The organism is Centipeda noxia ATCC 43541 (assembly GCF_000160555.1).
Lineage (GTDB): Bacteria > Bacillota > Negativicutes > Selenomonadales > Selenomonadaceae > Centipeda > Centipeda noxia.
The window spans coordinates 536,723-594,393 of the sequence record NZ_GG749280.1; the positions used below are offsets into that span (position 1 = coordinate 536,723).

At 59.5% G+C, this 57,671-nt stretch carries 49 protein-coding genes, 2 tRNA genes, 1 pseudogene and 1 riboswitch (1 of these 53 cut by a window edge); of the genes and pseudogenes, 14 read left to right on the forward strand and 38 right to left on the reverse strand.

Annotated features, from left to right (window positions below):
• From HMPREF7545_RS06470 to rsmI, 8 genes and pseudogenes are all read right to left on the reverse strand, one after another.
• Positions 1–1,688: pseudogene (locus tag HMPREF7545_RS06470) on the reverse strand (acyl-CoA mutase large subunit family protein); the annotation flags it as partial.
• Positions 1,689–2,105: 417 nt separating this feature from the next.
• Positions 2,106–2,337, reverse strand: a riboswitch (cobalamin riboswitch).
• A gap of 107 nt (positions 2,338–2,444) precedes the next feature.
• Complete coding sequence (locus HMPREF7545_RS06475; protein ID WP_006694904.1) at positions 2,445–3,254, reverse strand: G5 and 3D domain-containing protein; 810 nt, start codon at positions 3,252–3,254, stop codon at positions 2,445–2,447.
• Between the two features lie 190 nt (positions 3,255–3,444).
• On the reverse strand, positions 3,445–4,227 hold the full coding sequence (locus HMPREF7545_RS06480; RefSeq protein ID WP_006694905.1) for a TatD family hydrolase: 783 nt from the start codon (positions 4,225–4,227) through the stop codon (positions 3,445–3,447).
• Positions 4,224–5,765 carry a methionine--tRNA ligase gene (metG, locus tag HMPREF7545_RS06485; protein WP_006694906.1) on the reverse strand — a complete coding sequence of 514 codons (1,542 nt, stop codon included), beginning with the start codon at positions 5,763–5,765 and terminating at the stop codon, positions 4,224–4,226. Before metG ends, HMPREF7545_RS06480 begins: the two co-directional genes overlap by 4 nt.
• A gap of 71 nt (positions 5,766–5,836) precedes the next feature.
• Positions 5,837–6,244, reverse strand: a complete 408-nt coding sequence (locus HMPREF7545_RS06490; RefSeq protein WP_006694907.1) for a very short patch repair endonuclease — start codon at positions 6,242–6,244, stop codon at positions 5,837–5,839.
• Positions 6,237–7,337, reverse strand: a complete 1,101-nt coding sequence (locus HMPREF7545_RS06495) for an HpaII family restriction endonuclease (protein WP_006694908.1) — start codon at positions 7,335–7,337, stop codon at positions 6,237–6,239. Before HMPREF7545_RS06495 ends, HMPREF7545_RS06490 begins: the two co-directional genes overlap by 8 nt.
• Positions 7,282–8,400 (reverse strand): DNA (cytosine-5-)-methyltransferase, encoded by a 1,119-nt coding sequence (gene dcm / locus HMPREF7545_RS06500; RefSeq protein ID WP_248681279.1) that lies wholly within the window; start codon positions 8,398–8,400, stop codon positions 7,282–7,284. The genes HMPREF7545_RS06495 and dcm overlap by 56 nt, the downstream gene beginning before the upstream one ends.
• Before the next feature lie 139 nt (positions 8,401–8,539).
• Positions 8,540–9,397: a 16S rRNA (cytidine(1402)-2'-O)-methyltransferase gene (gene rsmI / locus HMPREF7545_RS06505; protein WP_006694910.1), complete on the reverse strand. Its 858-nt coding sequence runs from the start codon at positions 9,395–9,397 to the stop codon at positions 8,540–8,542.
• 229 nt (positions 9,398–9,626) lie between these two features.
• On the opposite strand from rsmI, the gene HMPREF7545_RS06510 reads away from it, so the two are divergent.
• From HMPREF7545_RS06510 to HMPREF7545_RS06530, 5 genes are all read left to right on the forward strand, one after another.
• Positions 9,627–10,313, forward strand: coding sequence for a response regulator transcription factor (locus HMPREF7545_RS06510; protein WP_006695974.1), 687 nt, complete (start codon positions 9,627–9,629; stop codon positions 10,311–10,313).
• A complete protein-coding gene (locus tag HMPREF7545_RS06515) occupies positions 10,297–11,739 on the forward strand; it encodes a sensor histidine kinase (protein ID WP_006694912.1) in 1,443 nt (480 codons plus the stop codon). Before HMPREF7545_RS06510 ends, HMPREF7545_RS06515 begins: the two co-directional genes overlap by 17 nt.
• A gap of 90 nt (positions 11,740–11,829) precedes the next feature.
• Positions 11,830–12,684: a dTDP-4-dehydrorhamnose reductase gene (gene rfbD / locus HMPREF7545_RS06520; RefSeq protein WP_006694913.1), complete on the forward strand. Its 855-nt coding sequence runs from the start codon at positions 11,830–11,832 to the stop codon at positions 12,682–12,684.
• A gap of 85 nt (positions 12,685–12,769) precedes the next feature.
• Positions 12,770–14,017, forward strand: a complete 1,248-nt coding sequence (gene sstT / locus HMPREF7545_RS06525) for a serine/threonine transporter SstT (protein WP_006694914.1) — start codon at positions 12,770–12,772, stop codon at positions 14,015–14,017.
• 20 nt (positions 14,018–14,037) lie between these two features.
• Positions 14,038–15,651 carry a subtype B tannase gene (locus tag HMPREF7545_RS06530; RefSeq protein WP_006694915.1) on the forward strand — a complete coding sequence of 538 codons (1,614 nt, stop codon included), beginning with the start codon at positions 14,038–14,040 and terminating at the stop codon, positions 15,649–15,651.
• A gap of 68 nt (positions 15,652–15,719) precedes the next feature.
• On the opposite strand, the gene HMPREF7545_RS06535 is transcribed toward HMPREF7545_RS06530, so the two are convergent.
• From HMPREF7545_RS06535 to rpoB, 3 genes are all read right to left on the reverse strand, one after another.
• Entirely contained in the window at positions 15,720–16,274 is a 555-nt protein-coding gene (locus HMPREF7545_RS06535; protein ID WP_006695979.1) for a biotin transporter BioY, read from the reverse strand.
• A gap of 110 nt (positions 16,275–16,384) precedes the next feature.
• Entirely contained in the window at positions 16,385–20,383 is a 3,999-nt protein-coding gene (gene rpoC / locus HMPREF7545_RS06540) for a DNA-directed RNA polymerase subunit beta' (protein WP_006694917.1), read from the reverse strand.
• 45 nt (positions 20,384–20,428) lie between these two features.
• Positions 20,429–24,169, reverse strand: a complete 3,741-nt coding sequence (rpoB, locus tag HMPREF7545_RS06545) for a DNA-directed RNA polymerase subunit beta (RefSeq protein WP_006694918.1) — start codon at positions 24,167–24,169, stop codon at positions 20,429–20,431.
• A gap of 393 nt (positions 24,170–24,562) precedes the next feature.
• On the opposite strand from rpoB, the gene HMPREF7545_RS06550 reads away from it, so the two are divergent.
• Positions 24,563–25,291 (forward strand): hypothetical protein, encoded by a 729-nt coding sequence (locus tag HMPREF7545_RS06550; RefSeq protein ID WP_006695982.1) that lies wholly within the window; start codon positions 24,563–24,565, stop codon positions 25,289–25,291.
• A 161-nt stretch (positions 25,292–25,452) separates the two neighbouring features.
• Here the strand turns inward: HMPREF7545_RS06550 and HMPREF7545_RS06555 are convergent, their stop codons facing one another.
• From HMPREF7545_RS06555 to HMPREF7545_RS06585, 7 genes are all read right to left on the reverse strand, one after another.
• Entirely contained in the window at positions 25,453–27,375 is a 1,923-nt protein-coding gene (locus tag HMPREF7545_RS06555) for a TRAP transporter permease (RefSeq protein ID WP_006694920.1), read from the reverse strand.
• 70 nt (positions 27,376–27,445) lie between these two features.
• Complete coding sequence (locus HMPREF7545_RS06560; RefSeq protein ID WP_006694921.1) at positions 27,446–27,919, reverse strand: DUF1850 domain-containing protein; 474 nt, start codon at positions 27,917–27,919, stop codon at positions 27,446–27,448.
• A complete protein-coding gene (locus HMPREF7545_RS06565) occupies positions 27,916–28,887 on the reverse strand; it encodes a TAXI family TRAP transporter solute-binding subunit (protein WP_006694922.1) in 972 nt (323 codons plus the stop codon). Before HMPREF7545_RS06565 ends, HMPREF7545_RS06560 begins: the two co-directional genes overlap by 4 nt.
• Before the next feature lie 124 nt (positions 28,888–29,011).
• The gene (locus tag HMPREF7545_RS06570) at positions 29,012–29,341 is read right to left on the reverse strand and encodes a pyridoxamine 5'-phosphate oxidase family protein (RefSeq protein WP_248681280.1); all 330 of its coding nucleotides are present in this window, start codon (positions 29,339–29,341) and stop codon (positions 29,012–29,014) included.
• Positions 29,342–29,400: 59 nt separating this feature from the next.
• The gene (locus HMPREF7545_RS06575; protein WP_006694924.1) at positions 29,401–29,817 is read right to left on the reverse strand and encodes a hypothetical protein; all 417 of its coding nucleotides are present in this window, start codon (positions 29,815–29,817) and stop codon (positions 29,401–29,403) included.
• Entirely contained in the window at positions 29,817–30,386 is a 570-nt protein-coding gene (locus HMPREF7545_RS06580) for a gamma carbonic anhydrase family protein (RefSeq protein ID WP_006694925.1), read from the reverse strand. The genes HMPREF7545_RS06575 and HMPREF7545_RS06580 overlap by 1 nt, the downstream gene beginning before the upstream one ends.
• Before the next feature lie 23 nt (positions 30,387–30,409).
• The gene (locus tag HMPREF7545_RS06585) at positions 30,410–31,471 is read right to left on the reverse strand and encodes a hypothetical protein (protein ID WP_006694926.1); all 1,062 of its coding nucleotides are present in this window, start codon (positions 31,469–31,471) and stop codon (positions 30,410–30,412) included.
• Positions 31,472–31,990: 519 nt separating this feature from the next.
• Here HMPREF7545_RS06585 and HMPREF7545_RS06590 point away from each other — a divergent pair.
• From HMPREF7545_RS06590 to HMPREF7545_RS06600, 3 genes are all read left to right on the forward strand, one after another.
• Entirely contained in the window at positions 31,991–33,685 is a 1,695-nt protein-coding gene (locus HMPREF7545_RS06590) for a methyl-accepting chemotaxis protein (protein ID WP_006695989.1), read from the forward strand.
• Positions 33,686–34,005: 320 nt separating this feature from the next.
• Positions 34,006–34,224, forward strand: a complete 219-nt coding sequence (locus HMPREF7545_RS06595; protein WP_006694928.1) for a heavy-metal-associated domain-containing protein — start codon at positions 34,006–34,008, stop codon at positions 34,222–34,224.
• A 22-nt stretch (positions 34,225–34,246) separates the two neighbouring features.
• Positions 34,247–36,103 carry a heavy metal translocating P-type ATPase gene (locus tag HMPREF7545_RS06600; protein WP_006694929.1) on the forward strand — a complete coding sequence of 619 codons (1,857 nt, stop codon included), beginning with the start codon at positions 34,247–34,249 and terminating at the stop codon, positions 36,101–36,103.
• Positions 36,104–36,457: 354 nt separating this feature from the next.
• On the opposite strand, the gene nirJ2 is transcribed toward HMPREF7545_RS06600, so the two are convergent.
• The 5 genes from nirJ2 to mtaB form a co-directional block, all read right to left on the reverse strand.
• Positions 36,458–37,609: a putative heme d1 biosynthesis radical SAM protein NirJ2 gene (nirJ2, locus tag HMPREF7545_RS06610; protein ID WP_248681283.1), complete on the reverse strand. Its 1,152-nt coding sequence runs from the start codon at positions 37,607–37,609 to the stop codon at positions 36,458–36,460.
• Positions 37,610–37,617: 8 nt separating this feature from the next.
• Complete coding sequence (nirJ1, locus tag HMPREF7545_RS06615) at positions 37,618–38,808, reverse strand: putative heme d1 biosynthesis radical SAM protein NirJ1 (RefSeq protein WP_006694932.1); 1,191 nt, start codon at positions 38,806–38,808, stop codon at positions 37,618–37,620.
• Between the two features lie 32 nt (positions 38,809–38,840).
• Positions 38,841–39,467, reverse strand: coding sequence for a TetR/AcrR family transcriptional regulator (locus tag HMPREF7545_RS06620; protein ID WP_040571278.1), 627 nt, complete (start codon positions 39,465–39,467; stop codon positions 38,841–38,843).
• A 174-nt stretch (positions 39,468–39,641) separates the two neighbouring features.
• Positions 39,642–39,719, reverse strand: a tRNA-Arg gene (locus tag HMPREF7545_RS06625).
• A 46-nt stretch (positions 39,720–39,765) separates the two neighbouring features.
• Positions 39,766–41,073, reverse strand: a complete 1,308-nt coding sequence (gene mtaB / locus HMPREF7545_RS06630; protein WP_040571252.1) for a tRNA (N(6)-L-threonylcarbamoyladenosine(37)-C(2))-methylthiotransferase MtaB — start codon at positions 41,071–41,073, stop codon at positions 39,766–39,768.
• A 150-nt stretch (positions 41,074–41,223) separates the two neighbouring features.
• Here mtaB and HMPREF7545_RS06635 point away from each other — a divergent pair, with 150 nt between their 5' ends.
• The 4 genes from HMPREF7545_RS06635 to HMPREF7545_RS06650 all read left to right on the forward strand — a co-directional run bounded on the left by HMPREF7545_RS06635 (position 41,224) and on the right by HMPREF7545_RS06650 (position 43,157).
• Entirely contained in the window at positions 41,224–42,060 is an 837-nt protein-coding gene (locus HMPREF7545_RS06635; protein WP_040571253.1) for a hypothetical protein, read from the forward strand.
• A gap of 10 nt (positions 42,061–42,070) precedes the next feature.
• Positions 42,071–42,256 carry a YjfB family protein gene (locus tag HMPREF7545_RS06640; protein ID WP_006694936.1) on the forward strand — a complete coding sequence of 62 codons (186 nt, stop codon included), beginning with the start codon at positions 42,071–42,073 and terminating at the stop codon, positions 42,254–42,256.
• 69 nt (positions 42,257–42,325) lie between these two features.
• On the forward strand, positions 42,326–42,610 hold the full coding sequence (locus HMPREF7545_RS06645) for a hypothetical protein (protein ID WP_006694937.1): 285 nt from the start codon (positions 42,326–42,328) through the stop codon (positions 42,608–42,610).
• Positions 42,603–43,157, forward strand: coding sequence for a DUF6036 family nucleotidyltransferase (locus HMPREF7545_RS06650; protein ID WP_006694938.1), 555 nt, complete (start codon positions 42,603–42,605; stop codon positions 43,155–43,157). Before HMPREF7545_RS06645 ends, HMPREF7545_RS06650 begins: the two co-directional genes overlap by 8 nt.
• Positions 43,158–43,253: 96 nt before the next feature.
• Here the strand turns inward: HMPREF7545_RS06650 and HMPREF7545_RS06655 are convergent, their stop codons facing one another.
• The 14 genes from HMPREF7545_RS06655 to HMPREF7545_RS06720 form a co-directional block, all read right to left on the reverse strand.
• Positions 43,254–44,546 (reverse strand): S-layer homology domain-containing protein, encoded by a 1,293-nt coding sequence (locus tag HMPREF7545_RS06655; RefSeq protein WP_040571254.1) that lies wholly within the window; start codon positions 44,544–44,546, stop codon positions 43,254–43,256.
• 339 nt (positions 44,547–44,885) lie between these two features.
• On the reverse strand, positions 44,886–46,169 hold the full coding sequence (locus HMPREF7545_RS06660; protein ID WP_006695998.1) for an S-layer homology domain-containing protein: 1,284 nt from the start codon (positions 46,167–46,169) through the stop codon (positions 44,886–44,888).
• A gap of 219 nt (positions 46,170–46,388) precedes the next feature.
• Entirely contained in the window at positions 46,389–47,180 is a 792-nt protein-coding gene (locus tag HMPREF7545_RS06665) for an ABC transporter ATP-binding protein (RefSeq protein WP_006695999.1), read from the reverse strand.
• Complete coding sequence (locus HMPREF7545_RS06670) at positions 47,177–48,148, reverse strand: FecCD family ABC transporter permease (protein ID WP_006694943.1); 972 nt, start codon at positions 48,146–48,148, stop codon at positions 47,177–47,179. The genes HMPREF7545_RS06665 and HMPREF7545_RS06670 overlap by 4 nt, the downstream gene beginning before the upstream one ends.
• Positions 48,145–49,074, reverse strand: a complete 930-nt coding sequence (locus HMPREF7545_RS06675) for an ABC transporter substrate-binding protein (RefSeq protein WP_006694944.1) — start codon at positions 49,072–49,074, stop codon at positions 48,145–48,147. The genes HMPREF7545_RS06670 and HMPREF7545_RS06675 overlap by 4 nt, the downstream gene beginning before the upstream one ends.
• Before the next feature lie 5 nt (positions 49,075–49,079).
• On the reverse strand, positions 49,080–49,778 hold the full coding sequence (cobI, locus tag HMPREF7545_RS06680) for a precorrin-2 C(20)-methyltransferase (RefSeq protein WP_006694945.1): 699 nt from the start codon (positions 49,776–49,778) through the stop codon (positions 49,080–49,082).
• A 130-nt stretch (positions 49,779–49,908) separates the two neighbouring features.
• On the reverse strand, positions 49,909–51,036 hold the full coding sequence (locus HMPREF7545_RS06685) for a sodium ion-translocating decarboxylase subunit beta (protein ID WP_006694946.1): 1,128 nt from the start codon (positions 51,034–51,036) through the stop codon (positions 49,909–49,911).
• Positions 51,037–51,053: 17 nt separating this feature from the next.
• Positions 51,054–51,401, reverse strand: coding sequence for an OadG family protein (locus HMPREF7545_RS06690; protein ID WP_006694947.1), 348 nt, complete (start codon positions 51,399–51,401; stop codon positions 51,054–51,056).
• A 184-nt stretch (positions 51,402–51,585) separates the two neighbouring features.
• The gene (locus HMPREF7545_RS06695; RefSeq protein WP_006694948.1) at positions 51,586–51,882 is read right to left on the reverse strand and encodes a glutathione S-transferase N-terminal domain-containing protein; all 297 of its coding nucleotides are present in this window, start codon (positions 51,880–51,882) and stop codon (positions 51,586–51,588) included.
• 85 nt (positions 51,883–51,967) lie between these two features.
• Complete coding sequence (hemW, locus tag HMPREF7545_RS06700; protein ID WP_006694949.1) at positions 51,968–53,125, reverse strand: radical SAM family heme chaperone HemW; 1,158 nt, start codon at positions 53,123–53,125, stop codon at positions 51,968–51,970.
• Complete coding sequence (lepA, locus tag HMPREF7545_RS06705) at positions 53,115–54,914, reverse strand: translation elongation factor 4 (RefSeq protein ID WP_006694950.1); 1,800 nt, start codon at positions 54,912–54,914, stop codon at positions 53,115–53,117. Before lepA ends, hemW begins: the two co-directional genes overlap by 11 nt.
• A gap of 25 nt (positions 54,915–54,939) precedes the next feature.
• Complete coding sequence (locus tag HMPREF7545_RS06710; protein WP_040571255.1) at positions 54,940–55,746, reverse strand: Nif3-like dinuclear metal center hexameric protein; 807 nt, start codon at positions 55,744–55,746, stop codon at positions 54,940–54,942.
• Positions 55,747–55,781: 35 nt separating this feature from the next.
• On the reverse strand, positions 55,782–56,501 hold the full coding sequence (locus HMPREF7545_RS06715) for a tRNA (adenine(22)-N(1))-methyltransferase (RefSeq protein WP_040571256.1): 720 nt from the start codon (positions 56,499–56,501) through the stop codon (positions 55,782–55,784).
• An 80-nt stretch (positions 56,502–56,581) separates the two neighbouring features.
• Positions 56,582–56,657 (reverse strand) — tRNA-Asn (locus HMPREF7545_RS06720).
• Positions 56,658–56,807: 150 nt separating this feature from the next.
• On the opposite strand from HMPREF7545_RS06720, the gene HMPREF7545_RS10155 reads away from it, so the two are divergent.
• Positions 56,808–56,978, forward strand: coding sequence for a hypothetical protein (locus HMPREF7545_RS10155; RefSeq protein WP_006694954.1), 171 nt, complete (start codon positions 56,808–56,810; stop codon positions 56,976–56,978).
• Positions 56,979–57,004: 26 nt separating this feature from the next.
• Here HMPREF7545_RS10155 and rpoD read toward each other — a convergent pair whose 3' ends face one another.
• Positions 57,005–57,671 carry the 3' portion of an RNA polymerase sigma factor RpoD gene (gene rpoD, locus HMPREF7545_RS06725; protein WP_006694955.1) on the reverse strand. It continues 446 nt past the right edge of the window, so the window shows 667 of its 1,113 coding nt (coding positions 447–1,113); its start codon lies beyond the right edge, outside the window; the stop codon is at positions 57,005–57,007.

Genomic DNA, 57,671 nt, shown 5'->3' on the forward strand with positions numbered 1-57,671 from the left:
CCCTCGGTGACCGCCGCCATCAGCTCGGCGATGGTCGCGCCCGCAAATGCCGCCTCGATACCGTTCACGACGGAGTGGTCTGCGCGGAATGCCTCGAGGGAATTCTTGCAGTGCTTCACATCAATGTCGGAGAGATAGCTGTCAATCGCCTCCCTGCGCGCCTGCTTCATCGCAGCCGTATCCTCTTCACGGCGGTCGAGCAGCGTCTCCGTCATATTCGGATACATATTGTTGCCGACGATGCGGTCCTTGCGCAGATCCGCATTCTTAAAGCGGTCCGCAAGAATCTTTGCGATGCCCTCCTGTACAGAGCCACTGCGGAGCGCCTCAAGGATGCCGCCGCTCTTCTCGATGCTCTGGAACTCTGCCCAGATCTTCTCCTTCATCTGGCGCGTGAGGGTCTCAACCGCCCACGAACCGCCCGCAGGATCGATCGGCTGCAGCATGCCGAACTCCTCCTGGAGCATGATCTGAATGTTGCGCGCAATGCGGCGCGAGAACTCGTCTCCCTTGCGGATGGGCTCGTCGAACGGCGCGCTCTCAAAGGAGTCGATGCCGCCCACAACGCCCGAGAAGATCTCCGTCGTGTTGCGAAGCATGTTGACATACGGATCGTAAACGGTCTTGAAGAAGAGTGCAGGACGCGCGTGAATGCGCATCTTCTGCGACTCGGCATTGCCTCCGAACGCCTTCACGATCTGTGCCCAGATCGGACGCACAGCGCGCAGCTTTGCAATCTGCAGGAAGAAGTTCGCGCCCATCGAGAAGCCGAACGCGATCTGCGACGCCGCCTCGTCGATCGTGAGCCCGCGCTCGCAGAGGGCACGCAGATATGCAGCCGCCGTCGAAAGGACCGAGGCAACCTCCTGCACATCGCTCGCGCCGCCGTTGCTGTAAACATCGCTGCGAACGAAGATCGTCCGGAGATGCGGTGCGTTCGTGCTCGCCCATCGGGCTGCAGCGGCAAGGCTGTCATAATATGCCGCGATCGGCGCGTCGAGTTTACCGTCGGCAGCAAGCGCGCCGATCGGGTCGGCACCGATGATGCCGCGGACATTCGACATATCCTCTCCTGCTGCACGGCGCGCCGCCGCAACAAGAGAGAGAATCGGAAGCGCATTCGCCCCTGCGTAGATGTAGAGGGGGAATTTCCCGAGATCCAGTCCCTCGAGCAGCGTATGCATATCATCGACCGTCGTCACGCTCGTGCCGATATCGCCGACATGCGGTGCCTGACGCGCATCAACGCCCGCACGCGTCGCGCTGTCGAGCACAATGTGATAGATGGTCGAGCCCTTATCATTCTCATGACGCAGGAGCTCGTTGTTCTCTGCGGGCAGCGTCTCGTCGCATGCCTGTGCGATGCCCCAGGGCTTGCCGATATACCCCGCCGGATCGACGCCGCGCAGGTAGTCGCCCATGCCGGGCATCACACTTTTTGGCAGGATCGCCTCTGTGTGCTTTCTCGTATACATGGGATCGAAGGTAATGCCCTCGTAGGTCTTCGTGAACATGACCTTCTCAAACGGCGCCCCCTTGAGAAGCGCCTCACAGGCTTCCTTCCACTCCTCATCCGTCGGCGGAGTGAATTCATCGAGCGTGACATCGGGGAAATTCTCAACATCCGCCGATTTCTTCAACAGTTCCTGAAGCTCTTCGTCGCTCGACCGTTCTTTTTCTTCCGGCATAGTACGTCCTCCTTTATATGATAAGGGAAGTCAGACAAATCCAACCTCTCTAAAAACCACCCGAAGATGGTTTTTTGATAAAAAAATCGCTCTGAGCTTCCACCCTCAGAGCGTACCCCCACGCAGGGGGAAAACGAGAACTGAAAAGATGAGCAATGTTTCCCCAAGGAGCGCATACTCCTTCATCCCGGGGAAATCTCTATGCATGGAGGCCTTTTCACATGCACACAGATCTCCTCAGGATCGTTCACGCAGCACCGGGAAGCGGGACAAAAGAAAAAGCCCATTCCGCGGTGTGCAGAACGGGCTTTTTCGGTATCGTTACTCAGTTCTCGTGCCGTTTGGTCCCAGATGCCAAACTCTCTATACGAGCGGTACGAATCCGCAAAATCTCCATCCCCATCACTCGCAGGTCAATCGGTGATTGTTAATCAAGCAGGTCTCCTGGCTCCAGTTCATCGTTCTTCCGCATCTTCCCAGAGATCGCTCTCCAGTGACTGCCAACTCAATTGGCGTGCGGAATCACTCCCTGTTACAGTGGCGTGACCGCTCCGGCTTATGAAATCAATGATTCCTATACCGGATTCCCTATGAAGCATTGAGGCTTTGATGATGTCAAAACCCCTGCACTTGATCCAATTCAATATGAAGTTTTAAGGTACGATAAAATAGTAACACTGAAATGAGTTCTTGTCAACAAAAAAAAGAATCGCTGCGTGAATTATCTTGCAGTGATTCTTTGCTTGCAGATGGATCCTACTCGAGGACATATACCTCAACATTCCGGCGTCCGAACTGGATCGCCTCATCATAGCTCTCCATGCAGAGATCGATCTTGTTGCCGACGATCGCGCCGCCGGTATCCGCGGCGATCGCCTCGCCGTAGCCGGGAATGAAGAGCCGCGAGCCGAGCGGGATGACGTTCGGGTCGACGGCAACGACACCATGTCGTGCAGGGATGCCGGTCGCCGTAATGCCGCTGCCGCCCCCGTCGCTGGGGAGATACGCGGATGCATGCATCGTATAGGCCGCACGGTAGCGGGGAATCCCGCGGCTGACGCGCTCTGCCTCGCGCTCACGTGCACGGCGCTGCTCTGCGGCCTGTTCGTTCTCCTTAAGCTGGATCGAGAGGTTCTCCGTTATGGGGGTATCCACACCCGGCACAACGTCGATCTCGTTCATATTATAGCCATACTCCGCCATGACGTCGCCGACGGTACGGCCGCTCGTTAAGACCTGCTGCGTATCGCCCCAGAACGAGATGCTCACGGGCACCGCGCGGCGCACGGAGATCTCGGTGCGGCGCTGGTCCTCGCTCTGTGTGACCTCGTAGGTATCCTTATCGCCGAGCGTTACGCCAAGCTTTGCAAAAATATCAGCCGGTTTCGTCTGCACCGTCATATCGGTAAGAGTCTCGCCGTCGACATGCACGCTCACGCGGTGCATGTTCTTCGGAAAGCCGTTCATCGTAAAGCCGCTGGAGAGCAGCATCATGCCCGCCAGGGTGGCACAGAAGATCGTATTTTTCTTTGTCTGAATAAAATGCCCTACATCTTTCAGGTGCATAGAATTCCTCCTTTTCTGACAGCATTTTCCCACTTTAAGCTGAATTTTTCATGAAAAATGGGATTCGACCTAAAATTGAGAGCGATTTTCTCATTTTATTCACCACTTTAGGGAAATTCGTCCCAAAAAAGGAGCCCTGCGCATGGAGATTCTCTCCACGCGCAGGGCGATTGTTCACGAAAGAATAATATTAAACAATTTTCGGATAAAGGCGGCGTGCATTCTCTGTTGTATAGCGCGCAACCTCCTCGACCGTCTCGCCGCGGATCTCGGCAATCTTCGCCGCGACATGAACGACGTAGGCGGGTTCGTTGCGCTTGCCGCGCAGGGGTACGGGCGCGAGGTAGGGACTGTCCGTCTCGATGAGGAGCTTATCGCGCGGCGCCTCGCGCACGATATCGGGCAGCTTCGCCGCATTCTTGAACGTGAGCGGACCGTCGATGCCGATGCAGAACCCCATCTTCCAGAGTTCGCGCGCCGTCTCGATGCTGCCCGAGTAGCAGTGCAGCACGCCCGTGAGCCCCTCTCCCGCCGCTTTTAGAATGGCGAGTGTATCGCCGTGCGCCTCGCGGTCATGAATGCAGACAGGCAGCCCGGCCGCACGCGCAAGCCGAAGCTGCACCGTGAAAAGTTCCCGTTGGAGGGCACGCCGCTCCGGGTCTTTTTCCCAGTAGTAGTCGAGGCCGATCTCACCGATCGCGACGACCTTCGGATGCTTTGCCCATGCGAGGAGCTGCTCCTGCATCTCGTCCGTCGGCGCGCAGGCGCTCTCAGGGTGAATGCCGACGGCAGCGTAGAGCGCGGGATAGCGCTCCGCGTCTGCAACTGCCTGCGCGGACGCCGCCATCGTATCGCCCATGCTGATGATCTGCCCGACGCCCGCCTCTGCCGCGCGTGCGATCGTCTCGGGCAAATCGTCTGCGAATCGCTCGTCATAAAGATGAGCGTGTGTGTCGATCAGCTCCATCATCATTCAGTCTCAATGCGCGGGAACAACTGCTCTGCCGTGCCGACCGCGTGGCCGTCAGGCAGGCCGCCCCACGCAGCATCGGAGAGCTGCACCGCATCAAAGTCCGTGGCAAAGCCCAGCTGAGCGTGAATGCGGCGCGCGGTCACAGGCAGGAACGGCGAGATGAGGATGCTCGTAATGCGCAGCGACTCGACGAGATGATAGAGCACGGCGTCGAGCTCCGCCGCCTTCGCCTCATCCTTCGCGAGTGTCCACGGCGCGGTCTCGTCGATGTACTTATTCGTGCGCGAAATCAGTGCCCACGCCGTCTTGATCGCCGCCGACAGTTCCATCTGTTCCATCTGCTCCGTGTAGGTCTTGACGGTCTCCTGCGCCATCTCCTCAAGTGCCGCGTCGAAGTCCGTGCGCCCCGTGCCCTTTGCGATGACGCCCTTGCGGTACTTCTTCGCCATCGAGAGCGTGCGGTGGAGGAGGTTGCCGAGGTCGTTTGCGAGATCGGAGTTGATGCGCCCGATCAGCGCATCGCGCGAGATGTTGCCGTCCTGTCCGAGCGTGATCTCGCGCAGGAGGAAGTAGCGCACGGCATCCGCGCCGAACTCCTCGATGAGCGCAATCGGGTCGACGACGTTGCCGACCGACTTCGACATCTTCGCGCCATCCACGATGAGCCAGCCGTGCCCGTAGACCTTTTTCGGCAGGTCAAGGCCGAGCGCCATGAGCATGCAGCCCCAGATGATCGTATGGAAGCGCACGATCTCCTTGCCGACGAGATGGACGTCTGCGGGCCAGTATTTGCTGAACTTTTCCTTGTCATGCAGATAGCCGATCGGCGTAAGGTAGTTCGTAAGCGCGTCGAACCAGACGTAGACGACGTGCTTCGGGTCGAACGGCACGGGGATGCCCCAGTCGAACGAGGTGCGCGAAACGCAGAGGTCCTCAAGTCCCTGCTCAATGAAGGCAATCATTTCGTTGCGGCGCGAGACGGGCTGGATGAAGTCGGGGTGCTCGTTGATATAGGCGATGAGGCGGTCCGCATATTTGCTCATGCGGAAGAAGTATGCCTCCTCCGCAACCTCCTGCACGGGGCGGTGGCAGTCGGGGCAGCAGCCGTTCTCGTCCAGCTGCAGCTTCGTCCAGTAGCTCTCGCACGGCGTGCAGTAGAGCCCCTTGTACGCCCCCTTGTAAATGTCACCCTGATCGTAGATCTGCTGAAAAATATTCTGTACGAGCTCATAATGGCGCGGCTCGGAGGTGCGAATGAAGTCGTCATAGGAGATGCCGAGCAGCCGCCAGAGTTCCTGAAAGCCCGCGACAATGCGGTCGACGTACTGAAGGGGCGTCACCCCCTCCTTCTCCGCCGCCTGCTGAATCTTTTGCCCGTGCTCATCCGAGCCGGTCAGAAAGAACACATCGCAGCCCGCGAGCCGCTTGAACCGCGCAATCGTGTCCGCAACAGTGGTGCAGTAGGCATGGCCGATGTGGAGTTTGGCGCTCGGGTAGTAAATTGGTGTGGTAATGTAAAATGGAGTCTTTCCGCTCATAAATCATGCCTCGTTTCGATTTGATATACTATATAGTAGCATACGCGCGGCGCAGTGACAACCTGCGCCGCCTATAGATATTCGTCAATCACGGCAAGCACACCGGCAAGATCCTTCTCTATGTCGCTCGTCCAAAACCGCAGAACAAGCCACCCCATCTCGGTCAGTGAGTCGTTCACCTCGCGGTCGCGCTCGACATTGCGGGCGAGTTTTGCCCGCCAAAAGGACTGATTGCTCGCCACTTCCTCGCCCGGATTCTCCCGATGTCCGCGTGCGTGCCAAAAATCCCCATCGACAAAGATTGCAATCTTTCGCCCCGCGAGCACAATGTCCGGTGTCCCGGGGAGCGCACGGACATTCTTACGGTAACGAACGCCTCGCTTCCAGAGGCCTTTCCGCAGGGCAATCTCCGGCTTCGTATCCTTCGCACGGACACGGCGCATACACTTCCTGCGCTGTTTCTGTGTCAGTTTATCCATGATCCTTGAATCGAATCTGCAAATTCAGATTGATGTAGTGAATGCCGTCCACCTCGTAGATGCAGCAGTAGTCGTTCCGCGAAGACGACGCTCTCTCCAATCGTGTGCTGCAAAGAAGATATTCCTCGAAGAAATTTCGGTTGTAGATATGATAGGCAACAACAGCGCCATCCGCACGCGCAATGATGTAGCCGCCCGACGCATCCTCCGTCCCCGACCACGCTTTGGCAGGCTGCATTCCGAGTGCAACGGCGCAGAGAAACTTTTTGAATTTGTATTCATAGAGTTTCTGCGGATCGGCAACATGGAACGGGTTGGCTTCCGCAACGGTTTGCAGGAGTTTGCGGCAGTTGAGTTCGCCGCTGTGATAGCTTTCAAGCAGCAATGCGGCAAGAAGACGGTCAAACGACATATCAATGAAGCTGAGATTGTTCCGAAACATGTCGCTTGCAGGACGGATATAGCGGAGGCTGCCACCCGCCGCAGAGATCTCCTGCATCCGCTCCAGCAGTTTTTTTCTTCCCTCAATAGCGTTGATGCGGGAAATATCCGCCCCATCCAGCCCCTCCACCGCAAATACGAAATTTGTCGATTTTGAGGCATTGAGGAGGGTTGGGGCTGCCCCGATATACGATTTGATCGAGAACGCAAAGACGTTTTCAATGCCCGTATGAATATCGTGCAGCAGCATGGTGATGTCCGCTTTCTCTGCGGAGGAAGCCTTGACCTTGCAGATGGAAAGGTGTTCCATAACCTCCGCCGCAAGTGGAATGGCGAAGGCCCCCCTGCCCACGCGTATTGCGTCGAGCAGAGCCTTCGCATAGGAGGTCAGCAACGACCTCTTGACCGTGTGAACCGCCATCCCGTTGCAGGTAATCTCCACACCATGATCGCGCACAGTCATATCAATCTGCCGATCTTCGTCCTCACTGCGCATGACTTTGAGGATAGGAAAGAAGCAATCTGCGAGCGCATTGAGTTCCGCGTCCGCCGCGTAGAGCCGTCCCGTTCCGAGCAGATGGACGAGCACGTAGAGTTCACTCCACTCCCCCTGATTCGCCTTGACTGCGCTCTCCTGAGAATGTACGGTCATGAGTAAGCACCTCCCTGATGTTCCAGGCAATCGCCTCGATCACATTAACGGTCACACTGTTGCCAAGCTGCTTGTAAAGATGCGTATCGGCAAGCGGCAGCAGAAAGTCATCGGGAAAGCCCTGCAAACGCGCCCATTCGCGCGGGGTCATCTTGCGGATGCCCTCGCGGTTGACCGCGCCCTTGATGCGGGTAACAGGGGTAAAGTTCGTGAGACGCTTGTCGACAATGAGATTGCGCTCCCGTCCCATCCCTCCGCAGACAATCGCGCCCGCCTGTCCGTCAAGCTCTCGAACCTCGTAGCCGAATCCGTGTCCGAGTGCCTCATGATGTGCCTTGTGGCGGCGCAGCGAGGCAAGGTAGACAGTCGAGAGGTAGTATTTTACACTGACTTCTTCCGCTTCCATGATATCACGAATGGTCGTGTTTGAATCATGCCCCTCGGGAAATGCGAACCCCGTACTGTCAATATCATTCCGAAAGGCAACAATATAGATGCGTTCACGGTTTTGCGGCACACCAAAGTCCTTGCTGTTCAAAACCTTGCTGTATACGGTATAGCCGATCTGACAGAATGCTTCCTGTATCACCCGAAAGGTACGTCCCTTGTCATGGATGGTCAGGCCCTTGACATTTTCACAAAAAATCACCTTGGGACGATGATAATCACAGATGCGGACAACATCAAGAAAGAGCGTTCCCCGACACATCCCGGCATAGTTATCCTCGAACCCCATGTGTCTGCCCGCCATCGAAAATGCCTGACACGGAAATCCCGCCAGACAGATATCAAAGGGGGCAATCTCCTCTGCGGCGATCTTCGTAATGTCGCCCGCAATCTCGAAGGAATCGTTGTAATTTGCACGGTAGGTCTTTTGCGCGTGTTCATCCCACTCACTGACAAATACGGTACGGATCGCATCACCAAACGCATTGTCAAAGCCCTTACGAATCCCCCCGATGCCCGCAAAGAGATCGATCGAGCGATATGTATCGTCTGCAAAGGACAGTTTTTCGTCGTAGGCAGGAGGAAAACATTCAAACAAAGGCATTGTTTCGATCATAGGGCTCCTTTTCATTATGATTTTTAAAGCAAATTCTGATAAAGGAATTCCACCAGACGGCAGTACTTATCTTTCTAATCACGATTATAATAATCGTGATTAGAAAGATTATATACCGTTTGACGAAAATCATCAATCTTCAGTGGGAGTCATCGTCCCCCACCAATACCGCCTGATATACCTCCCTGCGCGAGATGCCGAGTTCCTGCGCGGTGCGGCGCATGGCCTCCTTCTTGTCGAGTCCCGCGGCGATATGTGCCTCGTAGCGCTCCATGAGGGTCGCCTCCGCCGCATCCGCAGCGGCGGCAGTACTCTTGTCCGCTCCTGCAACAATGAGGACGAACTCGCCGCGCGGTTCGTTCTCCCGATAATGCGTGAGGAGTTCGCCGAGCATCATGCGGCGGAACTCCTCGAACTTTTTCGTGAGCTCGCGCGCGGCGCATGCGCGCCGCTCCGCTCCGAGTGTCTCCGCGAGGACCGCGAGTGTCTCACGCAGGCGGTGCGGCGCCTCGTAGAAGATGAGCGTCTCGGGATATCCTGCAATACGTGCGAGGAGCTCCCTGCGCTTCTTGTCTTTGCGTGGGAGAAACCCGACGAAGACAAAGCCCTCCAGCGGAAGCCCCGCGCAGATGAGACCGGAGAGCGCCGCGTTCGCCCCCGGCAGAGGCGTGACGAGAATCCCCTCGGCAATGGCGCGCTGCGCAAGATCGCCGCCGGGGTCGGCAATGCCCGGCAGCCCTGCATCGCTGACACAGACGATGGTCTCACCTGCAAGAAGCCGCGCGATGAGTTCCGGTCCCTTGGCATCCTTATTGTGCTCGTAGTAGCTCGTCATCGGCGTATGGATGTCATAGTGCGCGAGCAGCGCGCGCGTGTGCCGCGTGTCCTCGGCCGCGATGCAGTCCGCTGCACGCAGTGTCTCAACGGCGCGGTAGGTGATGTCGCCGAGGTTGCCGATGGGCGTTCCGCAGAGATAAAGCCGTCCCGTCTGTTCCACTCTGGTTCCTCCGTTTTCTATACGTTCTCATTTTGTTTTATACTGGAAGGAGCATGTTGTCAAGAAAAACGCATGAAAATCACCCGCGTTAAAAGTCGATTATATTTCTCATTTTTGCCTTTTCATTTTCTCTGTATTCATATATAGTAGGGACATATTAAAGGAAGTGCTGATAAGCATATGGTTTATTTTATCCGCGTTTCCTTAAGGAATGACGAGGTGGATTATTATGGACGAAAAGACACGGGTCCTCATTGTAGAGGATGAGACACGCATTGCGCGCTTCCTGCAGATGGAGCTGGAACACGAGGGCTTTGAGGCAGAGACCGAGGGGAACGGTACGCGTGCGTACGAGCGCATCATCCAAGAGAATTTCGACATTATTCTGCTCGATGTGATGCTGCCCGGCATGGACGGCATTGAGATCTGCCGGCGTGTCCGCGCGGTGACCAACGTGCCCATCATCATGCTGACGGCAAAGGATGCGGTAGAGGACCGCGTCGAGGGACTCGACATCGGCGCAGACGATTATATCACGAAACCGTTCGCCGTGCCGGAGCTGATTGCGCGCCTCAAGAATGCGCTGCGCCGCCGCGACATCTCGACCGAGGATGCCTCGGACCGTCTCACGGTGAAGAACCTCATCATGTTCCTCTCCCGCTACGAGGTACAGGTGGACGGCGAGACCGTGGCGCTCACGAAGCGCGAATACGATCTGCTCGAGTATCTCCTGCGCAACAAGCGCACCGTTCTGACGCGCGATCAAATCCTGCAGGAGGTATGGGGATTCGACTACACAGGCGAAACCAATGTCGTCGACGTCTACATCCGTTACCTGCGCGCTAAGCTGGATGACCGCTTCAACAAGAAGTACATCTACACGGTGCGGGGTGTCGGATATGTGGTACGCGACTAGGGCACGCCTGGCTCACTGGATCGATCGCTACTTTTACATCCGCATCTCAACGAAGATTACCCTGCTGTACGCGGCAATCCTCTTTTTCGTACTCATTCTCTCGACGGCGATTCTGGGGATTGGCGCGTACATCTATTTTTACCGGCAGGCGGAGGTCGATCTCGACCGCAGCATTCGCCATGTGATGAGCAACATCGAGAGCGGACATGCGACTGAGGCCAAGTTCTGGTTTGAGGGGCCGGTCATTCCCGGCGTCATCGTTCGCATCACGGACAGCACGGGGCGTGTCGTCCTCGATACGGATGCGCATTTCCCATCGATCGAAACCATCGAAAGCGGGCAGATCACGACGCCCTTCTGGGCGAATCCCGACATGGAGGTCTCCGAATTCCGCAACGGCGCGGTCTATCACGCGCGCCGCGACGTCGAATACGGCGGCATTGTCTATCACGTTCATTTCTTCCGTACGATCACCACAGAAAAGGACTTTTTCTATTCACTTCAACGGCTGATCTTCTATACGGTTGCCATCTGCTTTGTCCTCGCGCTCATTGCGGGACATTTCATCAGCACGCGCATCTTAAAGCCGATCCGCGAGATCACATGGACAGCGCGCAGCATTGAGGTGGAACGCCTCGGCCGGCGCCTCGACGTGCCGCGCGCGCGCGATGAGCTCTCCGAGCTCGCCCGCACATTCAACCGCATGCTAGACCGTCTGCAGGAAGGATTCCAGCAGGAGCAGCGCTTTGTCTCCGATGCTTCGCACGAGCTGCGCACGCCGCTCACGGTGATCCTCGGCTACTCCGACATGCTCGCGCGCTGGGGCCGCGAGGATAAGAACATCCTCGATGAGGGCATCACCTCCATCCGCTCGGAGGCGGAGAATATGCAGCAGCTCATCGAAAAGCTGCTCTTCCTCGCGCGCGCTGATCAGAAGCGTCAGGCCGTCAACAAGGAAGATGTGGATCTGGCCGAACTCCTCGCCGATACGATCGAGAAGATGCAGATGGTCACGCCCTCGCATGAGGTCACGCTCGGCGCAAACGCTCCCGCGATCGTCAACGCGGATCCCGTTCTGCTGCGCCAGCTGCTGCGCATTTTCCTCGAAAACAGTCTGAAATATACGCCCCCCGGCGGTCACATCCACGCCTGCTCCGTACTTTCCGCGGACGGTTCCGAGGTCATGGTGACGCTCTCGGACGACGGCATCGGAATCGCGCCCGAACATCAGGCGCATATTTTCGACCGATTCTACCGCGTGGATTCCTCGCGTACAAAGGAGACGGGCGGCTCGGGACTCGGGCTCTCGATCGCACGTTGGATCGCGGAGCGTCACGACATCAAGATCGCCCTCCAGAGTGCGGTGGACGAAGGTACGACGATCACGCTCACCATCCCGACCGTACCGGAGGCCGATGTTCCATAATGTATACCAGCGAGGCGCTGTCCGCAGCATACACGGACAGCGCCTTTTTATGATACAATAAAGGAAATATAAAAAGAAAGGCGGATCGCTATGAAAATCCTCATCACAGGCGCAACCGGACAGCTGGGCCGAGACTGCGTACAGGCATGCAAGGCGCGCGGGCACGAGGTATACGGCGTCTCCTCGCGGATGTTCCCCCTCTCGGATGAGACGGCGATGCGCGGTGTGCTCGACACGTTCGCGCCCGATGCCATCCTCCATGCGGCGGCATATACAGCGGTCGATCAGGCGGAGGACGAGCCGGCACTCTGCCGCCTCGTCAACGCAGCGGGAACCGAAATCCTCGCACGCCTCGCCCAGGAGAGGAACACGAAGTTCCTCTATATCAGCACGGACTATGTGTTCCCGGGCACGGGAACAGAGCCCTATGAGACGGATGCCGCGACCGGCCCGCGCAATGTCTACGGCGCCTCAAAGCGCATGGGCGAGGAGGCGGTGCAGGCACATCTCGACAGATATTTCATCGTGCGCATCTCGTGGGTCTTCGGCGCATACGGCAGGAACTTCGTCAAGACGATGCTTGCGCTCTCTGAGACACACAAGAGTCTCTCCATCGTCGGCGATCAGATCGGCTCACCAACCTACACGCACGATCTCGCTCCCCTGCTCGCAGATATGCTAGAGAGCGAGAAGTACGGCATCTATCACGCAACGAACGAGGGCTTCTGCTCCTGGGCGGAGTTCGCCGCCGAGATCTTCCGTGCTGCCGGCAGGAGCGTCAACGTCACCTCCGTCCCCTCGCATGCCTACCCGACGAAAGCTGTGCGCCCGAAAAACTCGCGCCTCAGCAAGGCGAGCCTCGATGCGGCGGGGTTCCGCCGTCTCCCCGCGTGGCAGGATGCCGTCGCCCGCTGCCTGGAGGAGCTGGCACGCACCGAAGCATAGCCGTGCGCCGAACAAAACGGTGACAAGGCGCCCCCGTTCTGTTATAATAGAGGATATTTTTTCATCCGAAAGGGAGGAATCTTTTTTGCTCAGCAACATCAGCCGCAAGTACCGTGAGACAGCGCTCATCAAGCTCATCGCTGTCGGACTCATCATCGGCATCTTCATCGCGCTTTATGCGCCCGCCGCCATCCCCATCGTCGCCGTGCTCGGCGATGTCTTCGTCCGCGCCCTGAAGGGCGTCGCACCGATCCTCGTCTTCGTCCTGGTCATGAACGCCATGGCGCAGCGCACCGTCGGTGCAGGCGCAGCGCTGAAGCCCATCGTGCGCCTCTACGTCATCGCAACCTTCCTCGCGTCCGTCGTCGCGGTTGCATTCTCCTTTGCCTTCCCGTCTACGCTGCATCTGGTTGTCGCCGATGCGACGGTCACTCCGCCGAGCGGCATCATCGAGGTCGTTCACAACCTCATCCTCAACGTCGTCGACAACCCGCTCCACGCCATCGCAAACGCCAACTACATCGGCATCCTCGCATGGAGTGTCCTCGCCGGTGTGGCGCTGCAGAAAGCAAGTCCGACCACAAAGAACACCGTCCATGATTTTGCCGTCGTCATGACACAGATCGTGCTCTGGGTCATCCGCTTTGCCCCGTTCGGCATCATGGGTCTCGTCGCGGATGCTGTCGGTACGAGCGGCGTGGATGCCCTCATCAGCTACCTTCAGCTGCTTGCCGTTCTGCTCGGCGCATTCTTCTCCGTCGCACTCATCATGAATCCGATCATTGTCTGGGCGCACATCCGCCGCAACCCGTTCCCGCTTGTCTTTACGACCCTGCGCGAGAGCGGCATCTACGCATTCTTCACGCGCAGCTCCGCAGCAAACATTCCGGTCAACCTGCAGCTGTGCAAGCGCCTCGGACTCAATCCCGAGGTCTACTCCATCTCCATTCCGCTCGGTGCGACCATCAACATGAGCGGCGCAGCGATCACGATTGCGATTCTCTCGCTCGCCGCAGCGAATACGCTCGGCATCCATGTGGATCTGCCGACCGCGCTTCTGCTGTGCCTCATCGCCACCATCGGCGCATGCGGCGCATCGGGTGTCGCGGGCGGTTCGCTGCTCCTCATCCCCGTTGCCTGCTCCTCGTTCGGCATCAGCAACGACATCGCGATGCAGGTTGTCGGGGTCGGCTTCATCATCGGTGTTCTGCAGGACTCCTGCGAGACCGCGCTCAACAGCTCCACCGACGTCCTCTTTACCGCGACGGCAGAATTCGCGGGCCGCGCAAAGGAAGGCACGCTGCGCGATGCGGACATGACGCCGAAGGCATAACTCCCTGTAAAGGATATCTCATGAAAAAACGCTCTCTTTTCAAAATCGCCGTTCTCGGCGCGTGTCTCACGCTTCCGGTCTCCAGTGCATATGCGACGGAGGCAGGAACGCCGGCGCTGCCGCTTCCCCCGCTCTCGGGCGAGGCTGCAGAGGTCCTCACCGCGCTTGCCGGAGCAAATATGGCAAACCTCGCTTTTGATCCCTCCTCGTACACCGACGAAACACTCGTCGTGAACGGAAAGCCGGTCGCATTCCGCGCCTATCGCAACATTCCCTATGCCGCGCTGCCGAAGGATGCCGCGCGCCAGCGCATGAGCATCTTCATCCCCGCTGCCTATCTCACGGGCGGCACGATAAACGGCTATACGGCAAAGACCGCGCCGATCTTCCTGCCGAACGGCGTCGGCGGCTATATGCCGGGCGAGATTCAGGAGCCGTCCGAGCGTTCCCGCATGACGGGCGCGCCGAACGCATCTCTGATCGCACTCTCGCGCGGCCTCGTCGTCGCTGCGCCCGCGATCCGCGGACGCACGGATAAAGATGCGTCCGGTTCCTATATCGGCAAGGCCCCCTCTCTCGTCGTCGACTACAAGGCAGCCGTACAGTATCTGCGCTACAACGCCGCGCGTCTGCCGGCGGGCAATACCGACCGCATTATCGCCAACGGCACAAGCGCGGGCGGCGCGCTCTCCGCGCTCCTCGGCGCGACGGGCGGCAGCGCGGACTATGCCGACGCACTCGCTGAGATCGGCGCCGCAGGCGGACGCGACGATATCTACGCAGCGAGCTGCTACTGCCCCATCACCGATCTCGATCATGCCGATATGGCATACGAGTGGATCTTTGCAGGCGTAAATGACTATCATCAGAGTGCCAAGGGCAGCATGCCGCCCGCAGCCGGCGTCGCATCGTCCGGCAATACGGCCGTGAACCGTCCGTTGAATGCGCCGGCAGAGGGGGCGGCCGCGCCGATGACCGAGGAGCAGAGCACCGCCTCCGCGCGGCTCAAGGAACTCTATCCCGCCTATCTGAACAGCCTCGGGCTCAAGGACGCATCCGGCAGCCCCATGCTGCTCAATCCGGACGGCACGGGCAGCTTTGCCGAATACGTCAAGGCGCTCTATCAAGCCTCCGTGCAGAGCGCGCTTGACCGCAAGGCGGATCTTGGCGGTGCGGACTGGTTCACCGTCAGGGACGGCAAAGCCGCGAATGTCGACCTCGCAAAATACGCCGCATGGGCAACACGCCTGAAGGCCGCGCCCGCATTCGACAAACTCGACCGCAGCTCCGGCGAGAACGATGTGTTCGGCACGACGGCAAACGTCCCGCGCCACTTTACAGACTTCGCGCGCCGATACGATCCCGCACACGGCGATCTCGCTCCCGATGAGGATATTCGCCGCATGAACCCACTCGGCTACATCGGCACAGCGGGCGTCAAGACGGCGCCGCACTTCCGCATCCGCCACGGCGCAAAGGACCGCGACACAGCACTCGCAGTGCCCGCCGTCCTCGCCCTGCGCCTGCAGAACGCGGGCATCGATGTGGACTTTGCCGTTCCATGGGGACAGGGACATGGCGGCGACTACGACCTCGACGAACTCTTCAACTGGATCGACCGCATCTGCAAATAATACATTGGATGCAAAAGGGCGGTACGAATGTGAATTTCACATTCGTACCGCCCTTTTTGCATTGATTCTCAGAAATAGCGCAGGCGGCGATTCAACGTGACGCCGAGCGCGGCAGCCGCGACTGCCTTGATAAGATCGCCGGGGATATACTGCACGAGCGCCATAAAGGCGGCGACGATGCCGGCAAATTTATCCCCAAAGAGAATCGTCAGCCAGAGCGTCGCGATCGCATAGGTGACGGGCACACTCACAAGCGCTCCCACAACCGCATAGCGCGCAAAGGACGGCTCTTTCCCCTTCAGCATGCTCATCAGCGTGTAGGCGGCGAGGAAGCCGATGAAGAAGCCGCCGCGCGGTCCGAAGATGATCCCGAGTCCGCCGACGCCGCCCGCGAACACGGGCAGACCGATTGCTCCGAGCACCGTGTAGCCGGCGATGACCACTGCCGTCTGCCGCGGCGTCAGGACAAGCGCCGCAAGACACATGACGAAGGTCTGCATCGTCAGCGGTGCCATGAACGGCACGGGGATCGCAATGTAGGCACTCACGCAGATGAGCGCGATGCAGAGTGCCATGCGTGTTGTGTTACGAACGGAAAAGAACTTATCATCAAGAGATGTCATGGTAATCGCTCCTTCTTTTTACACGTTGCTATTCTACACAGAAAAAAGAGCTTCGTCAACCTATTTTCAAAAACAGGTCGACAAAGCTTCTTTCATCAAATTACAGACATTCAGTTCGTCAGATGCTCCAGACGCGAAAGATCGACTTCCTCATACACTTCTTCGACGATCTCCTCCTCCGGTTCCTGTACCGGAGCGGGGGCATGATCGATGATGTCGAGGTTGCGGTAACGGGTCATGCCCGTGCCTGCGGGGATGAGCTTGCCGATAATGACATTCTCCTTGAGCCCCACGAGCGGGTCGATCTTCCCCTTGATCGCGGCGTCTGTCAGGACGCGCGTGGTCTCCTGGAAGGAGGCCGCCGAGAGGAAGGAATCCGTCGCGAGCGATGCCTTCGTGATGCCGAGCAGGATTGGTTTTGCCACGGCGGGCTCGCCGTCCTCCTCGATCGCCTTCGTATTCGCCGCCTCGAACGTGTTGATCTCGATGTACTCACCCGGCAGGAACTCCGTCGTGCCGGCCTCTTCGATCTTGACCTTGTGCAGCATCTGCCGCACCATGACCTCGATGTGCTTGTCGTTGATCTCAACACCCTGCGACTTATAAACCTTCTGCACCTCGTAGACAAGGTAGCGCTGGGTCGCCTGCAGTCCGCAGACGCGCAGAATATCATGGGGGTTGATCGATCCCTCGGTGATCTTATCGCCGGGCTTCAGCACTGCCCCGTCGCGCACGGCCATGCGTGCGCCGAACGGCACGGTATACTCACGCGGGACGCCGCCCTCCGGCGTAATCGTCACCGTACGCATTCCCTTGCCGGTATCTTCAATCGCAGCGACGCCCTCGTTCTCCGCGATGATCGCGTTGTGCTTGGGCTTGCGCGCCTCAAAGAGCTCCTCGACGCGCGGCAGACCCTGGGTGATGTCGTCGCCCGCGACGCCGCCCGAGTGGAACGTGCGCATCGTGAGCTGCGTGCCCGGTTCGCCGATCGACTGCGCGGCGATAATGCCGACTGCCTCGCCGATCTCGACCTCTGCCTGATTGGCGAGATCCCGTCCATAGCACTTCATGCAGACGCCGAACTGCGATTTGCAGGTCAGCACGCTGCGGATGGAGACGCGTTTGCGGACGCCTTCGATCCGCTTCGCGAGTTCCTCGTCCACGGGGTCGTTGATATGGGCGATCACCTCGCCCGTCGCTTCGTCCACAACGTCCTCTGCGAGCACGCGTCCGACGATGCGGTCGGCGAGGGACTCGATGACTCCGGTCCCCTCAGTGATCGCCTCGACCTCAATGCCGCGCACATTGTTGTTGCGGATATGGAGTTCATGCAGTTCCGAATTAAGGATGGCATCCACCATTTTGTCCGTGAGCACCGTGCCCTCGCCGGCGAGGACGGTTCCTTCTTCGGTGACGGCCTCGCGCACGACTTCCTTGCCGCTCAGCTCGCGAATGACCGCCGTGCGTGCCTTCTTGCGCTTGCGCGCATCCGGCTCGCCGAGCGTGATGCTCTCTGTGATCATCGCATTGCTGACGGCGCCCTCCACATTGACGGAGGAACCGCGCACCATGATCTCGCGGACATCGCGCTCGCCGATGGTCTCGAGGACCTCGTCATCGAGCACGGTATCCTGCGGATAGAGGACATCCTTGGTCTTGGGATCATAGACCACCGCGGCAAGCAGGCGGCCCATCAGGCTGTCCACAAGGAGTTCCAGTGCGTCAAAAGTCGACTCTGCGAGCCGCGCGCGCACCTGCATGAGGTTGATCGCCGTAACATCGCAGTCCTCTTCGCGGACGATGACATCCTGCGCCACGTCGACGAGACGGCGGGTGAGATAGCCCGAGTCCGCCGTACGCAGCGCCGTATCGGCAAGGCCTTTGCGTGCGCCGTGCGAGGAGATGAAGTAATCGGAGACGGTGAGTCCCTCGCGGAAGTTCGCCGTAATCGGAAGATCGATGATCTTGCCCGAGGGATCCGCCATGAGTCCGCGCATGCCTGCGAGCTGGCGCATCTGCTGCTTGTTTCCGCGCGCGCCGGAGTCCGCCATCATGAAGATGGGGTTGAACGGGTCCATGTTCTCCATCATGGCGTCTGCTACGTCATCTGTCGCCTTCGTCCAGAGCTGGACGACCTTCTTGTAGCGCTCGTCCTCGGTAATCAGACCGCGGCCGAACTGACGCTCGACCTTGTTGACCTGCGCCTGCGTATCCGCGATGATTTCCTTTTTCTTCGGCGGGACGATGACGTCGGAGACGGCGACCGTCATGCCTGCGATGCAGGCGTAGTGGTAGCCGAGATTTTTCACATGGTCGATGACCTCGGCTGTCTTGGTCGCGCCGAAGTGATCGTAGCAGTTGGCGACGAGCTTGCCGAGTTCCTTCTTGTTCATGAGAACACCGAGGCTCCACTCGCCGGTCTCCGCATCCTGTCTGTAATGACGGAGTTCGTTGGGCAGGATCTCGCTGAAAATAAGGCGTCCGAGAGAACTCCGGACAAGGCCGTAGCCCTCAACCTGCACGCGGATCTCCGCCTGCAGATCGAGCACCTTCTCCTGATACGCAAGCAGCGCCTCGGAGATGCCCGTAAAGACCTTGCCCTCGCCCTTCGCACCGGGCCGTACCTTCGTGAGGTAGTAGGAGCCGAGCACCATGTCCTGCGAGGGGACGATGATCGGCTTGCCGTCCTTCGGCGCGAGGATGTGATTCGCCGCGAGCATGAGGACGCGTGCCTCGGTCTGCGCTTCCGCCGACAGCGGCAGATGGATCGCCATCTGGTCGCCGTCAAAGTCCGCGTTGTACGCCGTACACGCCAGAGGATGCAGCTTCAGCGCACGGCCCTCGGTGAGCACCGGCTCGAATGCCTGAATGCCGAGGCGGTGCAGCGTCGGCGCGCGGTTGAGGAGCACGGGGTGCTCCTTGATGACATCTTCGAGCACGTCCCAGACCTCGGGGCGCGCGCGCTCGACCATGCGCTTTGCCGATTTGATGTTGTGCGCGGCGCCGTCCGCCTGCAGTTTCTTCATGACGAACGGCTTGAAGAGCTCGAGCGCCATCTCCTTCGGCAGGCCGCACTGATGGAGCTTCAGCTCCGGGCCGACAACGATAACGGAGCGTCCCGAGTAGTCCACGCGCTTGCCGAGCAGATTCTGGCGGAACCGCCCCTGCTTGCCCTTGAGCATATCCGAGAGGGATTTCAGTGCGCGGTTGCCGGGGCCCGTGACCGGGCGGCCGCGGCGGCCGTTGTCAATCAGCGCATCCACCGCCTCCTGCAGCATGCGCTTCTCGTTGCGTACGATGATATCAGGCGCACCGAGATCGAGCAGGCGGCGCAGGCGGTTGTTGCGGTTGATGACGCGGCGGTAGAGATCGTTGAGGTCGGAGGTCGCAAAGCGGCCGCCGTCGAGCTGTACCATCGGGCGCAGATCGGGCGGAATGACCGGCACGACATCCATAATCATCCACGCAGGGCGGTTGCCGGATTTCCGGAACGCCTCGACCACCTCAAGCCGACGGATCGCGCGCACTCTCTTTTGCCCGGATGTCGTCCGAACATCGCTGCGCAGCTGCTCGCTCATCTGCTCGAGATCGAGCTCCTCCAGGAGCTCCTTGATCGCCTCGGCGCCCATGCCGACGCGGAAGGTATTGCCGTACTTTTCGAGCGCATCGTGATACTCGCGCTCGGAGAGCAGGTCCTTCTTCTTGAGATCGGTCTCGCCCGGATCAACAACGATATAGTAAGCGAAATAGAGGACTTTCTCGAGCGAGCGCGGGGATACATCGAGGATGAGGCCCATGCGGCTCGGAATGCCCTTGAAATACCAGATATGCGAGACGGGCGCTGCGAGTTCGATATGCCCCATGCGCTCGCGGCGCACCTTTGCGCGCGTCACCTCGACGCCGCAGCGGTCGCAGACAACGCCCTTGTAGCGGATACGCTTGTACTTGCCGCAGTGGCACTCCCAGTCGCGCGTCGGTCCGAAGATGCGCTCGCAAAAGAGGCCGTCGCGCTCCGGTTTGAGCGTGCGGTAGTTGATGGTCTCCGGCTTTTTCACTTCGCCGTGCGACCACTCACGAATTTTATCGGGGGAAGCGAGTCCGATCCGCATTGAGTCAAAATTGTTTACATCCAGCAACAGATGCCACTCCCTTCCTTACAGATCATCCTCATCCGACGTATCCTCACTGTCGAGTCCGCCGTGCAGAATTGTATCCATGTCGTCTGAAAGCTCTTCGTCCTCATCGATCTGCGCAATGAGGTCTTCGCCGGCAATATCGTCCGCAGCCTCGGCCTCTTCTTCGTATGGATCGGCGGACGGCGGCGGATTGCCGTTCTCGTCGACGCCCTCCACATCGAGGTCGAGCGAGCGTGCCTTCTCGTTGATATCCTCGTCCTCTTCGTCACGGATCGCGATTTCCTTCGCATCCTCGTTGAGCACCTTGATATCGAGGCCGATCGCCTGCAGTTCCTTGATGAGCACCTTGAACGACTCGGGAACGCCCGGCTCGGGGATGTTGTCTCCCTTTACGATGGACTCATACGCCTTCACGCGCCCGACCACGTCGTCGGACTTCACCGTCAGGATCTCCTGCAGGGTGTACGCCGCACCGTAGGCCTCGAGCGCCCAGACCTCCATCTCGCCGAAACGCTGCCCGCCGAACTGCGCCTTGCCGCCCAGCGGCTGCTGCGTGACAAGCGAATACGGGCCTGTAGAGCGCGCGTGAATCTTATCATCAACCAGATGATGCAGCTTCAGCATATAGACGCAGCCGACCGTAACGCGGTTCTCGAACGGCTCGCCCGTGCGCCCGTCGTAAAGCACCGTCTTGCCGTCGTCGGGCAGCCCCGCTGCGCGGATCGTCCCGAACACGTCGTCGTCGCTCGCCCCGTCAAAGACAGGGGTTGCAATATGTATGCCCGCCTCATCGGGAAGGGGCATTCCGTTTTTGTCAAAATCATAGCCCGCCGTACGAAGGTCTCCCTCCACCGTCGGATCGCCGTCCTTGATACGCTGGCCGAGCACGCGGCACGCCATGCCGAGATGCGTCTCGAGCACCTGCCCGATGTTCATGCGCGAGGGCACGCCCAGTGGGTTCAGCACGATGTCAACCGGCGTGCCGTCCGGCAGGAACGGCATGTCCTCCTGGCGCATGATGCGCGAGACGACGCCCTTGTTCCCGTGGCGGCCGGACATCTTGTCGCCGACCGAGATCTTGCGCTTCTGCGCGATGTAGACGCGCACGAGGCGGTTGACCCCCGGCGGCAGCTCGTCGTTGTTCTCGCGGGTAAAGATCTTCACATCGATGATCTTGCCCGCCTCGCCGTGCGGCACGCGCAGCGAAGTGTCGCGCACCTCGCGTGCCTTCTCGCCGAAGATCGCGCGCAGGAGGCGTTCCTCTGCCGTCAGCTCCGTCTCGCCCTTGGGCGTGACCTTGCCGACGAGGATATCGCCGGGGCGTACATCCGCGCCGATGGAGACGATGCCGTCCTCGTCGAGATCCTTGAGGGCATCCTCGGCGACGTTCGGAATGTCGCGCGTGATCTCCTCGGGGCCGAGCTTCGTATCGCGCGCATCACACTCGTACTCCTCAATGTGAATCGAGGTGTAGAGGTCGCGCTTTACGAGATTTTCGCTGAGCAGGATTGCATCCTCGTAGTTGTAGCCCTCCCACGGCATATAGGCAACAATAATATTATAGCCGAGCGCGAGCTCGCCGTTGTCCGTCGACGGGCCGTCGGCGATGGGCTGCCCCTCCGCAATATGCTCGCCCTCATAGACGAGCGGTTTCTGATTGATGCACGTCGCCTGGTTCGAACGGACAAATTTCTGCAGTTTATAGTTGTCAAATGCTCCCTCATCCGTGCGGATAGTGATCGCATCTGCCGAGACCTCCGTGACCTCGCCGCTGTGCTTTGCGAGCACCATAACGCCGGAGTCGCACGCCGCCTTGTACTCCATGCCCGTGCCGACGAGCGGCGCCTGTGTCTTGAGCAGAGGCACTGCCTGGCGCTGCATGTTCGCGCCCATGAGCGCGCGGTTCGCGTCGTCGTTCTCGAGGAACGGGATCATCGCCGTCGCGATCGAGAACACTTGACGCGGCGACACGTCCATATAGTCCACACTGTCGCGGTGATGCAGCCCCGTCTCCTCATGGAAACGCGCCGTAACGCGCTCATTGACGAAGAATTCATTCTCATCGAGCGGCTCGTTCGCCTGCGCGATGATAAGCTCGTCCTCCTCGTCTGCTGTGAGGTAGCGCACCTCCTCTGTGACGCGGTGATGCTCCTTGTCCACTCGGCGATAGGGCGTCTCCATAAAGCCGAACTGGTTCACGCGCGCATACGTCGCGAGCGACCCGATCAGACCGATGTTCGGCCCTTCCGGCGACTCGACCGGACACATGCGCCCATAGTGCGAGTTGTGCACGTCGCGTACCTCAAATCCCGCGCGCTCGCGCGAGAGGCCGCCGGGGCCGAGTGCCGAGAGACGGCGCTTATGCGTGAGCTCCGAGAGCGGATTGTGCTGATCCATGAACTGCGAGAGCTGCGAGGAGCCGAAGAACTCCTTCACCGCCGCCACCACGGGGCGGATATTAATGAGGCCCTGCGGGGTGATGCTTTCCGTCTCCTGGATCGACATGCGCTCGCGCACCACGCGCTCCATGCGCGAGAGACCGATGCGGAACTGGTTCTGCAGCAGCTCTCCGACCGCACGCACGCGGCGGTTGCCGAGGTGGTCAATGTCATCCGTATAGCCGAAACCATCCATCAGGCCGAGGAGATAGCTGATCGCCGCCATCACATCCTCGCGCGTGATCGTACGGTACTGATAGTCACGCGTCGGCGCGCAGAGCATACGGTGCACCTCGCCGTCCTTTTTCTGCACGTCAAAAGCAACGAGCTCGCCCTCGCCGAAGAGCGCCGTCTCGCGCTCCGGGCTCACGGCGTCCACCATTTCCGAAGTGATCCGCTCGCCCTTGGGGAATACGATCTCGCCTGTTTCCTTATCTATAATGGGCTCTGCGAGCACCTTGCCGAGGAGGCGGCGGCGCCAGCCGAGCTTTTTCGTCAGTTTATAGCGGCCGACCGTTGCCAGATCATAGCGGCGCGGGTCGAAGAACAGCACCTCGAGCAGCTGCCGTGCGTTGTCCTCGTTCGCCGGCTCTCCCGGACGCAGACGGCGGTAGATCTCGATGACTGCCTTGCCGCGCGTCTTCACCTCGTCCGTGTCCCGCTCGATCGTCGCGAGAATATGCGGATCATCGCCGAAAAGCGCGCGAATCTCCGCATCCGTCTCGTAGCCGAGCGCACGGATGAGATAGGTCACCGGCATTTTGCGCGTCCGGTCGATGCGCACGGACACAACGTCGTTCGCATCCGTCTCGAGCTCGATCCACGCGCCGCGGTTCGGAATCATCGTCGCATTGTAGAGCTCCTTGCCCGTCGTGTCGATCTCGACTCCGTAGTAGGCGCCGGGCGAGCGAACGAGCTGGCTGACGATGACGCGCTCCGCGCCGTTGATGATGAATGTGCCCGTATCCGTCATGAGCGGGAAATCGCCCATGAACACTTCCTGTTCCTTGATCTCGCCCGTCTCGCGGTTCACGAGGCGCACATTTACGCGCAGGGGCGCGGCATAGGTCACATCGCGCTCCTTGCACTCATCGAGATCATACTTCGGTTCGCCGAGCGCAAAGGACTCAAAGGAAAGGATGAGATTTCCCGAGAAATCTTGAATCGGCGAGATATCGCGGAAAATCTCTGCGAGCCCCACCTCAAGAAACCACTGATAGCTCCTGCGCTGGATGTCGAGGAGATGCGGCATCTCCATGACTTCCTTAATACGCGCGTAGCTATACCGCGTGCGACGGCCGACCGACACAGGATTGAACATGAACGCTGTCACCCTTTCGCTGGATTATCATAATGGTCTCTGTGCGAACTAAAATGAACGGACACAAAAAGAACAAGGCAACCATTCGAATACCTTGCTCTCATGTCCTTTCCAAAAATAGAGCCGGAAAGCGCAGCGCTCCCCGAAAAAATGCGCACAAATCCCCATTCTTACGTCAATAGGTCATCATATAATACTACATCCTAATTTTCGTGTCAAGAGATATTTTTCACCTTTTTCTTTCGAAGAATCTTCAACGGCATCGAAATGTCTTATGCAAACGGCGGAGAGGCAGGCGCCTGCTTCTTTGAGTCAATGGTCCGGCTTGCAAAATCCCGTATGCTCATGTAGAATACAAATGGATTGGTATACAGGAATTATGGGAGGTATTTTATGTTTGGACAATGCAGGCACACGATGCGCACTGCACTTGCCGCCGTACTGCTCGGCATGCTCGCGCTCACGAGCGGCTGTTTCAGCGGCGACGTGAATGTCGTCATCAACGACGATGGAAGCGCCGATCTCAAGACCACGCTCGTCAGCGTGCCGATGCTCGCCGAAGTTGTTGAGCAGAGCAAGACGACCGCACTCGCGCGCAACCCCGAGGCGCAGATCACGCCCGTGACGAAGGAGAACATGTCAGGCTACGAGATCAGCGAGCACTATGCGACGATCGAAAAGCTGTCCGAGAATGATTTCTTCACGGCGCACGACGGCAAGAATACAGGCGTTACGGTGAACAAGAGCCTGTTCTACACGGATTACAACTTTGACCTCCTGTTCAGCGGCAGCGAGAACGGCGGCGGCGCGGGCGCGTTCGCAAGCAACATCACGTTCACCTATCAGATGAATCTCCCCGTTGTCCCCGCAAGCTCAAACGCCGACCGCACGGAGAACGACGGCAAGACGCTCACATGGAACCTCGGCAAAACGCTCGTGACGGGCGAGTCCACCAAAATCGACGTCACCTTCCGCATGTGGAACAAGGCGGCGATCGCCGCAGCGGTCATCGCTGTGCTCGTCCTCATCGGCGCAGCTGTGTTCTTCATCATGCGCCGCAGGAAGCGGACGGAGGAGGAGCCGCAGGCGGCACACGAAAGCTCCTCTGCCCCGTCGACGTGAGGCCGAGCGCACCGAACGATAAAAACTAAATAAGCAGAAGCAAAAGGGATCGTTGCACGAAGCTGGAAAACTTCGTACAACGGCCCTTTTTGTTTGGAAAACTGCTGTCCTCAATAAAAAGACCGTCGAGCAAAATGCTCAAACGGTCAAAAAGAGCTGATTTATGCCGCCTTCTTCACGCGCATGCTCTGCATCGCGAGGATCGCAGCAAAGACGGCGAGGCCGATCATGTCCGTCGTACCGCCGGGCTTGATCATGAGGAGGCCGGCAGCGATGAGCAGGACGCGTTCATAGAGACGGCAGTGATCGGCGAGGAAGCCGCAGAGGGCCGAGCTGACTGCGATCATGCCGATGAGTGCGGAGAGAGTCGCAACGATGAGGGTGAACGGCTCTGCATCGACCATCAGGATAACCGGCGACAGGACGAAAATGTACGGGATGATGAACGCCGCAATCGCAAGTTTTGACGCATGTACGCCAGTCCTCAGTGGATTGCCCCCGCTGATTCCCGCTCCTGCATAGGCGGCAAGCGCGACGGGCGGCGTCACATCCGCGATGATGCCGAAATAGAACACAAACATGTGCGCTGCGAGAAGGGGGACACCCATCTGGACGAGGGCAGGCGCGGCGATGGTCGAGGTAATGACGTAGTTCGCCGTCGTCGGGACGCCCATGCCGAGCACGATTGCCGTAATCATCGTGAAGAACATCGCCGGCAGGAGCATGCCGCCCGCCGCATCGATCAGCCCCGAGGCGAGGCGCAGGCCGACGCCGGTTTTCGTCACGACACCGATGATGATGCCCGCCGCCGCACACGCGATCAGTACGCCGAGGACGGCCTTTGCGCCGCGCTCAAGTCCGTAGACGATCTCGATCGGCTTCATACGCGTGGACTTGCGGAGCATGGCGCAGGCAATGGATAGGACAATCGCGACGAGCGCGGCGCGCATGGGCGTGTAGCCCGATACGAGCAGATAGACAATAACGATGAGCGGAATCGCGAGGTGCCCGCGCTCCTTGAGCAGCGTCAGCGGATGCGGCAGCTCGCTGCGCGGGATTCCCTTGAGGTTCTTGCGCTTTGCCTCAAAGTGCACGCCCAGCCAAACGCCGGTGAAATAGAGCAGCGCCGGAATCGCGGCTGCCTTGACCACTTCGATGTAGGGCACACCGACGAACTCCGCCATGAGGAACGCCGCAGCGCCCATGACCGGCGGCATGAGCTGTCCGCCCGTGGATGCCGCCGCCTCAACCGCGCCGGCAAAATTCGCATCGTAACCGAGTTTTTTCATCATCGGGATCGTGAGCGACCCCGTGCCGACGACGTTCGCGACAGAGCTGCCCGAGACCGTCCCCATCAGGCCGCTCGAGAGAACGGCGACCTTTGCGGGGCCGCCGCTCGCCCAGCCCGCTACCGCATTGGCGAGATCAATGAAGAATTTGCCGAGACCCGTACTCTCGAGATACGCGCCGAAGAGGATAAAGAGGAAAATGAACGTCGAGGAGACGCCGAGCGGGATGCCGAAAATGCCCTCAGTCGTGAAATAGAGGTGGCTGACCAGCTGCTCGAGCGAGAGCCCGCGATGCGCAAGAACGCCCGGCATATAGGGGCCGAGGAACGCATACGCAAGGAAAAAGAGCACGACTGTCACCATCGGCAGCCCCACGACCCGCCGTGTCGCCTCAATGACGAGCAGAATGCCGATGCCGCCCACGATGACATCGGGCATCGTCACCGATCCCGCACGCGTGACGAGCTCACGGTACTGGATGACAATGTAGGCCGGCGCCGCCGCGCCGAGAATGGCGAAGGCGACATCGATGGGATGGAAAAAATGGTCGCGTGCCCACGCGCGCCGGAACGGGTAGAGCAGGTAGGCAAGCGCAAGCCCGAATCCGAGATGAACGGCGCGCTGCAGCTGTGCATCGAGCACGCCGAATGTCGCCGTATAGATCTGAAAGATGGAGAATGTAATGGCGATCGCGGCGACGACTTTCTTCGGCCAGCCCGTATAGTGAACCGTGTTCGATTCACGGTCATATTTCTTCAAAATTGCATCCGCATTAACAGTATTCTGATCGGTCATACAGCAAATCACATCCTCTGTGAAAAAGAATACGAGGCCGCCTGCCGGCAGCCTCGGCAAAAATCAACGTCTACTTCTTCCAAAAATATGTGTACAGCGGCGCAGCAACGAGATCGATGCGCGTGCCGGCGGGATACATCTCATAGACGGGGATCACCCGTCCGCCCGCCTCGATCGTGAGCTCCGTACCGACACCCGTTCGGAGGCTGAGTTCCGGGTAGTCGCGGTCCATATCGAGGACGAAATAGTCTCCCTCTTGGCGGAATGTCCCCTCCTCGGGGAGGAACGGCAGTCCCACCCCATGCGACTGGTACCGCGTGCCCGAGAGATGGAAATGTCCGTCTGCATGTGCCGTGAGGAACTCCTCGACCGGCGTCTTCTGCACGGAGTGAATAAAATGGATCGTCAGCGGCACCTCGCCCCGGATCTGCGGTGCGAGAACCATCGTCTCCCCATCCGCGCACAGGAAAAGCGCGGGGGTGCTCAGGATATCAAATGCGATCAGGAGCACCGCCGCGCAAAGCGCAATCGCATAAGCTCTCATTCACCGTTGAAGTACTTCTCCGCGCCGGCGTTCATCGGCAGCGACATGCCTCTCTTTGCGGTCTCCTTCGAGATCTGCTTGCCGACGGCGTGCGCGGCCTGCAGACGATCGAGATTCGAGAAGATCGCCTTCGTAATACTGTAGCCGAGATCGGCGTTTATCGAGGGGCCCGCGACCAGCATCGCCATGACAGAGACGCCCGGCACGGCCTCATCAAATCCGGCATACGTGCCGGCAGGAATCACCGTTTTCGTATAGAACGGATACTTCGCGATCAGCGCATCCGCCACATGATCATCCACAGGGAGGAGGCGCACCGGGTTCTGCGAGGCGATGTCCTGTACGGACGCCGTCGGATAGCCTGCCGTCAGAACGGCGACATCCACATTGCCGTCCTTCAGCGCGCTCGCACCCTCGGCGAACGAGAGGAACTGCTCGTCAATATCGTCATAGGTCACGCCGTATGCCTCGAGAATCTGGCGCGCATTTGCCTCCACGCCGGAGCCCGCAGCGCCGACCGCGACGCGTTTGCCCTTGAGGTCCGCGATGCTCTTGATGCCCGAGGACTGGAGGGTGACGAACTGGCAGGTCTCGGGATAGAGGGCCGCGATGCCCTGGAGTCCGTCGACCTTTTTATCCTGGAACATCTCGGTGCCGTTCACGGCGTAGTAGGTAATATCGTTCTGGACCGTCGCGAGATCGACCGCCCCGTCGCGCAGCATATTGATATTCGCGACCGACGCGCCTGTGCTCTGCGCGCTCGCATTCATGCCCGGGATCTCCTTGTTCAGCACCTCTGCGATCGCGCCGCCGATCGGGTAATACGTGCCCGCCGTGCCGCCCGTGCCGATGTTGAGGAACTTCTTGTCCCCCGACGATGCTGAGTCGCCGCAGCCGGTGAGGAGTGCAGCAGAGAATACAAGGACTGCACCTGCCGCAAAAATTTTCTTTACGGTAGAGATATTCATGTTCTTACCTCCTGTATATAGTTCGAAATACCGCCGCAGCAAGCAACGGAACAGCAATATATTAGCATAAAAAGCCCCATGCGCGCAAGCATGGGGCTTCGTGTATAGCGGTATACAATCGTGTTCAGAGGGTCTGCCGGCAGGAATCCGGCGTAAAGATCAGCACGCGGTTCGCAAACGAGCACTTGGCATGCATCTGCTCAAAAAGCGCGCCGTCCTTGCGGAACTCCGCCGTGCCTGTCAGCAAAAAGCCGGTGCCCATCCCACGATGTCCCTCGACCTCGTGGCTGCCGAGCGTCAGCGCAAGACGCGGATGCTCCGCCGCATTGCGCTCCGTTTTGCGGAACCCGTAGCATGGGATCAGAATCCGTTCATCCTCTGTCACGATGAGGTACTTATTCCACGTATTCGCGATATGCGCCTCGTCCTCGGGCGTCACCGACGCCACCGACACAATGCCGTCGTGTTTCAGGCATTCAAAAATACATCTGTCAGCATCGTTTTCTTCCTTCGTCAGTTCTTCACAATCTCTGCCGCCTCGCCGTTCGCCTTCGCACGTGCGATGCACTCCTTGAGGCGCCCGATATTTTTCACGTGGAGATCAATCGCAAAGCGGATGCGCTTCTTCTCCTCCTCCGTGAACTCCGGCTTTTCGTAGGCGGCGCGGATGCGTTCGAGGCGCTCCTCCACATCGCGCAGTTCGTCCTCCATCGGACGCACATGCTGCAGTGCGCAGCCGTAGACCGCGCGCATCGCATCCTCGACATACTGGGCGTAGCCGGGCTCACCCGATACCTTCTCCAGCCACTGAGCGACATGATGAATCACATCGTAGGGCGATTCGCCGCCGTGAATCATGGAGACGATCTCCATCTTCACCTGCTGTTCACGCCCGTGCGGCTGCGCGACGGAGCTCTGCTCCTCCGGCATCAGATGACCTTCTCGCCGTGGAAGCGCTCGCCGCCGATCTCCGGATAGAGGCCGTACTCCACCGCCCACTCACATTTATACTTGAGCGCCTGCGCGTGGATCGTTGCGACGCGGTCCATATTCTCGCGCACAATCTTGCCCGGGACGCCCGCTACGAGCGAGTTCGGCGGGATGACAGCGTTCTCCTTGACGACCGCGCCTGCCGCGATGATCGAGCCGCGCCCGACCTTCGCCCCCGTCAGCACCGTCGCGCCCATGCCGATGAGCACGTGGTCCTCGATCTCGCAGCCGTGGACGCAGGCGCAGTGTCCGACGGTCACATAGTCCCCGATGATGCACGGGTAGTCATCCGCCACGTGCAGACAGGTGAGATCCTGGATGTTCGAGCAGTTGCCGACGGAGATGTAGTTCACATCGCCGCGCGCAACAACGCCGGGCCAGAGGCTCGCATACTGACCGACGCGTACGTCGCCCGAGAGAAATACCTGCGGGGCGACGAACGCCTCCTCGTGAATCTGCGGCGTAATGCCGTGAAAGCTCGGAAAACCGTCTCCTTTAAACGTAAACATAGAGATATCCTTTCTAAGCGAAATTATCCTTTCGCGATAAAGCGTTCCCCATCGTGCGCCGCATGATAATAACGATGCGCGGCGGCAAAGATCTCTGCGGCGCTCGGCACGGGAGGAGCGGCCGACACGCCGTCCTGCTCCTGCCGTTTTCTGCGGCGCACCGCGCCGCGCGTCTCTTCGTCCGCCGCGTCAAGCGCGGTATTTGGGAGGTTCTGATACTCCTCAGAATTTGCATACTCCATCCACTCGCGCTGCAGGGCGCGCAGGAGATAGACCTTCTCGTTGTCAAGCGGCGAGAGATTCCCCGCCCGCTGCGCCGTGCGCATCATATCGTCGAGTTCTTCGCGCGAGAGCACGCGGCGGTTGCCGTAGGGATCGCGCGTGGACGGTCCGGGCTTGAAGCCCTCCTTTTCCTCCGCTGCGCCGGATGCCTGCACCGCGTTCTGGGACGCGGCTCCTGCCGCAGGCGCATCGCCGCCCGTCTGTGCAAGAGCTTCGCGCCCGAGCGCGCCCTGCATCTCGCCGGACGAGGGTGCAGACGCAGCGGCTCCCGTTTCCGCAGGCGGCATATCGAGCGCATCTCCCGCGGCCGCTGCGCCGCCGGCCGTCATTACGGGCGCACTTGCCCCCTCGGACGAACCCGCCCCCACCCCGCGAAAACTCGGCACATCGCCGCCGCCCGCCTTCATCTCCGCGAGCACGGCGATGTTCGCCTGCGCGACCGCGCGCAGCGCCTCGTCCTTGGTCTTGGCACGCTGGAGGGCACGCGCGAGTGCCTCACGGCGCTCCTCGATGCGCGTTACCTTCTCATAGAGATCCGGGGCATTGTCCTTCAGATACTGCTTGTCGGCAGCGGAGAGTTTCTGTCCCTGCCGCAGCTTCTGCCGGATGCGCCCTTCGCGGTTCGCGCTGCGCGTATCGTCCGTCCCTTGCAGATCACTCTGTTTGGTCTTGCTCGGCTGCGTCTGCGCACCCATCGCCTGACGCAGGCTCGCGCCCGTCTTGATGCGGTACTTCATCTCACGCTGCAAACTGCGCAGATGCGTATAGTCGCCGATTTTTCCGATTCCCTCAAATATTGACATGACATTACCTCCGTGTAATGCAGACGATCTCCATATCATTATTATTATCGTTGCGCAATGCGTCCCGCATAAATCTCTGCGCCTATTTTACTCCATTTCGGGCAAAAAGAAAAGCTGGTGACATCACCAGCTCATTATTTCCCGCCGTCGTTTGGTCGTCCATGCACAATCTATGTTATATTAACGATTCCGTTGTGCAGACACTAATCATCCTGCCAAGTCCCGGGCAGAGTGCCCACCAAAGCCGGCTAATCGTTCCAAACGCTCCCGTGCGCCGCCCCCGTCGTCCATCGCTGAACGCCCGACACACAGCAAACAGGAAATTCACGGATGTAACTGTACCACATTCGTCCCGCAGATGCAATAGCTTAAAACCATTTTGGGAAAAATTTTTTCTACGCTAAAAATGAATTGACAAAAACTATCATTAGGGGCAAAATAAAAGTGCATTAGGTTTTACGCCGCATGCCCGCAGGGAACGGGCGCGCGGTGCGGGAAAAAGAAATGAGGATGATTTTTATGGGACAGCGAATGCCCATCGGACTGCAGCTCTCGGGACTCGTCGGCAGCGTCATCGCGCTGATGATTGTCCTGCTCGGCATTGTGCTCTATGAGTTCAAGACGACGAGTACCGAGTATCAGCATCTGCTCTCCGTCACGGTCAAGAACAGCATCACCCTGCTCGAGGCAGAGGATGACTTTCATCTGGGGCTGAGCGAACTGCGCGGCTACATCATCACGCGTGACGCGGCCCGCGTTGCATCCACGGAGACGGCACTCCAGAAAGCCGATGAGCAGATCGCCGTGTTCGCCGAGCACGCGGTCAACCCCGACAGCAAGGCGCGCGGTGAGGAGCTGCGCAAGGCAGTGCGTGACTACACGGAGCACACAAAGGAGATCATCGCACTCTACGGCCGCGGAGATGTCGAGGCGGCGACCGCAGCCTCCGCCGAACTGCGCAAGAAGACGGACGAGATCGACGGCCTCTTCAGCAAGGCGGCAGAAGTTCAGGCCTCTGTACAGGATGCTCAGATGGCAGACCTGAACGACAACGTCAACCATATCTTCATCATTGTCCTCGCCGTGAGCGTCATCGGCATCATCGCCGTCGGCGCGGCAGCCGCATGGTACGCGCGCCGTCTCGCCCGCCGCCTCAGCAACCTGCGCGGCGATGTCGGCAAGCTCGGCAAACTGGATCTCTCCTTCCAGGGCACGCGCGCAACGTGGAACGATGAGATCGGCGACATGGCGAACGAACTCCTCGAGATGAAGGACGCCCTGCACAATATTGTGCGCTCCATCCAGACCGAGGCGGATGCGCTCTCGCAGGCGAGCGACAGCCTTTCAACCTCCGTTCAGTCGCAGATGCAGGTCTCCGAGAGCATTGCGCACACGATCACGGATGTTGCGTCTGATGCCGTGCACAACAACAGCAGCATCAGCGAGATCTCAAACGCCATCGAACAGGTCAGCGCCCGTACGGAGGAGATGAGCGCGAGCGGCACGCATGTCAACCAGACGGCAGTCGAGGCCGTTGAGGATGCCAATAACGGCATGACATTCATCCAACAGCTCGTTCAGCAGAATACAACCGTCAGTGACTCCATGACCGAGATCTCACGGGTCTCCGAGAAGCTCGTCACCGGTTCCGATGCCATCAAGAATGTCGTCACGACCATTCGCGAAATCGCCGGACAGACCAATCTCCTCGCGCTCAACGCTGCCATTGAGGCAGCGCGCGCAGGCGAGGCAGGACGCGGCTTCGCAGTCGTCGCCGAGGAGGTCCGCAAGCTTGCCGAGCAGAGCTCGGCAGCGACGAATGAAATCGAGCAGACGATCACTCAGATGATCGACAGCATTCAGCTCGCGGCGGGCGCAATCACGAACGCCGAGGAGAAAGTCGAGGCAAGCAAGGAAGTCACCGTCGAAACGGAAAAGAGCTTTGCCTCCATCCAAAAGCGCCTCAATGATGTGCGCACCAACATCGAGCAGATCAGCCAAGCAGTTGATCACACGGCGAACGATATGCAGGATGTCGTCGGCAATGTGCAGAACATCAGCGCCGTCGCCGAAAAGACCGGCGCGAACGCAGAGACCGTCGCCGCGGCCTCCGAAGAGCAGAGCGCGAGTCTGCACGATGTCAGCGACAGCGCCGAAGCCCTCTCGCAGACCGCATCGAAGCTCAACGACATCACGTCGAAGTTCCGACTGTAAGCTGCTCCCCCGCATGAGTCTCATTGTTGTATGGTACGCCAAAGCCAGCCAAACAGCGCTGTGCACGCACAAGCCCCCGAAGCTCAGCTTCGGGGGTTTTGCTTTGGGCAGATCAGCGCCTGCACGGCCTGCTGTTGAGCGTCATGACAGCCAAAGCCAGCCATGCAGGAAAACAGGAAAAATAAAACACCGCCTATTGACAATCCTCTATCCGCCCCTTATAATTATACACATGAATAGTTGTTCATATGTTGTAAGGAACTGCCGCTAAAGGAAAATCGATCCGATCGGTGCTTCCTTAAATAAAGGAGAAGAGATTCATGAAGAAGGCATTCAAGATCCGCGAGCTCGACTGCGCCCACTGTGCACAGGAGATCGAGGAGGCAGCATCAAAGGTTGCGGGCGTGAACAAGGTGTGCGTCAACTTCCTGAGCGAACGCATGACGCTCGACGCCGAGGACGCACGGTTCGACGCGGTACTCGACGAGATCAAGAAGATCGTGAAGACCATCGAGCCGGACGCTGTGCTCGAAGCATAATTTCGACGAAGGAGAGGCCGTCATGACGAAGAAGCAAAAACGGATGCTCTGTCGCATCTGCGGTGCGGCAGCGCTCTTTATCCCCGGCATGATCTTCGAGGAGAGCATGCCCGGCATGATTCTCCTCCTCGCAGCCTACGCGCTGATCGGCTGGGACATCCTCTGGCGCGCCGCGGTGAACATCCGTCACGGGCGCGTCTTTGATGAAAATTTCCTCATGGCGATTGCAACCGTCGGGGCACTCGCGCTCAGCGACTACTCCGAGGGTGTCGCCGTTATGCTGCTCTACCAGATCGGCGAGTGGTTCCAGAGCTATGCGGTGCAGCGTTCGCGCCGCTCCATCTCCTCGCTCATGGATATCCGCCCCGATACGGCGCGCGTTCTGCGCGGCGGTGCTGAGGAGGAGGTATTCCCCGACGAAGTCGAGGTCGGCGCGACGATCGTTATTCGCCCGGGCGAGCGCGTCCCGCTCGACGGCATCATCACGAAGGGCGACGGCCTGCTCGACACCTCTGCACTGACCGGCGAATCCACGCCGCGCGAGGCGCATGCGGGCGATGAGATCATCAGCGGATGCATCAACCAGACCGGCGTGCTCGAGGTGCGCGTCACGATCCCCTACGAGGAATCCACGGTCGAACGCATTCTCTCCCTCGTCGAAGAGGCGACGGATAAGAAAGCGACGACCGAGGCATTCATCACGCGCTTTGCGCGCTGGTATACCCCTGTCGTCGTCATCGCCGCGCTCATTCTCGCCGTCGTCCCCCCTCTGGTCACGGGCGATCCCTTTTCCATGTGGGTTTACCGCGCCCTGACCTTCCTCGTCATCTCCTGCCCGTGCGCGCTCGTCATCTCCGTGCCGCTCTCCTTCTTTGCCGGCATCGGCGGTGCAAGCCGCGCCGGCATCCTCATCAAGGGCGGCAACTATCTCGAGGCGCTTGCCAATGCGGACACCGTTGTCTTTGACAAGACGGGCACGCTCACGAAGGGCAGCTTCCACGTGGCAAGCGTCGTCCCTGCCGAGGGTTTTAAGGCAGGCGAGGTTCTCTTCTACGCGGCAAATGCGGAGCGCTACTCCACCCATCCCATCGGCCGCTCCATCCTGCGGGCGTTCACCGCCGGCGGAAATACAGTGGATGATACGGATGTACATGCGCTGGAGGAAACGGCCGGCCGCGGCATCTCGGCGCACATCAATGGCCATATCGTCCTGCTCGGCACGCGCAGCCTCCTCCGTGACAACAAGGTCGTCGGTCTCCCCTCTCTCCCGCATACGGGCGCGGTCTATCTCGCCGTCGACGGCCGCTTTGCCGGTGTCGTCCACGTTTCGGACGAGGTCAAGGAGGACGCGGCAAGCGCAGTCCATGCGCTCAAGGAGCGCGGCATCGGCGAAACCGTCATGCTCACGGGTGACTCGCGCTGGATCGGCACGAGCGTCGGCAGGAGCCTCGGCATCGACACGATCTATGCCGAACTGCTCCCGCAGGATAAGGTGACCCAGGTAGAATCCCGCCTCGCAGCGAAAAAGGCGGGAAAGGCCCTCGCCTATGTCGGCGACGGCATCAACGACGCCCCCGTGCTCGCGCGCGCCGATGTCGGCATCGCGATGGGCGCGCTCGGCTCAGACGCGGCAATCGAGGCGGCGGACGTTGTCCTCATGACCGACGAGCCGAAGAAGATCGCCGTGGCGATCGATATCGCGCGCAAGACGATGCGCATCGCGTGGCAGAACATCGTCTTTGCCATCGGCATCAAAGCGATCGTACTCGTGCTCGGCGCCATCGGCTGGGCAGGCCTCTGGGCGGCGATCTTCGCCGATGTCGGCGTCACCGTCCTCGCCATCCTCAACGCCATGCGTGCGCTGCAGGTGAAAGAGTAATACTTGCAAACGGCAGATGTGTCTGCTATAATGAAGGCAGAAAAAAGAGAACCGCTCGATAAAGCGGCTACCCTCTTCACAGTTTTGGATTTAACCGCTCCCGTTTGGAAGGCAGGGCGGTTATTTCTTTTTAACGCAGATAATGTAGCCAGTGACGAGGATCAGCACAAGGATGAACTCGTAGTAACTCATATCGCACCACCTCCCACTTACAGGATCGGGGAGATGAAGAACGTAGCCGCCATAGCTTATCAAAGGTTCTCTGTCTCTATTATACACTCATTTGTTCGATAATCAAGTGCAGATTTGTACACAAAAGCCCCCGACGATGGTCGGGGGCTTTCTTATGTCCATCTACGCTTCGCCGCGGCGCCCGTGATAGAGGCACCACGGTTCCTCTGCCATGAAGTCGCCGCCATGATAGTATGCGGCGCGCGCACGGCAGCCGCCGCACGCCTTCTTGTAGCTGCACGAACCGCAGCCGCCGCCGTAGTCGAGCGTACGGAGCCGATGAAACACCTCATTCTTCGCCCAGATCTCGTCGAACGGCGTCTCGCGCACATCGCCGAGCTCACGGCTCAAATATGCGCATGGCTGCACCTTGCCACGCGGGCTGATGATGCAGTATGTCAGCCCCGCGAGACACCCGCGCGTAAAGCGCGTGTGCACGCCGAGCTGGTCGGCGATTCGCAGGAACTGCGGCGCACAGGTCGGTTTCAGCTCGATGTCCACCGTCTCCTGCTTCTTCATGATGCGCGAGAGCACATCCTCATACGCCTCCGCGCGCAGCGACTCCTCCTCGATCGTCTCCGCGCGTCCCGTGGGCACGAGGAAGAAAAAGTGATGCGCACGCGCCCCGATCTCCACGGCAAAGTCCGTCATCGCCTCGATCTCGTGTGCGTTCCAGTCCATCACCGTCGTGTGGATCTGGAACGGCAGCCCCACCGCACGGCAGTTCATCATGCCGCGCACGGCACCGTCCCAGCCGCCCGGGAACGAGCGGAACGCATCGTGCTTCTGCTTGTCGAGCGAGTCGAGCGAGATGCCCATGCCGCACGCGCCCGCTTCCTTCAGCGCCTTTGCCATCGGCAGGTCAATGAGGGTCCCGTTCGTGCCGAACACAGGAATGAGCCCGAGACCGCGCGCATACGAGACGAGTTCGAGGATATCGGGGCGCGTCAAGGGTTCTCCGCCCGAGAAGATCATGATGCGAAAGCCTGCCTTTGCGATCTCGCGCAGAAGCTTCTTCGCCTCCTCCGTCGAGAGCTCCTCCTCCGCGCGGCAGCCCGCATCGCGGTAGCAGTGCGCACAGTACATATTGCAGGCGTTCGTCGTGTTCCACGAGATGATCTTCACCCCGCCGCCGAGGACGCCCTTTGGGTGCCCCTTCGGCATTCCTGCAGGATGTCCGCCGGGATGGCCGCCCGTCGGCGTACCGTGCGGGTGTCCGCCCGCCGGATGGCCGGCAGGATGCAGCTCTGCGCCTATTGCGGCGTGCGCTGCCATCGGGGCGCTCACAGCGCGGCCCCCGCAACGCCGATCTCTTCATCCGTCAGATAGCAGGACGGATCGGACGCCCAAAAATCCCCCGTCCGCGCTTCGGCGCGCGTACGGAAATTGCCGTTGCACCAGCTGAGGTATTGACATTTTGCGCAGCGCCCCTTCAGCAGCGGTTTCCGATCCTTCAGCCCCGCGAGAATCGGATGCGTCACATCCTGCCAGATGTCGCCGAATTTCCGCTCGCGCACATTGCCGAACGTGTGGTGCTGCGTGAACTGGTCGGGATGCACATAGCCGAGCGGATCGACCTCACCGAACGCGATGCCGGAGCGATTGCCGCCGTTTGCGCCGATCAGCTTCTTGATCTGCTCTGCCCCCGCGTCATTCCCCTCCGCGCGCGCCTTCAGATACATATAGACCCCGTCACAGTGGTTGTCCACCGTCAGAATTTCCTTTTTGAGGCCGCGCGCCTCAAAATCCTTCGTCCGCGCGATGATCGTATCCATCGCCCGCCGCGATTCCTCCGCCGACACGTCTTCATCCATCATCTGCCCGCCGCGCCCCGAATAGACGAGGTGGTAGAAGCAGACACGGTTAATCCCCTTCTCCTCGATGAAGTCAAAAATCTTATCGAGTTCCATGATGTTGTGGTGATTGATCGTAAAGCGCAGTCCTACGCGCTGCCCTACGGCAACGCAGTTCTCGATGCCCTCCATCGCACGCTGGTATGCCCCCCGGACGCCGCGGAACATATCGTTCACATCGGCGAGCCCGTCGAGCGAGATGCCGACGTAGCCGACGCCGAGATCCTTGATCCGCTGCGCCGCCGCGCGCGTAATGAGCGTCCCGTTCGTCGAGAGCGTCGGGCGCACGCCGCGGTCGCGTGCATACTCCGCCAGCTCAAAAAAATCGGGGCGGATGAGCGGTTCGCCGCCCGAAAAAAGCAGCACGGGCACGCGAAACTCTGCCAGCCCGTCGATGAAGCGCTTTGCCTCCTCCGTCGTCAGCTCGCCGTCGTATTTCTGCCCGTCCGAGCACATATAGCAGTGGCGGCAGCGCAGGTTGCACGTGCGCGTCGAGTTCCAGACGACCACGGGGCCCATCCCCTCTGCTGCGCCGCTCTTCATGCGGTGTGCATTGTGTCCGTAGCGCAGCGCGTCGCCGTAGTACTCATCCATAAAAAGCAGTTTCGTTACGCTGATCATAGCGCTCTCCTAAATATACACAAAGCCTTTCGTTATCCGAGCTGCAGCTCTTCATTGCGCTTGCGGATCCCGTCGAGAAGCAGGCGCGTCTTGAGCGCGATATTCTCCTGGAACGTGAGGTCGAGGTGGCTGAACGCCGCCGCCTGGTACAGCGAGTGGAACATCTCCGCGATCAGACCGACCGGAACGTCGCTGCGGATCTCGCCTGCCTCCTGCCCCTCCCGGATGATCTCGGTAAAGACCTGCTTGATCTGCGGCGTCATGCGGCTGCTCTGCGGCTTCCCGTCACGCTCATCCTCTGCCGTATGCGGCGCCGTATGCTGTGACGCCGAGAGAAAGAGCGGCATAACGAAGCGGTTCTCATCGAGGAACTTCGCCGTCACGCGCGCGCCGACCTCGAGCAGCTCAAGCGATGTCCGCTCCGCCGCACGTGCCTCCGTGAGTGCCATGCGAATCGTCTCGCCGAGCCTGCTGAGGAGCGAGAACAGGAGCTCCTCCTTCGAGCTGAAATAATTGTAGAACGTTCCGATGCCGAAATCCGCCGCGCTCATGATATCCGCGACGGACGTCTCCTTATACCCCTTTTTCGAGAACTCGCTGATCGCCGCCTCCAGAATCGCCCGGCGCGACTGCATCTTTTTGCGCTCCCGGCGTCCCATTTTCTCTTCCAAAAGAAACTCATCCTTCCTGTCTAAATCCTGCACCTCTATTATAGCGAATAATTCCATGTTTGAAAAGAGAAAATGAACGCCGTTCATATTTTCATTCTCAACGACCTCATTGAGAACAACAAAAAAACGCCGGCACGCACCGGCGTTCTGCTGTCGATATTATGGTGACCCAGGAGGGACTCGAACCCCCGACCCTTTGATTCGTAGTCAAATACTCTAATCCAACTGAGCTACTGAGTCACGTGTCTTGCGACGGTGACTATAATAGCATCTTTGACGAGGACTGTCAAGGATTTTCTTTCGAAACAGGCGTACCCCATACGCCGTCGCGGTAGAGCCGCACGAGCCGCATCGGCACGAGCGCGCCGCGTGCGACGGGCGCATCCGTATAGACACGGATATAGGTCTCCGTCAGCCCGTTCGTCACGCCATCCTCCGCCGTCTCGAACAGCACCTCCGTCACGGAGCCGAGTGCCGCGCGATGATAGTCCTGCGCCAGCTCCTCCGCGAGCGCCTGCATCCGTGCCGCGCGTTCCTTACGGACGGCGGGCGGCACCTGGTCCGCGCGCTGCGCCGCCGGCGTGCCCCTCCGCGGCGAATACGGGAAGACATGCATCCGTGCAAACCCCATCGCGCGCACAAAATCCATGCCCGCGGCAAAATCCTCCTCCGTCTCCCCCGGAAAACCGACAATGATGTCCGTCGAGACCGCAACGCCGGGCACCGCGCGCCGCACATCCGCGATCAGCTGCGCGAACGCCGCCGTATCGTAGTGGCGGTTCATCGCACGCAGCACCGCATCGCTGCCTGCCTGCAGCGGCAGATGCAGATGCGCCGCAAAGCGCGGCTCCGTCCGTATGAGCTCCAGAAGATCCGCCGAGAGTTCCACCGACTCCAGCGAGCCGAGGCGCAGGCGCCGCAGCTTCGCCTCTCCGAGTGCCGTGCGGCACGCGTCTGCGAGCGTCGGCCGGGCTGCGAGATCAATGCCGTACGCGCCGAGATGAATCCCCGTCAGCACCACCTCGTGAAAGCCCGCCTCCGTGAGCAGATGCATCTCGCGCGCCACAGCGGAGAGTTCGCGCGACTTCACCGGGCCGCGCGCATAGGGAATGATGCAGAACGTGCAGAAATTTTGACAGCCGTCCTCGATCTTCAGGAACGCACGCGTACGGTGCGGCATCGAGCGGAGCGGGATATCCTCGAATACGCGCGCCTGCATGATGTCCGTGATCGCGCCGATCACGCCCGCGTTCTTCTGCAGCGCCGCCTCCACATAGTCGACGATCTGCGCGCGCTCCTTCGTCCCGATCACCACGCGCACGCCCGCGAGCGCACGGATCTCCTCCGGCGCGACCTGCGCATAGCAGCCCGCAACCGCAATGCAGGCGTCGGGGTTCGTGCGTGCCGCGCGGCGGATCAGCTGACGCGACTTTCGATCGCTCAGATGCGTCACCGAGCACGTATTGATGACGTAGACCTCCGCCGCCTCCTCGAACGGCACGATCTCATAGCCGCGCGCGCGGAACAGTCCCTCCATCGTCTCCGTCTCGAACTGATTCACCTTGCAGCCGAGCGTCATGAATGCAGCCCTCAAGCCGCACCTCCTCTCCAAATATTTTCTTATTGTATCACAAATCAAAGGCCGGGCAATAAATTTTTCTCCCAAAACTGATGACATTTCCATAAAACACGATATAATAAGCATAGGAATGTTATGCCATGTACCATGGAGGGGGGAGTATTCATGGCAACCATTACACAGATGACCGGAGCAGCGCGCAGCATCTACACGGCGCTCTACGCGGGCAATTCGCGTACGGATGCGACAGCGGCGCTCTTCGGCGGCAATACGCAGCGTTCGCGGGGAGGCGCGGGCAGCCTCTTTTCTGCGCAGTACAACAGAGCATCCGAGTCCAGCGCAAGGGAGCTGGACTCCATCCTGTCCATTGCGAATCAGGCGGCAAAGCTGCGCTCGTCCTACGCTGAGACCAGCCGCAGATTCTACACCGAGTACGACAGCAATATGAAGGATCTGCGCGCGTCCGCCGGCAAGGTCAGCTCTATGAACTATCAGTTCAGCAGCGCCGACATCAAAACCAATGCCGACGGCTCCACAACGTACAGCGACCAGCTCAAGGCCGCGATCGGCAGCGTCAAGGATCTCGTGAGCAAATACAACGAGACGGCAGACTTTCTCGCCGACAACAAGAGCCTCGGCAAGGGCGTGCGCCAGCTCGCGTCGGAGTTCTCCGACACCACCTACCGAGCAGATTCCTATCAGCAGATGGGCATTACCGTCGATGCCGCCACCGGCAAGATGAAACTCAACGAAAACACGCTTGCCCGTGCGCTTACGGATTCGCCTGCACGCTCCGAGGCAATCCTCGGCAGGGACGGACTCGCCGGGCGCGCCGACCGTCATGCACAGATGGCGCAGCTCTCGCGCAGCCGCGTCCTCCCGACCATGGAGCAAGCCGTCGGCGGACAGCTGCGCTATGCGGACAATCTTCTGAACGGCAGATCGCTTCCGACCATGTCGCGCTATTCCAACATGCTGAATCTCTTCAGCATCTACGTATAAGGAGAGAGAAATGGATCTCACAATGGATATCGCACAGCTGTCGGTCAGCATGCACCAGCAGCAGACAGCACAGGGCCTCGGCATCGCCGCTGCAAAGATGGCGATGGACTCCGGCAAAGAGGCGCTCGAGCTCATCGAGGACTCGACCGCAAGCGTCGACCCGAACCGCGGCAGCAGCATCGACATGTACGCATAAAATAACAGACAAAAAAGGAGCTGTGATAAACAGCTCCTTTTGCATAGAAACTCTTATACGGAGGCGCATATGGATTGGTATACCTATATGATTAGAGCGGCCGACCACTCAAAGTACAACGGCAGTCACTGGTTCCGCTATCTTCGAAAGGTCATTTTTGAAAATGGTAGCAAACTAACCGCAGAGGACCTCAGTCGGCTCCTGCAGTCAAAAAATCTGAGCAACTTTCAGAAAGTCTCACTAAAATATGCCATGCAAAAGGGTTCCCCTACCCATGACTATGTAATGTCGTTAAATCGCCCTGCAAAGCTCACAAATATCCGCGCTCTGATGGAGAAATACCGCGATGGATAATGCAAAAACAGCTTTTGAAGAGCTGAATCGTTTGCTCGCCGAGAACCAAATGACCTTATCCGTTATTTGTGTCGGCGGCTTTGTCCTGGAGCACCATGGACTGCGTGCAACACAGGATATTGATGCATTTTACAAAGAAACGCAAAAGACAAGAGAACTCATCGCTGAAGTCGGAGCAAAATACGCCATTAATACAGATGAGCTCTGGCTGAACAACAGTGTGGCCAATATGAACCTCCAACCGCCCGAGAACATCTGTGAGGTATTGTATCAACTCAGCAATCTGACCGTACTCGCTGCACCGATCGAATACATCTTGGGGATGAAGCTGGAAAGCGGCAGAGAACAAGACCTAAAGGATATTGGAATGATTATTCGGTATAAACATTTTACCTCTCCGTTTCTGCTCTTTGACCGGCTAAAAGAAGAGGGCTTTGCCCAAATTGATTTCTCGATGCTGCTTGAAGGCTTTAGTTATGCCTACGGCATGGAGTGGCTGGAGTCGTTCTATAAAGAAAATCAAGAGGAGCTAAAAAAGTTTTTTTAGTATAAAACAAACAAAAATATCATCACAAAAAATCCCCCTCCGTACGGAGGGGGATTTCCCTATGCGGCAAGTGCCGCAGTTTGCAGCGTTTGTCTCTTAGAAGAAGAACTCAACGCGGCCGAAGAGCTGCTGAACTTTGTCATTGTTCTGCGACTGAATGGTCTTGCCGTTGAAGTACTTCGCGGAGAGAACCACATTCTTGAACAGTGTGTAGTTCGTTCCGACCTCAATACCCTTCGAGCCGAACATCGCACCGTCCTGCGTTCCAAGAACAGACGAAGCACCGAGGTGACGATAAGCAACGTATGCGCCCCACGAGCCCTTATCCATCGGCTCTGCGCCCTTGTAGTCAAGGCCGAACTGATAGGACTTCTTGAACTTGTTGTCCTGGATATCGTTGTTGTGCGCATAAGCACCGTACACAAGAGCGTTCTTGTCGAAGCGATAGCCGAGGTTAGCGCTCCAAATGTTCATCTTGTCCTTGCTGTTCTTTGCAATGACTCTGAAGCTGTCCGAGTTCAGGCGATAGTATGCAGCGCCCGCGACGAAGTTGTTCTTGTCATACTGGAGCTCGATACCCTGATAGTTCGCGGTATCTTCTCTCGTGTAGCCACTAAAGCCGTAATCATGTGCCTTGCTGGCAAACGTATCCTCAAGGTTGAAACGACCAGCCTGGAGTTTCACCGAGAGATCCTTGCCGAAGGTAACCTCGGCGCCCGAGAACTCGTCATCAAATACGATCGCACCCGGTGCGGAATAGCCCTCAGCAGAGTAGAGCTCCATCTTACCAAGCTTGACCTGGAAGTTGTTGTAGTCACCCTGTGCGTATGCACGCTTGAGCTCGACCTTGTCGCTGTTGTCATCGCCGGCATCGCTCTTCATGTACGTGATAGCATCCAGGCGTGCATTGACATGCCAGTGATCGTTGACCTCAGCGCTCGGCTCGAGGCGGAAACGAAGAACATCGGCATTGTCGCGGCGCTCACCTTCCTTGCGCTGACTCGAATACGTGTACTCGAGTTTGCCGTTCCACTTCACCATGTCGGCATTGCGCTCGAGGTTCGAGACGCGCACGCCGAGGTTGTTGAGCTCATCCGCGAACTCAGCAGCGAGGCGGTCAACGAGTGCGCGGTCCGATGCGGACATGTCGCCCTTTGCCATTGCCTTTGCGACCATCTGCGCCATCTCATAGCGCGTGATATTGCGGTCGCCGCGGAACGTGCCGTCGCCGTAGCCCTCGATGACGCCGTCCGAGGCGAGCTGGGTTACAGCGTCGTATGCCCAGTGATCACGGGGCACATCAGAGAACGGGTTCGCTGCTGCGAACGTTGTGCTTGCTGCACCGACAACGAGAGCCGTTGCAAGTGCGGATACGAGAGTCTTCTTCATGAGAAACTCCTCCTTCTGTAAAAACAGATTACATCTGATTTCCAAAGGAGCGAGCCATTGCCGAAGTGTCCATGTTTCCTTTTCGCAATCTGTGCTCTTCCCCTGGAACGGTCTCATCATAACATGATTAGAATGATAAAACAAGTCTTATTAAGAAAATTTTATACCTGCTTATAGTTTCGAGGAGAAAATTCATTTTTATTTAATCATCTGTCTGTATTTTCTCTCCACAAAGGGCTCCCGCAAAGAATGCATCCGGGAACAGGGCAACAAAAATCCCCCTCCGTGCGGAGGGGGATTTCCCTATGCGGCAGGTGCCGCAGTGTGTGACTGTGTGTCTTAGAACATGAACTCGACACGGCCGAAGAGCTTCGAAACCTTGTCGTTGTTCTGATGCTCGATCGTCTTTCCGTTGAAGTACTTCGCGGAGAGGACGACGTTCTGGAACAGTGTGTAGTTCGTTCCGACCTCAATACCCTTCGAGCCGAACATCGCACCGTCCTCCGTAGCTGCCACCGAAGGTGCGCCGAGGTAACGGTATGCGGCATATGCGCCCCACGAGCCCTTGTCCATCGGCTCTGCACCCTTGTACTGGTAGGCGATCTGGTAGGACTTCTTCAGATTGCTCTGCGCGACATCCGAGCTGGTCGCATAGGCACCCGAGAGCATGCCGTTGCCGAAGCGATAGCCGAGGTTGGCGCTCCAGATGTTCATCCGGTCCTTGTTGTTCTTGAGAAGGCCGTTGTTGCTGCTGAGTGCATTGGAGCCGAGACGGTAGTAGCCGACGCCTGCAACGAAGTTGTTCTTGTCGTACTGGAGCTCAGCGCCCTGGTAGTTCGCACGGTCAGCATTTGCGCCGATCGCAAAGCGATTGTTTGCCTTGCTGTCGAAGGACCCCTTCAGATCCATGCGGCCGCCCTGGAGCTTGAGCTGGAGGTCCTTGCCGAAGGTAGCCTCAGCACCCGAGAACTGGCGGTCGAAGACGATCGCGCCCGGAGCTGCATAGCCTTCCGCGGAGGTGAGGCCTATCTTACCAAGCTTGACCTGGAAGTTGTTGTAGTCGCCCTGCGCGTATGCGCGCTTGAGGGAGACGTTGTCGCTGTCGTCATCCTTCATGTTGGTCTTCGCATCGAGACGCGCCTTGACGTGCCAGTGATCGTTGACCTCAGCCGTCGGCTCGAGGCGGAACAGGAGCTCGTTGCCGTTCTCGCGGCGCTCGCCTTCCTTGCGGTCGCTCGTGTAGGTGTAACGGAGTTTGCCGTTCCACTTCACCATGTCGGCATTGCGCTCGAGGTTCGAGACGCGCACGCCGAGGTTGTTGAGCTCATCTGCGAACTCAGCAGCGAGGCGATCAACAAGTGCGCGGTCCGATGCGGACATGTCGCCCTTTGCCATTGCCTTTGCAACCATCTGCGCCATCTCATAGCGCGTGATGTTGCGGTCGCCGCGGAACGTGCCGTCGCCGTAGCCCTCGATGACACCATCCGAGGCGAGCTGGGTTACAGCGTCGTATGCCCAGTGATCACGGGGCACATCAGAGAACGGGTTCGCTGCTGCGAACGTTGTGCTTGCTGCACCGACAACGAGAGCCGTTGCAAGTGCGGATACGAGAGTCTTCTTCATGAGAATCTCCTCCTTCTGTAAAAACAGATTACATCTGATTTCCAAAGGAGCGAGCCATTGCTGAAGTGTCCATGTTTCCTTTTCGCAATCTGTGCTCTTCCCTTGGAACGACTTCATCATAGCACGCACGAAACAGAATTGCAAAGAGAATGAGATTAAATTTTTATACCAGGTTATAATTTTAGATTTATCTTTTGTCTGACAACAATTCCTTCTGCCCTACTCTCCCACCAGTGCGACCGGCGACGGAACGCGGATGCCGCGGCTGTTGGTAAAGATTTCGACCGCAACGCCGAAGACCTCGGCGATGCGCTGCTCGGTGAGAACCTCGCGCGGCGTCCCCGTCGCGGCGATGCGTCCGCTCTGCATCAGGATGATGTCGTCGGCGTACTGCATGGCATGCGCCATGTCGTGGAGCACCATGAGGATGGTCATGCCGTGTGCGGCGTTGAGGCGGGTGATGATCTCCATGACGCGCAGCTGATGGGCGACATCGAGATAGGTGGTCGGCTCGTCGAGGAGAAGCAGGCGCGGCCGCTGACTGAGTGCCATCGCGAGAAAGACGCGCTGCCGCTCGCCGCCCGAGAGGGTATGCACCTCGCGCGCTGCAAAGGCGGAGACGCGTGCCGTCTCCATCGCCCACGCGACGGCCGCGCGGTCCTCCGCTCCCGCGCGCGTCTGAAAGAGCCCCGCATGCGCAAAGCGCCCGTACGTTACGAGCTGCTCTACGGTAAGCCCCTGCGCCGCTGCACGCTCCTGCGGCAAGATGGCGCGCACGCGTGCAAGCGCTTTCTCCGAAAAGCTGCCGAGTTCTTTCCCGTCCAGCAGAATCTCGCCCGTATAGCGCCGATTCAGTCCGGCGAGCGTACGCAGGAGCGTCGTCTTGCCCGCACCGTTGGGGCCGACGATCGCCGTACGCCGTCCGGCCGTGATCTGTGCGTTCAGTCCGTGGAGAATCTCCCTGCCCGCGATCCGAACGCACAGATCACGGGCGCTCATCCCCGCGCTCACAGCTGCCTCCGAAGGAGATAGAGGAAGAACGGGGCGCCGACGACCGCCATGATGATGCCGACGGGGAGCTCAAGCGGAGCAAAGAGAAGCCGCGCCGCCGTATCGCTGAGCGTCAGCACGGCGATACCGAGGAGCGCCGCCGCCGGCAGGAGGAGGCGATAGTCCGAGCCGATCATGAGCCGCGCGGCATGGGGCACAATGAGCCCGACGAAGCCGAGCAGGCCGACGACAGAGACGGCGCTCGCGGCAAGGAGAGCCGCCACTGCCGTGAGCAGGATGCGCGTGCGCTCGACGGCGAGGCCGATGCCGCGCGCCATATCATCACCGAGCTGCAGGATGTTGAGCCGCTGCGCTGCGAGAAGCGCGAGCAGGCCGGCGGCGGCGGTATAGGGCAGGAGCATCTCGACGTGGGGCCAGCTGCGCGCCGAGAGTCCGCCCACCATCCACATGAGTGCACTGTGCACGCGGTCGCTGTATAGGATCATCATCGCCGAGATGCCCGCGCCGAGGAACGCCGACACCGCAACGCCCGCGAGGATGATGCGCGTCGGCCGGATGCCGTCGCGCCACGCGAGGATATAGATGAGGAGCGCGGCGAGCATCGCGCCGCCGAACGCCGCAGGCGTGATGAGCCACGCCGCCCCCGGCATCATCAGCATGATAAAAATGCCCGCCAGACCCGCACCGGACGAAATGCCGATGATGTGCGGGTCTGCGAGCGGATTGCGCAGGATGGCCTGCAGGATTGCACCCGAAAGCGCGAGATTGATGCCGACGAGCGCGGCAACAATCGTACGCGGCAGACGGATGTTCCAGAGGATCTGCGCATGCGCCGTGTCGCGCGCCCCGCCGAGGATGTTCAGGATTTCGCTGACGGGGATGTCAACAGAGCCCTTGGCGGCAGAGAGGATCATCGCAAAGACGGCGAGCACGGCAAAGAGCGCGAGCAGCGCGATTCTTTTCTTCATGGATAGATCAGCCTCGCCATGTACTTCACAGCTTCGGGGTACTGGATGCCGGGGCTGAAGAGGAAGAGTTCCTGCGGCAGATAGTAGACGCGGCCGTCACGGACCGCAGAGACACTCTGCCATGCGGGGCTGCCTGCGAACATCGCCTCCATTGAGGCGCGGATCTCCGCCTCCTCGCCCATGCTCGTGACGAAGATGATGTCGGGGTTCTGCGCGACGAGCGTCTCCATGCTGTAAGGCGCGGCGTCGGGGTTCTTGTCGAGTGCGGGCATGCCGCTCGCGGTGTTCTCCCAGCCGAGCATCTTTGCAATGCTGCCCGCGATGCTGCCGTCGAGCTGTACGGAGAGCCCCTGTCCCGTGCTGTGGATGATGGAGATGCGTTTCTTCTCCTGCGGGATCGAGGCGCGTACGGCGTCGATGTCCGCATCCATCTTCGCGATGAGCTCCTCCCCCTTCGCCTTCTCGCCCGTGAGCGCAGCAAAGGTCGTGACCTCGCGCTTGACATCCTCGTAGCTCTTCATCTCAATGACGAGCGTCTGGATGTTGTTCGCGGCGAGCGTCTCGATGAGCTTCTCGTTCATGCCCTTGTTGATGATGACGAGATCCGGCGAGAGCGCGAGAATTTTCTCCGCGTCGATCTGATACACGGGTCCGATGGTCGCCGCCCCCTCCGCCGCGGGGATGACCTTCGATTTCGTCGCGGGGCGTCCGACGACCTCCCCGCCGACCGCATAGAGCGGCGCGATAAAGGATGCCGAGGTAACGACGATGCGCTCAGGCTTCTTGTCGAACGTGACCGTGCGCCCGCTGTCATCCGTGATCGTTGCGTAGCTCTGCGCCGCACTGTTCTGTGCCACGGGCGCGCCGCCGCAGGCGGTGAGTACGAGAGAAGATACAGCCAAAAGAATCAAAGCCCACTGTTTCATGATGATCAGCTCCTTCGCGTGAGAATCGTTGAGAGGTAGTTCAGCTTCTCGTCGGCATGCGCCTCGAGATCGTAAATAATGCGCTCGCCGTCGAGTCCCGCACGGCTGACGAGCACGGCATCCTTTGCCATATGGTTGCGCCGCAGCAGATCGATGATCTCTGCGGAGTTGTGGTAGACCTTCATGATGACAGCGCTGCCCGCAACCGCCATGATCTCCTCGAGGCGCTCTTTGTCCGCCGTCGCGGGGATAATGGCGAGCACATCGTTGCCCTCGACGATGGGACGGCCGATCTGGCTGCCGATCGCGGCAAAGGCGGGCACGCCCGGGACGGTAACGATGTCCACGTCCTCATGCTCGAGCAGGCGGAACACATAGATATAGGTGCTGAAGAACATGGGGTCGCCGAGCGTGAGAAAGGCGACGTTCTTCCCTGCATGCAGGAGCGCCAGGATCTCCGCCTTGTTCGCTTCCCATGCGCCCGTGTCCTCTGCAAAGTCCTTGACCATCGGAAATACCTGGTAGACAATCTCGATATCCTTTTTAAGATGGGGCCGCGCAATCTCGAGCGCAACGCTGCCGTCCTTCTTCTCCGTCTTGGGCGCGATGAGCACGTCCGCCGCCTCGATCGCCTTGATCGCCTTGACCGTGAGCAGCTCCGGGTCGCCGGGTCCGACGCCGATGCCGTAAAATGTTCCGCGCATAGAATCTTCCTTCCATTCCTAAAATAGATGTCGTCCTCGCTCCGGTGGAAGAACAGAGCGATTCCATAAAAAAATCCTCCTTCATAGTACATAGGAAGGAGGATTTTGTCAAATGCTGCAATACGTCGGATTACATGAGCATCGCGAGCATCGTGCCTGCCGCAACGGCAGTGCCGATGACACCTGCAACGTTCGGCCCCATGGCGTGCATGAGGAGGTAGTTGCCCGGCTTTGCCTTGATGCCGACGATCTGGCTGACGCGCGCAGCCATCGGAACAGCGGAAACGCCCGCAGAGCCGATGAGCGGGTTGATCTTCCAGCCCGTCGCGCGGCACATGATCTTGCCGAGGACAACACCGCCGGCCGTGCCGAAGATGAAGGCGACAAGGCCGAGGCAGATGATGAGGAGCGTCTCGGTGACGAGGAAGCTCTCAGCGCTCATCGTGAGACCCGTACCAAGTGCGAGGAAGATCGTGACCGTGTTGATAAGCGCGTTCTGCGCCGTATCGGAGAGACGATCCGTCACGCCGCTCTCACGGAACAGGTTGCCCAGCATGAGCATGCCGAGCAGCGCCGTGATGGACGGGAGGAGAAGGCTGATGAAGATGGTCGAGACGATCGGGAATGCGATGCGCTCGAACTTGGTAACCTCACGCGCCTGCTCCATGATAACCTCGCGCTCCTTCTTGGAGGTGAGGAGGTTCATGACCGGCGGCTGAATGAGCGGAACCAGAGCCATGTAGGTGTATGCCGCAACGGCGATCGCACCCAGGAGATGCGGTGCCATCTTCGTCGCGAGATAGATCGAGGTCGGGCCGTCCGCACCGCCGATGATGCCGATGGAGCCTGCCTCCTGTGCATTGAAGCCGAGAAGCATCGCGCCGAGGAGAGCGACGAACACGCCGATCTGAGCGGCAGCACCCATCAGGAGAGCCGAGGGACGCGCAATCAGCGGACCGAAGTCCGTCATTGCACCGACGCCGAGAAAGATCAGCGGGGGGAAAATCTCGTACTTGATACCGAGACCGATCGCGGACATGACGCCCGGCTCCTCAAAGCCGTTGAACGGAATGTTCGCCAGGATACAGCCGAATGCGATCGGGCTGAGGAGCAGCGGCTCGAAGTCACGCGCGAACGCGAGATAGAGCAGGACGAGACCGACAATGATCATGATGACGTTGCCGGACGTCATTCCCACGAATCCGCTGCCGTCCACAACGGCCTGCAGGGAGACGGTAAATGCATTGATAAAATCCATAATCTGTCACTCCCTCCTCAGCGCGATGTACGCATGCCGCTGACACGGCCGTAGTTGCGCCATGCAGGCTGCTCCGCCGGACGGATCGCGTGAATCTGATCGGCACTGTAACCGCAGGCGGTGACCGCAGCTGCAATCACGGCAACCGTCTCGCTGCTGAGCCCCGTAGAAGCCGACTTCACCGGACCCGTCGGTGCCGACGTCGGAGCGGAAGGGCTCGCCGCGGGCGGCTCTGCCTTCTTCTTCGTCGGATCGAGTCTGTGGGTCAGCTCAATGAGACCCCAGATCGCGGTCAGCACGCCAAAGACGATGACCATGTTGATGAACATGATGACGAACGGGTTGTTGGTTACGGGTTGATGCATAAACTCACCTCATCTTTGATTTCCCCCTCACGGCACTGCAAAGCGCTACCCATACGCAGCAGCGATCCATGAGGTTCTTTATGTAATTGAGAAAATAGCACTTTGATTATTATGCTTTATTTCAGATAATTTTACAAGTTTTATTTTAAAGTTTTCCTATGCTTTTTTTGCATTTTTTTTATAATTATCGTGTTTCGTCCGTGCCAGCCGTGTCAAAGGCGCGTTTCACCTCAGCGTAAATTTTATCATAATCTTGCCCCGGCTGAGCCTCGTAGAGCTTCTCTCCGTCCATGAAGATGCTCGGCACATAGTAATATTTCCCGGCGAACGGCTGCGTGCGTTCCGTCTCCCTGTTCTCATCGACGAAGTCCACGGGAACAGCGGCGTAGGCCCCGCCCTCGGCGCGCAGCGCATCAATCGCGCGATGGGCGTTCGCGCAGTAGGGGCAGCCCTGCATCTCGATCATGGTCAGTGTTTTCATCGTGTTCTCCTTGTGTGTGAAAAAATAGGAAGCGTGCGGCGCCTCGTACAGTTCCTATCATAGCACAAATTTGTCGCCAACGGAATCACTCCTCCAATAAAAATGCCGCGAAAACTTCATTGCCCAGCTTCATTCCTGCCTCGGTGAGGGCGACATGATTCTCTGAGCGGCGAAGAAGTCCCTGCGCGGTATATTTCGCGATCACATCGGCATAAACCTCGTCCATCGCAGCGCCGAACGTGCGGCGAAAGTCCTCCTCATCAATTCCCTCCGCCGTGCGCAGCGCAAGGAAAGCATACTCCTCCATCGCGTTCGCGCGCGTACGCTCCGCATCCTCGGGCGTACGAACCGACATGTCCGCGCGTATGCCGGAGATATAGGCGTGCGTATCACTCTCATTCGCCCAGCGCACGCCGTCCGCATAGCCATGCGCCCCCGCGCCGACGCCGAGGTAGGGCACGCTGCGCCAGTAGCCGAGGTTGTGCCGGCTCTCAAAGCCCGCCCGCGCAAAGTTCGAGATCTCATAGCGCACAAAGCCCTGTGCGGGGAGCTCGCCCATCAGCCAGTCGTACATCTCCTCCGCCGCATCCTCGGTGGGAAGCGCGAGCCGCCCCGCTGCCTCCGCCGCCGCAAAGGGCGTTCCCTCCTCGACGATGAGCCCGTAGACAGAGATATGCTCGGGGGCGAGAGCCAGCGCCGCAGCGACGCTGTGCTTTAGGTCAGCGAGCGTCTGCGTCGGCAGTCCGTACATGAGATCGATGCTGATGTTCCGAAAGCCTGCCGCGCGCGCCGCATGAAATGCCGCACGTGCTTCCGCTGCCGTGTGAATGCGTCCGATCACGCGCAGCAGGCGGTCATCAAAGCTCTGCACGCCGAGGCTGAGACGGTCCGCCCCGGCCGCACGGAGCTGCGTGAGATCATCCTCATCCACGGTGCCGGGGTTCGCCTCGACGGTGCATTCGGTAGGCGTACCAGCAGCCTCCCGGATCGTCTCGATGATCCCCGCGAGGAGTGCGGCGGGCAGCACGGTCGGTGTGCCGCCGCCGATGTAGATCGTCGCGGCATCGCCAAAGCGCGCGCGAAGCGGCGGCGCTTCGCGCAGGATCTCTGCACGGAGCGCCGCCGCATAGTCCTCCATCTCCGCTTCGTTCGTTCCGACCGCCGCGGAGATAAAGTCACAGTATGCACATTTTTTTACGCAATAGGGAATGTGGGCATAGATGCCCCACGCTTTACTCGTCAATTTTGAGCACCGCCATAAACGCCTCCTGCGGGAGCTCCACGCTGCCGACTGCCTTCATGCGCTTCTTGCCCTCCTTCTGCTTCTCGAGGAGCTTGCGCTTGCGCGTGATGTCGCCGCCGTAGCATTTCGCGAGCACGTCCTTGCGGCGTGCGCGCACGTTCTCGCGTGCGATGATCTTGCTCCCGATGGCCGCCTGGATCGGGATCTCGAACATCTGCTGCGGGATGATGCCCTTGAGCTTCACTGCGAGCTGACGGCCGCGCGTGACGGCGCGGTCGCGGTGGACGATGGTCGAGAGTGCGTCCACAGGATCGCCGTTGAGGAGGATATCGAGCTTCACGAGGTTGCTCGTCTGATAGTCGATCAGCTCATAGTCGAGGGAGGCATAGCCGCGCGTGGCCGACTTCAGCCGATCGAAGTAATCGTAGAGGATTTCATTCAGCGGGATGTGATAGACGACCATGACGCGCGTCGCATCGAGGTAGTCCATCGTCTGGAAGACGCCGCGCTTTTCCTGCGAGATCTCCATGACCGCGCCGACGTAGTCCTTCGGCACGATGACGGTCGCCTTGACGCACGGTTCCTCGATGCGGTCGATCTCGGTCTGGGGAGGGAGATCGGCGGGGTTGCTGACCTCGACCATATTCCCATCTGTGCGGTAGACGTGGTAGACGACGGACGGCGCGGTCATAATGAGTCCGAGGTTGTACTCGCGCTCAAGGCGCTCCTGGATGACATCCATGTGGAGGAGGCCGAGGAAGCCGCAGCGGAAGCCGAAGCCGAGCGCGATGGAGGTCTCGGGCTCAAAGACGAGCGCGGCATCGTTGAGCTGGAGCTTCTCGAGGGCCTCGCGAAGGTTGTCGTAGTCCTTGCTGTCCTCGGGGTAGAGCCCGCAGAACACCATCGGCGTGACGCCGCGGTAGCCGGGCAGCGCCTCCTTTGCCGGATGCTCCGCCGTGGTTACGGTGTCGCCGACGCGGACATCGCGCACGTCCTTCAAAGCGCCTGCGATAAAGCCGACCTCGCCCGTGCCGAGCGCTCCCGTATCGACAGGCTGCGGGCGAAAGCACCCGACGTCCGTCACGTCGAAGGTCTTTCCCGTCGCCATGAGCTTCAGCTTCATGCCCTTTTTGATCGTGCCCTCTTTCACGCGGACGTTGGCGATAACGCCCTTGTACGGGTCGAAGTAGGAGTCAAAGATCAGCGCGCGCAGGGGCGCATCCGCACTGCCCTCCGGCGGCGGGATATAGGCGACGACGGCGTCGAGCACCTCCTTGATGCCGATCCCGGTCTTTGCCGAGGTGAGCACGGCGGCGCTCGTATCGAGACCGATCGTGTCCTCGATCTCCGCCTTTACGCGGTCGGGCTCGGCGCTCGGCAGGTCGATCTTGTTGATGACAGGCACGATCTCAAGGTCGTGCTCGAGCGCGAGGTAGACGTTCGCAAGCGTCTGCGCCTCCACGCCCTGCGCCGCATCCACGACGAGGAGGGCGCCCTCGCACGCGGCAAGGCTGCGCGAGACTTCGTAGTTGAAATCGACGTGCCCCGGCGTATCAATGAGGTTCAGCTCGTACATCTCCCCGTCCTCACCGCGGTAGTCGAGGCGGACGGTCTGCGCCTTGATCGTGATGCCGCGCTCGCGTTCGAGATCCATGCTGTCGAGCACCTGTGCCTCCATCTCGCGCTCCGTGAGCGTTCCCGTGTACTCGATGAGGCGGTCGGCGATGGTGGATTTGCCGTGGTCGATGTGGGCGATGATGGAAAAATTGCGGATATGCTTCTGATCCATATAGTTTCTTTCTCCTTCGCTTCCTCTATATTACATCGAACACATCGCGCTGCGTATTTGTGACAAAAATCTCGATCTCTCCGTGCTCCGATGCGAGTTCCGCGCGCAGATGCGCGGCAAGAACAGGCAGAACGGGCGCCTCCGTGCCGAAATGCCCGGCGTCGATGATGTGCATGCCCTGCTCCACGGCGCGCTGGGCATCGTGGTACTTCACATCGCCCGTGACATAGACATCTGCGCCGCGCCGTACGGCGTCGTCGATAAACTCCGCGCCCGCTCCCCCGCAGACGGCCGCGCGCCGCACGGGACGCGCGGCAGCTGCGGCAAGGCGCACATGCGTGACACCGAGGCGCTCCTTCACCGTGCGGGCAAAGTCCTCCACGGTCATCGGTGCGGGGAGCGTCCCCACACGCCCGATGCTCTCGGTGACGCCGTCCTCCCGGCTCGTGATGACGAAGGAGGAGAGCTTTTCGAGGCCAAGATGCGCGGCGAGCACATCGTTCACGCCGCCATGCGCCGCATCGAGGTTCGTATGTGCCGCTGCGACGGCGATGCCGTGTGTGAGGAGAGCAGCGAGCCGGCGGCCGAGCGGGAGGTCGGTGCGCAGCTGCTTCACACCGCGGAAGATCGCGGGATGATGCGCGACGATCATGTCCGCTTTGCGCTCAATCGCTTCCTGGGTGACAGTGTCGTCCACATCGAGCGCGACGAGAATGCGCCCGATCTTTTGCGCGAAGCTCCCAACGAGGAGGCCCGGGTTATCCCAGTCCTCTGCCAAATGACGCGGTGCAATGCGCTCAAGGGCATTCATGATGACCTGACAGCTGAGCATAGAGACCTCCTTTATCTGTACATTGGCTCCCCCCGTCACGGCCGGGGAGGCTTTGGCTGGGACGCGCGGCACAGCACCAATAATGTCCGCAATGCTGTGAGCAGCGATACCGTCTCACGATACTCCTCGCTCTGCCGTGCCGTGGTACTCGCGTTCATGCCCTCAGCAGCGCGCGTAAGCTTTGCTGCCTTGGCTTCGATGTGCTCCCTGATCAGAGGATCACGCTTTTCAAAGAGGCACGCCCCGATGTGCAGGAGAGCATCATCGGGCATCGCCGCTGTGCCGTGCTCCGCGCGGATGATCTCATAGAGGCGTCCGCCTGCGCGCGCAAGTGCTTCGTCGACGATGTTCCAGCCGTTCGCATAGAGCCAGCGGCGCAGCTTCGCCCCGCCGTTCATCGGCTGGAGGACGAGTGTCGGCGCCCCTGCGAGAACGGCAGGAGCGCCTGCCAATATCTGCACAATGAGCGCGCCGCCCATGCCCGCGATGACGATGGACTCTGCCTCGCCCGGCGTGAGTACGGACAGCCCGTCGCCCTGGCGCACATCAATCTGCCGCGTGAGCCGCTGCGTCCGGATCGTCTGCCGTGCCGCTGCGCATGCGCCCGCGCTGAGATCACCGACGACGGCACGCGGCGCACTGCCCTGCATGACGAGAGTCGCGGCGAGATAGGCATGGTCACCGCCGATATCGGCAAGCACCGTCCCGTGCGGAACGAACGCCGCCGTCGCCGCGAGCCGCGCATCGAGCTGCATGTGCGCTCCTCCCTTCCTAAGGGAATCCCTAAACATAAGAAAGGAGTGTAACCTCTCCGTTACACTCCTGAATAAACGAATGGCTCCTCGAACTGGACTCGAACCAGTGACATTCTGATTAACAGTCAGACGCTCTACCGACTGAGCTATCGAGGAATGTGTCAGACATGCGTATTATAAGGGCAATGAGCCCCCATGTCAAGAAAAATGTTGCTCGCATAAAAATGAAAGTACATGCTGTAATCAGGGCAAGCGCTGTCCTGCGGCAGGCGGTCGATTCTTAGCCCCTGAGAGGGGGCGATCCCCATGACATTCAATGATCTGCCTGCGCTGCTGTATGCAGCCCTGTTGATTCTCGTCGTGATGGAGGAATACGAATTCCCCGCCGCACAGTGTCCAAACCTCGGCGGGGATTCTTTCGTCGTATCAGGGGCTGACCGGTTGCCGACAGTGCCTTTTTATATGTCCATTATATGATATTTCACATATTTCGTCAGCAAATCTTACTCAAGGAAATCGCGCAGCACTTTGCTGCGGCTCGGGTGCCTGAGCTTGCGCAGCGCCTTCGCCTCGATCTGGCGGATGCGCTCGCGCGTCACGCCGAAACTCTGCCCGACCTCCTCGAGCGTCCGCGACCGTCCGTCCTCCAGGCCGAAACGCAGACGCAGAACGTTCTTCTCGCGGTCGGTGAGGGTCTCGAGCACCTCCTCGAGCTGCTCGCGCAGGAGCATGAACGATGCTGCCTCCGCAGGCGCGGGCGCCGCCTCGTCCTCGATAAAGTCGCCGAGGTGGGAGTCCTCCTCCTCGCCGATCGGCGTCTCGAGCGACACCGGCTCCTGCGCGATCTTCATGATCTCATGCACACGCGCGACACTGATCCCCATCTCCCGCGCGACCTCCTCGGGGTGCGGGTCGCGCCCGAGTTCCTGCAGGAGCTGCCGCGAGATGCGGACGAGTTTGTTGATCGTCTCGACCATGTGGACGGGGATGCGGATCGTACGCGCCTGATCGGCGATCGCGCGCGTAATCGCCTGCCGAATCCACCATGTCGCATAGGTGCTGAATTTATAGCCCTTGCTGTAATCGAATTTCTCAACGGCCTTCAAGAGGCCGAGATTCCCCTCCTGGATAAGATCGAGAAAGAGCATGCCGCGCCCGACGTAGCGCTTG

Excerpts from the sequence above, each read along its gene's own strand:
- HMPREF7545_RS06475 (WP_006694904.1), bottom strand. The coding sequence starts at position 3,254 with ATGCACCTGAAAGATGTAGGGCATTTTATTCAGACAAAGAAAAATACG.
- HMPREF7545_RS06480 (WP_006694905.1), bottom strand. The coding sequence starts at position 4,227 with ATGATGATGGAGCTGATCGACACACACGCTCATCTTTATGACGAGCGA.
- metG (WP_006694906.1), bottom strand. The coding sequence starts at position 5,765 with ATGAGCGGAAAGACTCCATTTTACATTACCACACCAATTTACTACCCG.
- HMPREF7545_RS06490 (WP_006694907.1), bottom strand. The coding sequence starts at position 6,244 with ATGGATAAACTGACACAGAAACAGCGCAGGAAGTGTATGCGCCGTGTC.
- HMPREF7545_RS06495 (WP_006694908.1), bottom strand. The coding sequence starts at position 7,337 with ATGACCGTACATTCTCAGGAGAGCGCAGTCAAGGCGAATCAGGGGGAG.
- dcm (WP_248681279.1), bottom strand. The coding sequence starts at position 8,400 with ATGATCGAAACAATGCCTTTGTTTGAATGTTTTCCTCCTGCCTACGAC.
- HMPREF7545_RS06510 (WP_006695974.1), top strand. The coding sequence starts at position 9,627 with ATGGACGAAAAGACACGGGTCCTCATTGTAGAGGATGAGACACGCATT.
- HMPREF7545_RS06515 (WP_006694912.1), top strand. The coding sequence starts at position 10,297 with ATGTGGTACGCGACTAGGGCACGCCTGGCTCACTGGATCGATCGCTAC.
- rfbD (WP_006694913.1), top strand. The coding sequence starts at position 11,830 with ATGAAAATCCTCATCACAGGCGCAACCGGACAGCTGGGCCGAGACTGC.
- HMPREF7545_RS06530 (WP_006694915.1), top strand. The coding sequence starts at position 14,038 with ATGAAAAAACGCTCTCTTTTCAAAATCGCCGTTCTCGGCGCGTGTCTC.
- HMPREF7545_RS06535 (WP_006695979.1), bottom strand. The coding sequence starts at position 16,274 with ATGACATCTCTTGATGATAAGTTCTTTTCCGTTCGTAACACAACACGC.
- rpoC (WP_006694917.1), bottom strand. The coding sequence starts at position 20,383 with ATGCGGATCGGACTCGCTTCCCCCGATAAAATTCGTGAGTGGTCGCAC.
- rpoB (WP_006694918.1), bottom strand. The coding sequence starts at position 24,169 with ATGTTCAATCCTGTGTCGGTCGGCCGTCGCACGCGGTATAGCTACGCG.
- HMPREF7545_RS06550 (WP_006695982.1), top strand. The coding sequence starts at position 24,563 with ATGTTTGGACAATGCAGGCACACGATGCGCACTGCACTTGCCGCCGTA.
- HMPREF7545_RS06555 (WP_006694920.1), bottom strand. The coding sequence starts at position 27,375 with ATGACCGATCAGAATACTGTTAATGCGGATGCAATTTTGAAGAAATAT.
- HMPREF7545_RS06560 (WP_006694921.1), bottom strand. The coding sequence starts at position 27,919 with ATGAGAGCTTATGCGATTGCGCTTTGCGCGGCGGTGCTCCTGATCGCA.
- HMPREF7545_RS06565 (WP_006694922.1), bottom strand. The coding sequence starts at position 28,887 with ATGAATATCTCTACCGTAAAGAAAATTTTTGCGGCAGGTGCAGTCCTT.
- HMPREF7545_RS06575 (WP_006694924.1), bottom strand. The coding sequence starts at position 29,817 with ATGCCGGAGGAGCAGAGCTCCGTCGCGCAGCCGCACGGGCGTGAACAG.
- HMPREF7545_RS06580 (WP_006694925.1), bottom strand. The coding sequence starts at position 30,386 with ATGTTTACGTTTAAAGGAGACGGTTTTCCGAGCTTTCACGGCATTACG.
- HMPREF7545_RS06585 (WP_006694926.1), bottom strand. The coding sequence starts at position 31,471 with ATGTCAATATTTGAGGGAATCGGAAAAATCGGCGACTATACGCATCTG.
- HMPREF7545_RS06590 (WP_006695989.1), top strand. The coding sequence starts at position 31,991 with ATGGGACAGCGAATGCCCATCGGACTGCAGCTCTCGGGACTCGTCGGC.
- HMPREF7545_RS06595 (WP_006694928.1), top strand. The coding sequence starts at position 34,006 with ATGAAGAAGGCATTCAAGATCCGCGAGCTCGACTGCGCCCACTGTGCA.
- HMPREF7545_RS06600 (WP_006694929.1), top strand. The coding sequence starts at position 34,247 with ATGACGAAGAAGCAAAAACGGATGCTCTGTCGCATCTGCGGTGCGGCA.
- nirJ2 (WP_248681283.1), bottom strand. The coding sequence starts at position 37,609 with ATGGCAGCGCACGCCGCAATAGGCGCAGAGCTGCATCCTGCCGGCCAT.
- nirJ1 (WP_006694932.1), bottom strand. The coding sequence starts at position 38,808 with ATGATCAGCGTAACGAAACTGCTTTTTATGGATGAGTACTACGGCGAC.
- HMPREF7545_RS06620 (WP_040571278.1), bottom strand. The coding sequence starts at position 39,467 with ATGGGACGCCGGGAGCGCAAAAAGATGCAGTCGCGCCGGGCGATTCTG.
- HMPREF7545_RS06635 (WP_040571253.1), top strand. The coding sequence starts at position 41,224 with ATGGCAACCATTACACAGATGACCGGAGCAGCGCGCAGCATCTACACG.
- HMPREF7545_RS06640 (WP_006694936.1), top strand. The coding sequence starts at position 42,071 with ATGGATCTCACAATGGATATCGCACAGCTGTCGGTCAGCATGCACCAG.
- HMPREF7545_RS06645 (WP_006694937.1), top strand. The coding sequence starts at position 42,326 with ATGGATTGGTATACCTATATGATTAGAGCGGCCGACCACTCAAAGTAC.
- HMPREF7545_RS06650 (WP_006694938.1), top strand. The coding sequence starts at position 42,603 with ATGGATAATGCAAAAACAGCTTTTGAAGAGCTGAATCGTTTGCTCGCC.
- HMPREF7545_RS06655 (WP_040571254.1), bottom strand. The coding sequence starts at position 44,546 with ATGAAGAAGACTCTCGTATCCGCACTTGCAACGGCTCTCGTTGTCGGT.
- HMPREF7545_RS06660 (WP_006695998.1), bottom strand. The coding sequence starts at position 46,169 with ATGAAGAAGACTCTCGTATCCGCACTTGCAACGGCTCTCGTTGTCGGT.
- HMPREF7545_RS06670 (WP_006694943.1), bottom strand. The coding sequence starts at position 48,148 with ATGAAGAAAAGAATCGCGCTGCTCGCGCTCTTTGCCGTGCTCGCCGTC.
- HMPREF7545_RS06675 (WP_006694944.1), bottom strand. The coding sequence starts at position 49,074 with ATGAAACAGTGGGCTTTGATTCTTTTGGCTGTATCTTCTCTCGTACTC.
- cobI (WP_006694945.1), bottom strand. The coding sequence starts at position 49,778 with ATGCGCGGAACATTTTACGGCATCGGCGTCGGACCCGGCGACCCGGAG.
- HMPREF7545_RS06685 (WP_006694946.1), bottom strand. The coding sequence starts at position 51,036 with ATGGATTTTATCAATGCATTTACCGTCTCCCTGCAGGCCGTTGTGGAC.
- HMPREF7545_RS06690 (WP_006694947.1), bottom strand. The coding sequence starts at position 51,401 with ATGCATCAACCCGTAACCAACAACCCGTTCGTCATCATGTTCATCAAC.
- HMPREF7545_RS06695 (WP_006694948.1), bottom strand. The coding sequence starts at position 51,882 with ATGAAAACACTGACCATGATCGAGATGCAGGGCTGCCCCTACTGCGCG.
- lepA (WP_006694950.1), bottom strand. The coding sequence starts at position 54,914 with ATGGATCAGAAGCATATCCGCAATTTTTCCATCATCGCCCACATCGAC.
- HMPREF7545_RS06710 (WP_040571255.1), bottom strand. The coding sequence starts at position 55,746 with ATGCTCAGCTGTCAGGTCATCATGAATGCCCTTGAGCGCATTGCACCG.
- HMPREF7545_RS06715 (WP_040571256.1), bottom strand. The coding sequence starts at position 56,501 with ATGCAGCTCGATGCGCGGCTCGCGGCGACGGCGGCGTTCGTTCCGCAC.
- HMPREF7545_RS10155 (WP_006694954.1), top strand. The coding sequence starts at position 56,808 with ATGACATTCAATGATCTGCCTGCGCTGCTGTATGCAGCCCTGTTGATT.